The following is a 57273-nucleotide window of genomic DNA, read 5'->3' on the forward strand; positions in this document are numbered from 1 at the left end:
CCGTCCAGGTAGGCTGTGATCGCTGTGAGCTTGAATTGCTCGGTGTACTTACCCATAGATCCCCCAAGGGTTGGATTAGTGTCCAACTTCTTGGGGGCAGTCCACCCTGTGGGAGCGGCCTTGTGTCGCGATAGGGCCGCTCCCACAGGGATCGCGCCAGCTTTTAGAAATTGAGCAAGACAGTTGCTCCCAAAGGTCGCGTCCTGGTCCAGATTGCGCTTGGCGAACGGCAGCGGCGGGCGGTGGTGGCGCAGTTGCTCAACGCTCGGTACTTGCGCGGTCTGTGGGAGCGGGCGAGCCCGCGAAGCAGCCACCGCGTTGCAGGGCACCGGCCTTGCCGGTGTTCGCGGGCATGCCCGCTCCCACAGAGGTCGTCTACTGGCCCAGCTTGTGCTCGCCTACACCATCGCCAACCGCTGCTTGCGCGTCGGTGCAGGGAACGCCCGGTCGATCGCCCGCAGGTCTTCACCGGTCAAGGTCAGCGCTCCCGCCGCCGCATTGAGCCGCACGTGCTCGGGTGTCACCGCCTTGGGGATGGCGATCACGCCGTCATCGCGGGTCACCCAGGCCAGGCACACCTGGGCCGGTGTGGCGCCATGGCGCTCGGCGATTTCCGCCAGCACCGGGTGCTGCAACAAGCGCCCGGCCTGAGCCAGCGGGCAGTAGGCCATGGATGGCAAGCCACGTTTTTCGCACCACGGTAGCAAGTCGAATTCGATGCCGCGCTGGGCCGGGTTATACAACACCTGGTTGGTGGCACAATCAGGGTTGTGCAGTTCGCGCAGGTCGTCGACGTCAAAGTTGGACACGCCCCAACGCTTGATCTTGCCCTGCTCGCGCAAGCGCTCGAAGCCCTCGACGGTTTCCTCCAGCGGGTGCTGACCACGCCAGTGCAGCAGGTACAGGTCGATGCAATCAGTGCCCAGGCGTGTGAGGCTGCGTTCGCAGGCAGCCGCCATGCCGCGCAGGCCGGCATTGTGCGGGTAGACCTTGCTGACCAGAAATACCTGGTCGCGGCGCCCGGCAATGGCTTGGCCAACGACCTCTTCTGCCCCCCCTTCGGCATACATCTCGGCGGTGTCGATCAGGTTCAGGCCCAGCTCGATGCCCTGTTGCAGCGCCGCGACTTCGGCAGCCTTGCGACCTGGGTCTTCGCCCATGTACCAGGTGCCTTGGCCGATGGCTGGAACACTCGTGCCTGCCAGATTTACGTAACGCATGTCACCTCCGGGATCCGGGTATTGGAAAGAAGCACCTCAAGCAGTGCTTGCGCTGCAGTGGAAAGCTTGTGCTCGCTGAGGGCAATCACGCCGATGCGCCGCTCGACAGTGGGCTCGACCAAGGTGACGCAGCGGGCACCCAGCTCCTGCATCTGGTTGATGCACAGCGCCGGCACGGCACTGACCCCCAGGCCGCTGGCCACCATGCGGCCGATGGTCGTCAGCTGGTGGCTTTCGAACGCGACTGCCAGCTTGCCGTGGCGGGCCGCCACATTCTGCTCCATCAGCAGGCGCACCGCCGAAGGTCGTTGCAGGGCCACGAAATCTTCGGCCATCAGCTGTGCCCAGCTGACCTGGGGCAGCAGCGCCAAGGGCGAGTCGGCGGCCACTACGGCAACGAAGCGGTCCATGTACAACGGGTGGAAGTCCAGCCCATCGATGTTATCCGGCTCGAAGCCGATGCCCAGTTCGACGCGACGATGGCGTACCAGTTCCTGTACCTGTTCGTTGATCACGTCGTGCACCGTGACGTTGACCTTGGGGTAGCGCTGGCGAAACACCTTGAGCGAGTGGGGCAACAGGTTGCCGGCAAAAGCCGGCATGGCCGCCACCGAAACACGGCCCAATTGCAGGGTAAAGCGCTGGCGCAGCATCTCTTCGGTGTCGTCCCAGTCGGCCAGCAGGCGGCGTGCCAGTGGCAGCAGCACTTCGCCTTCGGCAGTCAGGCTTACGCTGCGCGTGGTGCGGCTGAGCAGGGCGCCGCCGAGGTTTTCTTCCAGCGCCTTGATGGTCAGGCTCAGTGCCGGTTGCGAAACGTGCAGGTGTTCACCGGCCTGGGCAAAGCTCTGGTACTTGGCCACGGCGACAAAGGCGCGCAGTTGTTTGACGTTCATGTCGGGCCTATCGTTTGTTTTGTAAAAATTATCAATCGATGACGAAAACAAAATTAACAAATCAGTCGCTTGCGGTGAAGATGTCTGCACACGCTCACCGACAGCCTCGTCGGTTAAACAACTACAAAAGGCGGATCAGCATGGCCGGACTGGACAAGCGCGTTGCAACCTATGAGCAGGCCCTCGAAGGCCTGACCGACAACATGACGGTACTGGCCGGTGGTTTCGGCCTGTGCGGCATCCCGGAAAACCTTATCAGCGAAATCAAGCGGCGCGGCGTCAAGGGCCTGACCGTGGTCTCCAACAACTGCGGCGTTGACGGTTTTGGTCTGGGCGTGTTGCTGGAAGACCGGCAAATTCGCAAGATGATCGCCTCCTACGTGGGCGAAAACGCCGAGTTCGAACGCCAGTTGCTCAGTGGCGAGCTGGAAGTGGAACTGACCCCACAGGGCACCCTCGCCGAAAAAATGCGCGCAGGTGGTGCCGGCATTCCGGCGTTCTACACCGCCACCGGCTATGGCACCCCGGTTGCCGACGGTAAGGAAGTCCGCGAGTTCAAGGGCCGCAAGTACATCCTGGAAGAATCCATCACCGGTGACTTCGCCATCGTCAAGGGCTGGAAGGCCGACCACTACGGCAACGTGGTGTACCGCAACACTGCGCAAAACTTCAACCCGCTGGCGGCCACCGCCGGCAAGATCACCGTGGTCGAAGTGGAAGAAATCGTCGAGCCTGGCGTGCTGCTGCCAAGCGAAATCCACACCCCGGGCATCTACGTGGACCGTGTCATCGTCGGCACCTTCGAAAAGCGTATCGAAAAGCGCACCGTCAAGGCCTGAGCGCCATCCACCCGAACAATAAAGAGATCCTGACCATGGCACTGACCCGCGAACAGATGGCGCAACGCGTTGCCCGTGAACTGAAGGACGGTTACTACGTCAATCTGGGCATCGGCATTCCCACCTTGGTGGCCAACTATGTACCCGCCGACATGGATGTGATGCTGCAATCGGAAAACGGCTTGCTCGGCATGGGCGAATTCCCCACTGAAAGTACCCTCGATGCCGACATGATCAACGCCGGCAAGCAAACTGTCACCGCCCGCCGCGGTGCCTCGATTTTCGATTCGGCACAATCGTTCGCCATGATCCGTGGCGGCCACGTCGACCTGACCGTCCTGGGGGCTTTCGAGGTGGACGTGCAGGGCAATATCGCCTCGTGGATGATTCCGGGCAAGCTGGTCAAGGGCATGGGCGGGGCCATGGACCTGGTGGCCGGCGCCGACAACATCATCGTTACCATGACCCACGCCTCCAAGGACGGCGAGTCCAAGTTGCTGCCACAGTGCAGCCTGCCGCTGACCGGTGCGGGCTGCATCCGCAAGGTGCTGACCGACCTGGCCTACCTGGAAATCGAAGACGGCGCCTTCATTCTGCGCGAGACCGCGCCTGGGGTCAGCGTCGAGGAAATCATCGAGAAAACCGCCGGCAAACTGATCGTGCCGGATGATGTGAAGGAAATGACCTTCTAAGGCATGACGTGATCCCACCCTGTTGGAGCGGGTTTACCCGCGAGTGCGTCGGTACATTGACCGCCGCATTCGCGGGTAAACCCGTTCCAACAGGTTTTTTGCGTTGCCTGGCAATACCGCTTCATCCCATAAAACCAATAAAAGGAATTCAACCGTGGCCGCTGAAATTCAAGACAGCCGCTCCGCGCGCTTTGCCTTGCGCTGCTCCAACTGGGCTGAACGCTGGTTCCCCGACTCCTGGGTGTTTGCCGCGCTGGCGGTGCTGTTGGTGTGTATCGGCGCACTGGCCATGGGCGCCAAACCGACCGACACCGCCAAGGCGTTTGGCGACGGTTTCTGGAGCCTGATACCGTTCACCATGCAGATGGCCTTCGTGGTCATCGGCGGTTATGTGGTGGCCAGCTCGCCACCCGCCGCAAGGCTGATCGATCGCCTGGCGCGCATCCCCGGCAATGGGCGCTCGGCAGTGTGCTGGGTAGCACTGATCTCGATGCTGGCCTCTTTGCTCAACTGGGGGCTGTCGCTGGTGTTTGGAGGTTTGTTGGTGCGCGCCCTGGCAAGGCGCACCGACCTGAAGATGGACTACCGCGCTGCGGGTGCGGCCGCTTACCTGGGGCTGGGTGCGGTGTGGGCGTTGGGCCTGTCATCCTCGGCGGCGCAGCTGCAGGCAAACCCGGCCAGCCTGCCACCTTCAATCCTGTCGATAACCGGGGTGATCCCCTTTACCGAAACCATCTTTCTCTGGCAGTCCGGCGTGATGTTGGCGGCGCTGGTGGTGGTCTCGCTGGTGATCGCCTACGCCACCGCTCCGGGCCCGAACAGCGCACGTAGCGCAGAAGACTGCGGTGTCGACCCCAGCTTCACAGCGCCACCCGCGCCGCAACGCACGCGCCCGGGGGAGTGGCTGGAACACAGCCCGATCCTGATCCTGCTGTTGGTGGCCTTGGCTGCTGGCTGGCTGTATCAGGAGTTTGCGACAAAACCTGCGATTACCGCCATCTCGGGGCTCAACACCTACAACCTGTTGTTCATCATGCTCGGTGCTTTGCTGCACTGGCGCCCACGCAGCTTCCTTGACGCGGTGGCGCGTGCGGTACCGACCACCACCGGTGTGCTGATCCAGTTCCCGCTGTATGGTTCGATCGCTGCCATCCTCACCCAGGTGAAGGGCGTCGATGAACAGACGCTGGCCCACCATATTTCACTGTTCTTCACCCAGATTGCCACCCATGACACGTATGCCGTGCTGATGGGCGTGTATTCGGCGGTGCTGGGCTTCTTCATCCCTTCAGGCGGCGGCAAGTGGATCATCGAGGCCCCTTACGTGATGCTGGTGGCCAACGACCTGCAGTACCACCTGGGGTGGGCGGTGCAGATCTACAACGCGGCCGAAGCCTTGCCGAACCTGATCAACCCGTTCTACATGCTGCCGCTGCTGGGCGTGCTGGGGCTCAAGGCGCGCGACCTGATCGGTTTCTCGTTCGTGCAATTGCTGGTGCATGTGCCGTTGGTGCTGGTGTTGCTGTGGGCGCTGGGTACAACGCTGCAGTACGTGCCGCCGGTGATGCCTTGATTCAAAGTCCCTGGAGGCTTGGCGTCAGCTTTCAGACGCGTATCATGGCTGCCTCAGCCTGGGAAACCCGCGTCACATGTCTATCCGATTGAAACTGCTGCGTAAGAAACTGGGGATGACCCTGGAAATGCTGGCCGAAAAGACTGGCATGACCAAAAGCTACCTGTCCAAGGTCGAGCGCGGCCTCAACACGCCCTCGATCGCTGCGGCGCTGAAACTGGCGAGGGCACTGAACGTCAATGTCGAAGAGCTGTTCGCCGAAGAACAGGCCGGGCAGAGCCGCTACAGCCTGGTGCGCCGTACCGAGCGCCAGGCCCTGGTTGGCGATGGGCAAGGGCCGGGGTACGCGGCCCTCACCAGTCAGGTTGGCCAGCGCAGCCTGCTGCCGTTTCTGATTCAGCCGCCGTCCGAGTTCAGCGACCCTACGTTCAAGGAACACCAGGGCGAAGAGTTCCTGTTTGTTCACGCAGGCCAGGTGGAAGTGGATTTCATGAGTGAGCGGGTGTTGCTGGAGCAGGGCGACGCCCTGCATTTCAACGCCCAGACGCCGCACCGGCTGCGCTCGGTAGGTGTGACACCGGCGCAGTTACTGGTTGTGGTTCACCACGCAGACGAATGAAAGCGCAGGGGGCAATCATGCCCCCACGTGTTATCAGCTGTGAAACGACATGTTCATCGCATCATCCCTCCCTTGCATATTCTGCATGCCGTTTTTTTGACGAATGCGCCCATCGCCCATTGAATTTTATTATGGTGTCGAATCATTGACGTAGTGTCATTGTGCCCATAAGCTCAAATCAAACATGTAACAACACCCGCAGCACCGCTCTAATAACTCATTGATTTTCCTGTTTTTAGGAGGGGAGTATGCGCACGACTCTGATAATCAAATCGATGTTCTTGCTGGTGATGCTAAGTGGTGCTGCCGGCGCGGCAGATTCGTATATAAATCAGAACAGTATCATTCCTGTTTCAACTGCTGGCTGGTTCTTTGCCTTTGCTGTGGTCGGTTTTGTTGCCGTTGCCAACCGCAGAAAGATCTGAACCGGCTGCCTTGTACCTGAAGTGACTGCTCCTTGCCGCGAAGCCACAGGCATGGCTTGTGAATTCTCCAACCGTTGCTATATTCCCAGTAGCCCGTAGGACCAACATTTACAAGGCGTTGCAGCCACGTCTGCAGCGTCAAGGCAAGGGCCTCCAGGAAGGTCGAGGCCATCGCGGCAGCAGTGCGCCGTGAAGCGGAGCGAGAGTTGGTGTGTTGTTCTCATTCAGTGCTCTTTGTCGGGCCATTTGGCCGGAGGGACCCTCATGGTGCGTTCAATGTTTGCCGCTTTCTGCATGCTGACGGTGTGGTCTGGCGCCGGTAACGCCGACCAGAGCAGTGCTGCCTACCTGCTCAGCCCCGGCGATGTGGTGATGGTATCGGTGTGGCAGGAAGACAGCCTGCGTCAAGAAGCCACCGTACTTCCCGATGGCAGTATCACCTTCCCCCTGGCCGGGCGCATCGATGTCGCCGGGCTGGACGTGACGGCAGTCGAAAAGCAGGTCGCTGCCAAACTCGAAAAATACCTCCCCGACCCTAACGTCAGCGTTGTCGTCAAAAGCATTGCCGGCAACATGGTCTATGTACAGGGTAAAGTGATCAAACCCGGGCCCGTGCAAATGGCAGGCCCTACGGCGGTATTGCAGGCGCTGAGCATGTCGGGTGGCCTGGACAAGTTTGCAGATGAAAGCGAAATCAAGGTGGTCCGCGGCACCGGTGCTTCCCAAAAGATCCTGCCCGTGCGATATAAGGACCTGGTGTCTGGCCGGGACATGTCCACCAACATCCAACTTCAGGCTGGCGATACGCTGGTCGTTCCTTGATCTTGCCTTTAATAAGAACATTTAATGCCTCTTCTTAGAACAACTCGCATTGCAACGGCAATCTTGGTCTTGCCGTTCACGGACGCGGTACTGGCGGCAAATTGGCAGTCTACGGTGGTGGTACCGACATCCGTCGAATACGACAGCAACCCATTGCTGTTGACCTCGGGGGAAAAGGGCATAACGCGCACGATCATCGCGCCGGATTACACCCTGATTGGTACTTTCGACCGTGACGAATTGAGGTTGGGGCTTGGCATGCATGTGCTGCGCTCGTCCGATACGGATATCGTCGATGACCGTGAAGACCCTGATATCAGCCTAGGTTGGCAGCGCACCACCGAGCGGGGGCGGTTCGGCCTGGTGGGGCGCTACAACGAAAGCTCGACGTTGTCGGGGACAGTACTGGATACCGGGGTGATTACCACCGACGGTACGCAGAAGCTTTACACCTTGACTGGCAACTGGAGCCAGGCGGTGACCGAGCGCAGTACCTTGAGCAACGAAACCACCTACAGCCGTGCCCGTTACGACATCAGCACGCTGACGGGCTACGACGAACTGGCGAACGTCTTTACCTGGACTTACGCCTGGAGTGAGCGGGCTGACCTGTATACCCGTTTCGGTGCCCGGCGCTATGAGCCCGAAGAGGACCTTACCGCGACCGCTTCCAACAGCTACAGCCCGGCAGTCGGCATTAAATACCAGCTTGCCGAAGGCTTGAGCGCCGATGCCCATGTTGGCGTCAACCAAGTGTCAGGTGACGACGGCGGCCGGCGCGGGGAGGGTGGGGTTGCGTTGCTGTATACCGGCCCGCGTGCCGACGCCAGCCTCACCGCCGAGCGCAGCACGGTGGCAAGTGCCGAAGGCGGCTTCGCCGAACTGGACCAGGTGCGTGGTGTGTGGAGCTATGCGCTGACCGAGTTGTCCCGGGTCGGCGCCGACGCCGCGTGGCAAGACAGCAAAGGGCAGTCGCCCAACACGCTGCAGACTTACAGCGTATGGGCCAGCCGCCAGTTTTCGCCTTACTGGGACCTGCGCCTGTCGCTGATGTACAAGGAACGGCAGCAGGACCATGTACCGGATGCGACCGCTACGATCGTTGGTTTGACGTTGACGTACAGGTACCCCGACATCTGAACTGCAGGCAGGTGGCCCTATGAAGTCTGACTACGAGCTCTCCCTCAGAGATTACATCGCCATTATCAAGGACAGGGCCCTGGTGTTAGGGGTGAGTGCCGCAGTCATTCTAGCCGCGACCGTGGCCGTCGCGTTGATGGTGCCGCCGATCTACCAGTCGACCGGCACCATTCTGGTGGAGTCGCAGCAGATTTCGCCTGAGCTGGTGTCGACCAACAACACCAGCTTTGCCGATGAGCGCATCGAGGTGATTCGCCAACGGGTGATGACCCGCGACAACCTGCTGCGCATCATCGGCAAGTACGACCTCTTCGCTGACAAGCGCTTCAGCGAAAGCGACAGGATCGACCAGATGCGCAACGCGATCGTGGTCGAAACCCTTACCACCTTCGTGCGCGGTCGTGGTGAAGCGACCGTGGCGTTCAATGTGTCGTTCGAGCACAAACAGCCACAAGTAGCCAAGGAAGTCGCCGATGAACTGGTGACGCTGTTCCTCAACGAAAACCTCAAGCAGCGCACCGAGCGGGCCAACGAAACCACCGAATTCCTCACGCAGGAAGCCAATAAGCTGGGTGCCGAGCTGGCCAGCCTGGAAAACCAGCTGGCCGATTTCAAGCAGGCCCATGCCAATGCCTTGCCCGAGCACCAGACCCTGCGCATGAACATGCTGTCGCGGGCGGAGCTGGAATTCCGTGAGGTCGACCGTGATTACAAGGCTGCCCAGGAAGAGCTGCGCTACCTGGAACTGGAGCTGTCTGCGGCCAATGCCGGCCTTGCCACCAAGGTTGCCGAAGGCACCCGGCCAACGCGTGCCGACCTGCCCGAAGACCTGCCAAGCCTGAAAGCCGAATACGCGCAGCTGCTGACCCGCTACAAGGACGCCCACCCGGATGTCGTGGCGGTCAAGCGCAAGATCCAGGCGCTCGAAGCCAGTGGTGGTCGCGCTGCGGCAGCGTCCACGGTCAGCCTCGACGCGGCCCGTGTCCGCGCCAAGATGAGTGCCGCGCAGGTGCGTATTGCTTCGCTGGCAGAGCAAAAGCGTGAGCTGACCCGGAAAATGGAAGGCTATGAAGCCGAGATCCTAGAGGCGCCGCAAGTCGAGCGTGGCCTGGTGACCTTGATGCGTGACCACGACAACGCGCGCAAGAAATACGAAGAGATTCGTGCCAAGGAAATGGGCGCAAAGATTACCGAAAGCCTCGAGCAGGAAAACAAGGCTGAACGCTTTGTGCTGCTGGAGCCTCCTCTGTTGCCTGAGAAGCCGATCAAGCCTAACCGCAAGAAAATCGCTGCGCTGGGCCTGGTGCTTGCGCCGGCCGGTGGCGGTGCGCTGGTGATGCTGCTGGAAATGCTCAATCAGCGCGTGCGCGGCGTTGGCGCCCTGGAAAACCTGCTGGGCAAACGGGTGCTGGTGGCACTGCCCTATATCGATACCCGGGCCGACGTAGCCCGACGCAAACGCTGGCGCAATCACCTGATCCTGGCGGCACTGGCGCTGGCAGCTATCATGATAGGGCTGGTGCACGTGTTCTACATGCCACTGGATGTGCTGTTGTACAAAGTCATGTCTCGGTTTGTATAGGGAAAGCAGTGATGGACAGGATCAAGCCGGCTGTTGGCAACAATATTCATCAGGTAACCCCGGGTACTCCCCAGGCACTGTCTCCCGCCCCCGGTACGGCGCTGGCCGAAGTGCCGGGTCAGTTCGATTACGTGAACACCAAGGTGGTGCCGCTGCGTGCAGACCACCTGGAGCGTAACCGCATCGTGGCGTACAACAAGAACTCCAACATGAACGGGCCGATCGACCTGTTGCGTACGCAGGTGCTCAGGGCCATGGACGAGAACGGCTGGCGTACCTTGGCCATCACCTCGCCAACGCCAGAAGCGGGCAAGACCATGCTGGCGATCAACCTGGCCATGAGTATTGCCCACCACACCACCAAGACTGCGTTACTGGTGGACTTCGACCTGCGCCGGCCCAAGGTCGGCAGTTACCTGGGCCTGCCCATGGAGCAGGCACTGAACGAGTTTCTGTCGGACAAGGCCGAGTTGCAGGACTGCCTGGTCAACCCCACCTTGCCGCGCTTCGTGGTGCTGCCAACGCGGGTACCCGTGCCCCTGTCGACCGAGATGCTGTCCTCGCCCAAGGTGAACAACCTGATTGGCGATTTGCGCAACCGCTACGAATCGCGCATCTGCATTTTCGATTTGCCACCGCTGCTCAGCTCGGACGATGCGATCACCGTGATGCCCAAGTTCGACTGCGTGTTGCTGGTGGTGGCCAACGGAATGAACAACAAGAAGGAAATCGAGGATTGCCTGCATCACCTGGGCACGGTGAACCTGATCGGGACAGTGTTGAACAAGGCTGACGAACAGCCGCGCACCTATTACTGATCTTTCTGGCAATACGCTTTTAGGCGCAGCCTTGTGCTGCGCCTGAAGGCTATGAGGCCAACTCAGCGCCTCCAGGGATACTGCAACTCCCACTGCCACGCATGCCGAACAATCTGCTCCAGCGAGGCGAATGCCGGGCGCCAGCCCAGCACCTGCATGGCTTTGCTCGCATCCGCCACCAGCCGTGGCGGGTCGCCGGCGCGACGCGGTGCGTCAAGGGCATTGATCTGTCGCCCGGTCACTGCCCGGGCCGTATCGATCACCTGTTGCACCGAAAAGCCCAGGCCATTGCCCAGGTTGAACGCGGCACGCTCGCCACCGTCCAGTAAATAATCCACTGCCAGTGCATGGGCCGCCGCCAGGTCTGCCACATGCACGTAGTCGCGTATGCAGGTGCCATCCGGTGTGTCGTAGTCGCGACCAAACACTGTCACCGCCTCACGCCGGCCAGATGCAGCCTGCAGGATCAACGGGATCAGATGGGTTTCCGGTTCATGACGCTCGCCTAGCTGGCCTTCCGGGTCAGCGCCCGCTGCATTGAAGTAGCGCAGGCATACCGACTTCAAACCATAGGCCCGGTCGAAGTCCTCAAGAATCTGCTCGACCATCCATTTGCTCAACCCATACGGGTTGATCGGCCCCTTGGTGTGTGCTTCATCTATCGGCACGTACTGCGGGTTGCCGTATACGGCGGCACTCGAAGAAAACACCAGGTGCCTGATGCCGGCATTGACCATGGCCTGCAGCAGGGAAAGGGTGGCTGCGACATTGTTCTGGTAGTACTTGCCGGGGGCACTGACCGACTCGCCCACTTGAATGAACGAGGCGAAGTGGAACACCGCATCGAAGCGGCAAACGCCAAACAGCACGTCCAGTGCGGCTTCGTCGGCGATGTCGAGCTTGGCCCACTGGATACCGGGCCCAGGTGAGACCAGGTCCGCCACCAGCACTTCATGGCCGGCGGCGAGCAGGTGCTTGACCATGTGCGAGCCAATGTAGCCCGCACCACCCACAACCAGATATTTCATCCCCACCTCCTGGAATCTGCTGTTTACAGACGCAGTGAACACTCCCTGACACGTGCAGGTGGGATGATCAGCTACAGGTGACCTGAGCGTAGATGGCCATATGCTCTATTTCAAGAATAGCCAGTTGGACATGTAGGTACCGTCGAAGGTAATGGTGTATTGCCCATCCTTGTAGGCCACCGGCAGCGGCTTCGGCTGTTCCCGTGCATCGCGGGCGAACAGTTTCAGGCCGGCGGGCGCCTTGATGTCCAGGCGGCCTTCAAGGGGCTCGACATTGAACGGCGTCTTGTCATCGGCCTTGGGCATGGCACGGGTGCCCAGTGACAGCAGAAGCTCGCGCGACTGGCCCAGTGGCTTGCCGTCCAGGCTCTGGACCACGACGCTGGCGTAAGGCGTTTTCGTTTGTATCTGAATGGCACCCAGGTTGATCGGGCGGCCGCCCAGCCAGCCGCTGGCGGCTTGGGTCAGTGGCGTGTCGATGGTGTAGATGCCTTGTTGCCAGTTGCGCCTGAGCTCGCCTGTATCGGTCACCGACTCGGTGGCATCGGCGGCCAGCAGCGCTTGCCCCGGGTCGTGCAGCACCTGCGCGTCTGCCGGGATAGGCGCGGGTTTCAGCCAGGGCAATTGCGGCGTGTGTGGCAGGGCGATCTGCAACTGGCCCTTTTCCATGGCCGTGCGCAGCAGCGGTGAGTTACGCGGGGTGATTTCCTGGTTGTAAAGGGTGGCAGGTGTCGGTGCGAACACGTAGCGAGTGGTGGCTGGTCTTACGTCCGCACGGCGATAGAGCAGGGCAGCGGCGGGCAGGGTGGCGATCATCGCTGGGTCGTTGTACGCGTGCCAGTTGTCCGCCGTGCGCCAACCTGGGTTGAATGCTTGTTGGCTGTAGGCGTATTGCAGCATGGCGTCCCAGCCTTGGTGGCTGGCAGTGCCGGCGATGTAAATGGGTAGCGAGTGACGGTCCGGCAGCGGGAAGGGCTCGGCGTTCCACTCGGTAACGGTCAGCGGTTTGCCGACGACCTGGGCGGCAGCAATCCAGTCGATCATGCCGTCGCTGGTCAGCGGGTTCTTCTCCAGTTGGCCTGCGTCGCCGTAGCTGTGGGCGTCGATGACATCACCAACGCTCAGTGCCGGCAGTGCGCTAAGCCCATTGCCGCCCCAGGTGCTGGTGGTAGCAATGGGGACTTTCACGCCCACGCTGCGCAAGTGGGCGATCATGTCGGCATTGAAGCGTTGTTCCAGCTCGTTGAGCAACAGCTTCGACGGCCCATGCTCCCAGGCACGCCAGGTCAGGTCGGCGGGTAGGTCAAACTGTTTGGCAAAGGCCTTGGCCGCCGTCATGTAGCGCGCGCTGTGGCGTGGTACATCCTTGTTCGGCATCAGGGCGTTGCCGTAATGCTGGGTCAGGTCATTCTCGTTGGTGATCAGCACGGCGGCGATGGCGGGGTCGTCCTTGTAGGCCAGGCCCGTGTATTCGTTCACATGGGTCAGGTACTGCTCGGCGAAGCGTTTCATCGCTTGCTGGATACTGTCGTTCACGTAGGCGTAACCCTTCAGGTCGACGCGACCATCCTGCTCGGGCAGCTCCTTGAAGTCTTCGATGTGGTCGTTGGCGGTAAACGCACGCTGCACATGCATGTCCAGCCAGATGTAGATGCCTTCGTCCTTGAGTGACTTGATCCACAGGTCGAGCTTGCGCAGCGATTGGGCGCTGAGCTGCTGGGTATCGCGCACCAAGGTGCCGTCGCCAAAGACGTTGGGGCTGACCCAGGGCGAGTCGTGGTGATGCAGGCGCACCAGGTTGAAACCCAGTGCCGAGAGGCGTTTGGCCTGTTGGCGTATTTCGTCGTCGGGGCTTTTGAACAGCGAGTAGGCCGACAGGTTGGTGCCCCAGAAGCGTATTGGGGTGTTGTCGGCGAACATCAACTGGTCGCCCACCGCCTTGACGAAGCCACGCTTGCCGGCGGGTCTTTCCCCTGCGTTGAGGAACGACAGGTCCACCGGCGAGGTGCGCCAGTCCAGTTGGTCATCAGGCCACTTGGCGGGGTCTGCCAGGCCGAAGCGCTCGGTGGGCGTCGGGCCGAGTTCGATGTCGCCGGTCACGTTGAGCACGGCCTTGAGCTGCTGGCGGCCGGCGCTGATCGGGTCCTTGTAGAGGAATGCGCGCAGCTCGGACGGGTTGCCGCGCTCGAAATAGACCTTGGCCAGTGGCGGGTCGAAGCGCATTTCGATGCGTCGCCCCTGGTCAGCCTTGCCCCACGTCCAGCCGCGATTGTCGGGCAGCAACTGCGGGGCCCCCATGTCGCCGGCGATTTGTGCCGGGTCGAACTGGAACACCATGCCGCCACCCATGACACCGCTCTGGCGGCTGTGGGCGTCGAGGTCGAAGGCCCAGCTCAGGGTTTGCGCCTGTTCCTTGCGGATGTCAGCCTGCAGGTCGAAGTCCAGCTCCTTGTTCTTGCCCCGCAGCGTGTAGTGGTAAGGGCCATTGACCTTGAAGTCGGTATAGAAACCGGTCCAGCTCCAGTTGGCAGCCCAGAAATCGAATTTGGCCTTCATGACCGGGCCACCGCCGTGTGTCACGCTAGGCAAGCCATTTTGCTCATCGACACTGACCTGCCAGTCGGAAGCCCAGCTGGCCAGCGGCAGCAGGGCCAGGCCGGCAATGGCCGAAAGGCGCACGTAATGACGCAGGGACAGCCTATTCATGAACATTACCTGGGTTGTAGGTCGGGTTCTGCCAGTTCCATGACCTGGCTGTTGTGCAGCCGGCGAACCATCTGGATGTAGGCCACGCCCAGGCCTGCGATAGACCAGTACACCACCGGGATGAAGGTGATGCTGCTGACCGTGAAGATGATGACCAGAATGCCGATCAGCGTTGCCAGCAACACCCGGCCGAGCTGCCTTCGCTCGTCGTCCTTGTCGGCAAAGCTGAGCATGGCCCTGCGGATACCCCGCAGCACGACGGCAAAGAACGCCACGAACAGCCCTAGCCCGACCAGGCCGACCCGCAACGCCAGGTTGATGTAGGTGTTGACGATGTCGATGATGCCGTCGCCCTGGATCATCGCCTGCATTTCGGGTGTGTTGCGGAAGTCGAAGGAGCCGAACAACGGGTTGCGCTGGATGACGATCCACGAGTTGTCCATCAGCCGCTCGCGGTAGGTGATGTTCTCTTTCTCGAGGTTACCGATGAACGGCAGCAGGTCCAGCACCTTGTCGCCCCCAGGCACGACGGTCAGCAAGGGCAACGCCAGCATGCCTGCCGCACCTAGCAGCGCCAGGCGCTTGACGGCGCCTTTGCCCAGGGCGATGAACACCACCACGATGACCACCGCGCCGATCCACGGGCCACGCGACAATGGCGCGAACAGCCCGGCGGCCAGCAGCAGGGCGCCCATGGCCCTGTGCAGCGGGCGTTGCACATAGCCCTGCACGAACAGGAACAGGCCGATGGCCACGCTCATCACGTAACCCAGTGCAATCGCCTGGCCGGTGGTGACGCTTGCCCGCAGTGCACCGCCCCGGCTCAGGTAGCCGGACATGCTCCATGGCACGCCCATGGCCTCGACCAGGGCGCTGTATAACAGCCAGTGGCGCACATACTCGGCCACAGCGATCAGCGCCATGACGAAAGAGGCGAGCACGAAGGCCAGCAGGGTGTCCTTGAAGTCGCTGATCTGGCGCAGGCCACGGCTGGCCACGTAATACGGCAGGAGAACGTCGACATACAGGTACAGCGCCTGGCGCAGCGTGTCGGTAAGGGTGGTTTCGCGCAAATAGAGCACGCTCATCAGCAGCAGGCCGGCCGCCAGCAGTTTATCGGCCCAGGTGCGGCCAAAGCGCAAAGTGTCACCTTGGCGGCGCAGGTACAGCGCGGCCGGCAGCAACACGCACAGGGTCAGCAGGCGAATATGGTTAAGGTCGACCAGGTAATTGACCACGCCAAACCCGGGCACCTGCACCGACGCTGGCGGGATCAGGAACAGCAGCATGTAGAACAGCGCCATGGGGTTGTGCTCGCGGCGCCCGGCCAGCAACAGGACGACCGCGCCCACCCCCAGGTACAGCCAGAAGCTGTGGGAGAAAAAAGCCAGCAGGGTCAGCAGGAACCACAGATTGCGCCGGCGCTTGTAGTCGCTGAGCGGAATCAGGTCGGTGGCAGGCCGCCGGGCCATCAGGAAGACCACGCTCGCCAGAAACAGGATGACGATCAACGCACGAAAATGTTCAGGCATCGGCTATGTACACCTTTCCCTCGGTGGGCAACGGCTAGCATCATGGCTAATTGAAACTATAGTGACTTTTAGCCAATCAGTCAGAGATTGAAGTCATGCCGTCGATTGATGTGTCAGCCGCCGCGAGCCTGCGCAAGCGGGCCCTGAGGGCCGGGTCTTGGAACCTGGTCTCGCAGGTGGCTTCACAGGTGATGCGCCTGGGCGGCAATCTGATCATGGCCCGCTTGCTGCTGCCGGAAATGTTCGGGGTGATGGTCATCGCCACCACTGTTTCGATACTGCTGCATTTGCTTTCCGATGTCGGCCTGCGCCAGAACATCATCCAGAGCCACCGCGGAGACGACCCGGACTTTCTCAACACCGCCTGGACCGTGCAGATCATCCGCGGTTTCCTGCTGTTTGCCCTTACCCTGCTGCTGGCCCTGGGAGCTTGGTTGGCCCAACTGGCTGAGCTGTGGCCGGCCGACTCGACCTATGCCGCGCCCGTCCTGCCGATGGTGCTGGCGGTCACCGGCCTGTCGGCGGCCATCTGGGGTTTCCAGTCCACCAAGATAGATGTGGCGGTACGAACTTTCCAACAAAAGCGCGTGGTGCTGGTCGACCTTGCCTCGCAGGTGGCCGGCCTGGTGGTGATGCTGGTGCTGGGCTTGCTGACCCATTCGATCTGGGCGCTGGTGTTATCAGGACTGGTTTCGGCGGTCGTCTGGACCGTGCTGGGGCATACCGCCCTGGAGGGGCCCAACAACCACCTGCGCTGGGACCGTTCCGCGCTGACCGAGCTGATCGTGTTTGGCCGCTGGATTCTGTTGTCGTCGATGGTCGGCGTGCTGGCGATGTACGGCGACCGCATATGGTTTGGCGCCAGCATGTCGGCGGCGCAACTGGGTGTGTATTCGATCGCCGTGCTGATCCTGGGTGCGGTGCAGACCGCGCTCATGAAAATTGTCGGCGCGGTGGCGCTGCCTGCTTTCAGCGAAGCGGCCCGGGCCGACGACAAGCCGCGCCTCAAAGCGCTGTATTTCCGCTTTCGGCTGCTGGTCGACCTGCTGGTGCTGTTCATTTGTGGCGGTTTCCTGACCGCCAGCCCGCTGCTGATTGGCTGGATGTATGACGATCGCTACCGCGAAGCAGGGCCGATGCTGGCGATTCTCTCGCTATCGTTCATCGTATTGCGCTATACCTTGGCTCATCAGGTGTGGATTGCCTTGGGCCTGACCAAGTACCAGGCCATGGACAACATCATCCGCCTGGTCTCGTTATGGGCGCTATTGCCGCTGTTACTGGCGATTGGTGGGGTGGAGTGGGCTATCTGGGGTGTTGCCCTGCATGCTGTGCCAACGCTGGTGCTGGTTGTGTATGTGAACTGCAAACTGGGTATCTTCAGCCTCAAACGTGAGCTGGTGGTACTGCCGATGTTACTGGTCGGGGCGCTGTGCGGGGCACTGCTGACAGCCTTTTTCAACTGGCTGTAGCGCAGTTTGCCGGGTGTAACTTTCATGGCTACAGGTCACGGGATCATGGGGAAGCTCACTTTTTGTACTGCGCAGTCGGGTCGTAGAGGCTTTCTCCAGAGCTGTGTCTTGCTCGGCGTGGGGGGCGCGGTGTTCGGCACCTCGGCGGCGGTTGCCGGCAAGACGGTCGAAAAGCCCAGGTTCGTGGTGATCAACGGTTGGGTCTTGCCGTCCCGTTACTTCCGGAACGCGTCAGCATGATCAAGGACTATCAGCAGCAGAAGGCGCTGCGCGACAACTACGATTTCTGCATCATCGGGGCCGGCCCGGCGGGTATTACCCTGGGCTTGCGCCTGGCCTCCGCTGGCTGGAACGTAATGATCGCCGAAGGCGGGGGGCGCGAATATGCGCCGCACTCGCAAGACTTGTACGCTTGCTCATCCACGGGCCTGGAGTTGTATGCCGAGGAAAGCCGCCTGCGTTACCTGGGGGGCACCTCCAATCACTGGGCTGGCCGTTGCCGGCCATTCACCCCATCGGACTTTGCCATCGCCCCGCCAGGCGAGTTGCCGGGCTGGCCTATTCCCTATTCGGAGATCGAAGGCTTTCTGCCGGCAGCGATGGAAATTGTCGATCTGCCTCCTGGCTCGGATTTTCGCGCGATGAACAACGGCCTCAATGGCAGTGAATTCGAGGCAGACCGCTTTCTGCTCAGCACGCCGACACGCTTTGCGCAAAAGTACGCTACAGCACTGGAGCAGACCAACGGCCTTGACGTGTTCATCAACTGTAATTGCGTTGATCTGAAGTTCGACAAGGCTTCCGGCCACCTGGAGGCGGTGGTTCTGTCCGACTATGAACGCAATCGTCAGCGTCTGGTGGCAAGAAACTTCATTCTGGCCACAGGTGGCATCGAGAATGCCCGGCAGTTGCTGAACAGCGAGACCCTGGTGGCGGCAGGCGTGGTGAGCAAGGACGGGCTGGTCGGCGGGTGTTTCATGGAACACCTGAACATCGACATGGGCACTTTCATCCTCAAGTCAGGACAGGGCCCGGAGCCGCGTCAGTACTACACCACCGATGCCTTTGTCGACGATTACAAGGCCGGTAAAGGCAATGTCACCGCCGTTTTGCTGGACGATGTAAAGACCTATGGCCGCACTGCCGAGGTCAAGTACTTTCTGGAGACCCTGGCCTGCGACATGGGTGTTGCCAGCAAGGTCGCTTTCATCGCCAAGTTCAGCTGCCCCGGCGACGGCGTGATCAGCACCATGATCGAGCAGTTTCCCAACCTGCACAGCCGCATTTCGCTACTGGACGAGAAGGATGCGCTGGGCGTGGCCAAGGTCAATGTCAACTGGGCGCTCAGCGCCGCTGACCGGCACACCATCAAGTGCATTGGCAGCGAACTGGCCAAGCAGTTCGCCGACATGGACCTGGGTTTCGTCAAGCTCAACGATTTTGTTTATGACACCTCGATTCCGCTGAAAATGTCACCCCATGCCCACCACATGGGCACCACGCGTATGGCCGCCTCGCCGCAGTACGGCGTGGTCGATGCCAATTGCAAGGTGTTCGGCACCGAAAACCTGTATGTCGCCGGTAGCAGCATTTTTGCCAAGGGCGGCGCCTCCAACCCGACCATGCCGCTGTTGCAATTTGCCGTGCGGCTGGCCGACCACCTCGATAAAAAGATGAAAGCGGCCAGCGGCGCCGCTGCGTGATACGGGTTGTACACGGGTGAGTGCGCTGCGGTCAGCACCTGGAAGAACGAGACCGGAACGCCTCAGGACACTCAAGATTGTTCAGATCGCGAGGCCAGGCAGTATGAAGGGATGGATACGCAAGGCAGTGGCGCACTACGCCCATGCAACCGGGCGAGGTGGCAAATTCTACAGGAGGTTCTGCAACCCATCTGGTCTTGAATGGGGGGCCTATCTGGCCCGATGGGGCAACTTTCATTCGGTCGGCAGCAATTTCTACGTCAATACAGGCTGCAAGTTTCTCGACCCGTCGCTGGTACGTATCGGTAACAGCGTGGGCTTGTCCGACTGCACGTTGATCGGTCATGACGGGGTGGTATTGCTGATCGAGCATCGCTTTGGCAAGCACCTGGATTCGATCGGTTTCATCGACATCAAGGACAACTGCTTCATCGGCCATGGTGCGATCGTGATGCCTCGCGTGACCATCGGGCCCGAATCCATCGTGGCGGCAGGGGCGGTGGTGACCAAGGACGTGCCGCCAGGCACCGTCTATGGTGGCAACCCTGCCGAGTTCATTTGTACCACCGAACAGTTGATCAAGCGGGTCGAGGCACGTTGCGAAGCCTACCCATGGATCGATCTGGTGAAGCAGCGCAACGGTGCCTACGACCCGGAAGTGGAACCGTTACTGATGGCGCAAAGACGTCAGTATTTCTTCGGGGACAGCTGAAATGGCTAGCAAACCTGTGGATGTCATGGTGGTCAACTTCAATACCGCTGGACTGTTGCAGCCGATGTTCGATGCGCTGCGCCGGGCCGACAGCGAGCGCCTGGCCAGTTACCTGGTGGTCGACAATGCCTCGCGCGATGACTCGGTGCAGCGCATGGCCCAGGTGTGCCCCGAGGCACTGCTGCTGAGCAACAAGCAGAACGTGGGTTTCGGCCGGGCCAACAACCAGTTGTTGGCGCACCTCAAGGGCAAGTACGCCTTGCTGCTCAATACCGATGCCTTCGTTGCCGCCGACTCGCTGCAAAAAACGCTCGACTACATGGACGCCCACCCGGAGTGCGGCGTACTGGGGGTGCGCCTGGAGGGTCGCGATGGCGACCTGCAGCCCAGTTGTCGCTACTTCCCCACGCCGCTCAATGTGTTCGTCGGGCGTACCGGGTTGGGGCGGTTCTTCCCAGGGGTGAAGATGGTCGACGACATGAACTGGGATCACGCCTCGGTGCGCGAGTGTGACTGGTTGCCCGGCTGCTTCTACCTGGTGCGCCGCGAAGTACTCGACAAGGTGGGTTTGTTCGACCCGCGCTACTTCCTTTATTACGAAGAGGTGGACCACTGCAAGCGGGTGAAGGAAGCGGGCTGGAAAGTGGTGTTCTACCCGCATACCACGGTGGTGCATATCGGTGGCGAAAGCTCCAAGTCGGTGGCGGAACTGGAGGCCGCCAGCCGGCAGATCTCGTCCTATCAGATCGAAAGCGAGTTGCTGTACTTCCGCAAGCATCATGGGGTGGCGGGGCTTGCCCTGCACATGCTGCTGGTCACGCTGGGCGACCTGGTGCTGGCACTCAAGGCGCTGTTGAAACGACGCGGCTGGGGCGCCATTCAGGCCTGCTGGCGTCATTGCCGGGCAACCTGGTCTTTGCTGTTCAAGACCCGGTACGCCAGCCAACCGACAAGGTAGGTGGAGCCATGTTCGATAATATTCGCGCCGACCTGCGTGCCCATGGCGGGGACTGGGGCGCCCAGGGCTTCTGGGTATTGTTGGTGTACCGCTTTGGCCGCTGGCGTTATACGCTGCGCCCGGCACTGCTGCGCAAACTGTGCTCGCTCATCTACAGGGTGCTGTTCAAATTCGTCCAGATCATCACCGGTATCGAACTGCCTTGCGAGGTGGTGATCGGGCGCAACTTCGTCATCGATCATTTTGGCGGCATCGTTGTCAGCGGCTATGCCCGCTTCGGCGATGACTGCCGTATCCGCAACGGCGTGGTGGTGGGCCTGAAGAATGTCGACGAGCCGATTGCCCCGGTGTTCGGCAATAACGTCGACATCGGCACCGGGGCCAAGGTGCTGGGCAGTATTCGCATCGGCAACAACGTGATCATCGGCGCCAATGCCGTCGTGCTGGTAGATGTGCCGGACAATTCACTGGCAGTGGGGGTGCCGGCCATCATCAAGGCCCGGCAACCGGCCGCCACGGCATCGGTCGAGTGAGGCCTATGGCAACGGTGATCGGCGTGGTGGTGATCGGCCGCAATGAAGGCCAGCGTCTCGAGCGCTGCCTTGTTTCGCTGGCGCAGGGGCCGGACAAGGTCATGTACGTCGACTCGGGTTCCACCGATGGTTCGCTGCAGCTGGCCGCCAACCTTGGCGTGGCAGTGCTGGCGCTGGACATGAGTATCCCGTTCACCGCCGCACGCGCCCGCAATGAAGGCTTTGCCGCCTTGCAGCGCCTGTTGCCATCGATGCAACTGGTACAGTTCGTCGATGGCGACTGCGAGGTCAATACCACCTGGCTGGCCACGGCGCAGGCTTTTCTTGAGCAGCACCCCGCCGTGGCAGTGGTGTGTGGTCGCCGGCGTGAGCGCTTCCCGCAGCGTTCGGTGTACAACTTGCTGTGCGACCTGGAGTGGGATACCCCGGTCGGTGAGGCCAAGGCCTGTGGCGGCGATGCGCTGATGCGGGCAGACGCCTTTGCTGGCGTGGGTGGCTTCCGTCCTGACCTGATCGCCGGCGAAGAGCCAGAACTGTGCGTACGGTTGCGGGCCAACGGCTGGAAAGTCTGGCGACTGGCTGCCGAGATGACCCTGCACGATGCCGGCATGACCCGTTTCAGCCAGTGGTGGCGGCGTAGCCTGCGTGCTGGGCACGCCTATGCCGAGGGCGCCTACCTGCATGGCCAGCCACCCGAGCGGCACTGGCTGCGTGAGTCACGTCGGGCCTGGTTGTGGGGGCTGGGCATACCCTTGGTGATCGTGCTGGCCTGCCTGCTGCTGGGCGGCTGGGGCCTGCTCCTGCTGTCGATCTACCCACTGCAGACCGTGCGCCTGGCCCGCCGCGGTGGCAAGTCGACGCGCGAGAACTGGCTGCAGGCCGTGTTCCTGGTGTTGGGCAAGTTCCCGGAAATGCTCGGCCAGCTGAAGTTCCTGCGCCACCGTCTTGCGGCTGGCAAATCGGCTTTGATCGAGTACAAGTGAGAGAAACCCATGATGCTCGGCACCCTCGTGAAAAGCGTGTTTACCTTGCAACCGGGTTACTCGTTGCGGGCGATGCACAACAAGTACAAGTTGACGCGGCAGATTGCCAGGCAGTGGCCTGAGCTGAACGGGTTCATGCAACGCATGATGGCGGCGCTGGGCCCGCATGGTTTGCAGCGGCTGGGTGTGGATTGTATCGGTGTCGTGCAATGGCCTTACATCAGCCAATGCTGGGAGGCCCCGCAGCGTCTGGAGGTGGTGGCTTCGCACTTTGAGCTGGTGGCTGGGCAGTTCCCGGCGTTGCTGCTGCTGGGGCGCGACGAAAACCTGAGGCTGTGTGACCTGTCCAGCCATTCGCCGGGCTGCTGCCTGGTACTGGACCGGCCAATCTGGTTCAAGCGCGAAGGCGAGTTGGTGCTGAACCTGTTCCAGGCCGACCTGCGCGTGGCATCCCTGGCGTTCACCCTGGGCCGTAGCCAGGGTGAGACGAGCCTGTTCATCGGTGCGGTGCAGGGCATCCACAAAGGTATCGACAGCGAAACCTCGCTGGCCATCTACCGTGACCTGACCAAGGACTTCGAAGGGCTGCGGCCACGCAGCCTGCTGCTCGAAGCGTTGAAATGCCTGGCCAGGACCCTGGGGGTGACGCGGCTGTATGCCGTCAGCGATGCCAGCCGGCACCATCGTCACCCCTATTTTGGCAGTGACAAGGGCCAGGACCTGGCGGCCAACTACGACGTGATCTGGCAAGAACACGGTGCCACAGCGTCCGACCGTGAGGATTTTTTTACCCTGCCGCTGGCGCCGGCGCAACGAGCGGAAGCCGACATCCCGGCGAAGAAACGAGCGATGTACCGCCGCCGACAAGCATTGCTAAACGATGTTTTCACCCGCTTGCAGGCAGCATTGCCAAGCAGCAATCACAACCTTGGACTACAAGGAAAACAGGGGGATGCATTTGCTGTGAGTGCATCGGCAGTAGACAGACCGCCCGTAGTCGACAGCCTGAAGTGAAGGTTGCCAGGGAAGGTTGGTCATCAAGCGGGTTTGGATCTGGATTCGTATGCGCATTGCTTACTTCATCAATCAGTACCCGAAAGTCAGCCACAGTTTCATCCGTCGCGAAATTCTGGCGCTGGAACGCCAGGGGGTTGAGGTGCAACGTATAGCCCTGCGTGGGTGGGACGCCGAAGTGCAGGATGCCGAGGACGCAACCGAGCGGGGCAAGACCCGCTACGTATTGCAAGGTGGGCTCAAGGGGTTACTGGCACCGACCTGGCAGGTGCTGCGTACGCAGCCGCGGCGTTTTTTCCAGGCGCTGTGGCTGGCCATGCGCCTTGGCCTGCGGGCCGACCGTGCCTGGCCCTACCACCTGGTCTACCTGGCCGAGGCCTGCCAGGTACTGCAGTGGTTGCAGGCAGGGGAGGCGACACATGTGCACGCGCATTTCGGCACCAACTCTACGGAAGTGGTCATGCTGGCCAACGTCCTGGGCGGGCCGGCATACAGCTTTACCGTGCACGGGCCGGAAGAATTCGACAAACCACAGTTCTTGCACATGGGGGAGAAGGTGCGCCGCGCCGCCTTTGTCGCGGCGGTGAGCTCGTACGGGCGCAGCCAGCTGTACCGTTGGGTGGCGCACGAGCACTGGGGTAAGGTGAAGGTGGTGCATTGCGGTCTGGAGCGTGGTTTTCATGAGGTGGCGCCGGTCGATGTGCCGTCGGCGCCACGGCTGGTGTGTGTCGGGCGCCTGTGCGAACAGAAGGGCCAGCTGCTGTTGCTGGACGCGGCGCGCTGTCTCGCTGCCCGGTCGATCACCTTCGAGCTGGTGCTGGCGGGTGACGGTGAAATGCGCGAGCAGATCGAGGCCTTGATTGCCCGGCACGGCTTGCAGCAGCAAGTGCGTATCACTGGCTGGATCAGCAGTGCGCAGGTACGTGAGGAAATCCTGGGCGCCCGTGCGCTGGTGCTGCCCAGTTTCGCCGAGGGTTTGCCCGTGGTCATCATGGAGGCCATGGCCTTGCGCCGGCCCGTGCTCACCACCTATGTAGCGGGTATCCCCGAGCTGGTGCGGCCTGGCGAGAACGGCTGGCTGTTCCCTGCCGGCGCCGTGGACGAGCTGGCAACAGCCATGGCCGACTGCCTGGCGCAACCGGCCGAGGCACTGCAGCGCATGGGCGAGATGGCCTACCAGCGTGTCGTGCAACGGCATGACATCGATACCGAGGCGGCCAGGCTGGCCGACTATTTCAAGGCATACGCATGATAAGTGTATTGGGTTGGTTACTGGGCCTGTTGGCGATCATCGTCCTGGTACCGGTGTCGGTGCTGGTGCTGCAAGTGTTGCTGGCTTGTCTGCCGGCGCGGTCGAGGCCCAAGGGCATTGGCGAGCGCCCGCGAGTGGCGGTGTTGGTGCCCGCCCACGATGAGGCGTTGGTCATTCGTGCGATGCTGGCCAGCGTTACGCCGCAACTGTTGGACGGCGACCGCCTGCTGGTCGTGGCAGACAACTGTTCCGATGACACGGCCCGGTTGGCACGTGAGGCTGGCGCCGAAGTGGTCGAGCGCCACGATACGCGCTTGCGCGGCAAAGGTTACGCACTGGATTTCGGCGTGCGCCACCTGGCTCAGCGGCCGCCCGAGGTGGTCATTGTGGTGGATGCCGACTGCCAGGTGGGCGAGGGGGCGATCGACTGCCTGGCGCGCCGCTGCCACGAACTTGCCCGCCCGGTACAGTCGCTGTACCTGATGCGTGCACCGGCAGGTGCCGGGTTGCGGGTGCAAGTTGCCGAGTTTGCCTGGCGGGTCAAGAACCTGGTGCGGCCACGCGGCTGGGCGCGCCTGGGCCTGCCATGCCAGCTGATGGGCGCGGGCATGGCGTTCGGCTGGCACGATCTGAGCCTGATCAACCTGGCCAATGGTCATCTGGTCGAGGATGTGAAGCTGGGCCTGGACCTTTGCCAGCAGGGTAAACCGCCTGCTTTCTGCCCCGAGGCACTGGTCACTAGCCAGTTCCCGCTCAGCCAGCAAGGCCTCAACAGCCAACGCACCCGCTGGGAGCATGGCCATCTGGGCTTGATGCTTGCCGACGCACCCAAACGGGCGATGGCTGCAATCACCCAGCGCAACGCTAGCCTGGCGGCCTTGACCCTGGACCTGCTGGTACCGCCCCTGGCGTTGCTGGTACTGACCTTGCTCGGGCTTAACCTGGTGACCTGGCTGGCGTACCTGCTGTTCGGCCTGGCGGCGCCTGCGTGGCTCGCCTTTGCCGGTTTGGCCTTGCTGGCCTTCGCTGTGACGTTGGCCTGGGCGCGCTTCTGCCGTGAAGTGATACCGTTCTCGGTGTTGTTGTACGCGCCGTATTACGCGGCCAGGAAAATTCCCTTGTACCTGAGTTTCCTGATCAAGCGCCAGGTTGAATGGGTGCGTTCAAAACGGGATGACGACTGATGGATCAGTGGCAGAATCGCTGGAAGCGTGTGATCGACCAGCTGGAAGTGATCGCTGATGACGCCGCTGTGCAGCGCCTTCTCGACCGCCTGGCTACGCCGGATACGGGCACCGTGCTGGGCTTCGTCAACGCCCATGCGATGAACCTGGTTGTGCGCGATGGTGGCTACAGCCAGGCGCTGTCGGCCGCAGATGTACTGCTGCGCGATGGCGCCGGCATGGCGATCCTGTATCGCCGCCTGGGCCTGGAACCCGGACTGAACATGAACGGCACTGACTTCATTCCCAGGCTCATGGCTGCTTACCGAGGGCGCAAGGTCGCCTTCTGGGGCACCCGGCAACCCTACCTGGACCAGGCCGTGCGGCGCTGTAAAGCCGAGTTTGGCATCGTGCCGGTGTCGGTTCACGATGGCTTCGCCAGCCTTGAAACCTATTTGCAATTGGCCCGCGAGCAGCAACCCGAGCTGATCGTGCTGGGCATGGGCATGCCCAAGCAAGAAGCGGTCGCAGCGGAGTTGGCAGTCACTGGCGGGCCATGCCTGATCGTGTGCGGTGGGGCGATCCTGGACTTTCTCGGCGGCAAGGTCAGCCGTGCCCCCGAATGGCTGCGGCGTTTGGGTGGCGAGTGGCTGTACCGCCTGCTGCGCGAGCCCAAGCGCCTGTTCATGCGTTATGTGGTGGGCAATCCGCTATTCCTGTTGCGCACCCTGTTGTACCGGCGGGCGGCGGTTTCGGCCAGGCGGGCCCTATGAATCGGCCAAAATTCGCACAAGCGGTGATTCCGGGCACGCCAGCGGCAGGTGGCTGCTACAGTGATATCAATGGCTTGAGAACTCCACGATCCTGCTTCACGGGCTTTGCATAAGCTGTTTTCAAGACTTGCTGTTTGATGGAAGGCACTTGCTACGCTCATTTTGATGAGGTCTGAAATGGTTTTCGAACCCAGAAGCAGTCGTTCCTTACTTCAGAGAAGAAGCAGTGTCAGTAACGCCATCCAGGCAGGCCTCGATGGTATTGCCGTCACCGGTATTGCCTGGTACCTGATCTACGACCAGTTCGGCTACATCACATCCGATTACGTGATCATGCTGCTGTTGCTGATTGGCGCACTGGCAGTCATTTATGATCATTACGCGATCTACCGCACCAACGTCGGGCTTTCGATCAAGGCGTTCCGCCTGTTCAAGGCCTGGTCGGCAACGTTTTGCTTCCTGGTGGTCATGGCCTTCCTGACCAAACAGAGCGAAACCTATTCCCGGTTGCTGATGGGGCAGTTGTTCGTCATTGGTTATTTCGCGCAGTTGTTCTTGCACTTTGCCGTGCGTGAACTGCAAAAACGCTTTACCGCCCACGCGCGCCTGGACAATGCCCTCATCATCGGCAACGGTGACCTGGCCAACTTCCTGTACCAGAAAATTAGCAACAACCCGTGGTTTGGCGAGCGGGTGCTGGGGTGCGTGCTACTCGACAAGGGCGATGGGCAGGGGCTGGAGAGTGCCGAGGGCAAGCAGCGCCTGCCGGTGTTGGGGCATATTGGTGACCTCGACGAGCTGGTGGCCCGGCACGGCATACGTACGGTGTACCTGGTGACGCCACTGGGTGGCTCCGAGGTCATCAACGACGTGTATTTCAAGTTGCTCGACAAGTGCATTGCAGTGAACTGGGTGCCGGATATCTTCTCGTTGCGCCTGATCAACCACAGCGTGCGGGAAATTGCCGGCATTCCGGTGCTGACCTTGTCGGAGACACCCTTGACGGGCATGAGCCTGTTCTTGAAAAACCTTGAAGACCGGGTGCTGGCCGCGTTGATTTTGCTGTTTGCATCACCCGTATTGCTGGCTGTTGCGCTGGCCATCAAGATCGATAGCCGCGGCCCGGTGTTCTTCCGCCAGGAACGTACCGGCTGGACAGGAGAATCGTTCCGCATCTGGAAGTTTCGCAGCATGCATGTTCACCAACCGGAAGCAGGTGTGGTCAAGCAGGCGCAGAAGAACGACCCTCGGTTGACCCGGGTTGGCGCCTTTATCCGGCGGACAAGCCTTGACGAACTGCCACAATTGTTCAATGTGCTGACCGGGGAAATGTCCCTGGTAGGGCCCCGGCCGCATGCCTTGCAACATGACACCTTGTATTCGCAGGATATCGTTGACTACTTTGCCCGCCACAATATCAAGCCAGGCATGACAGGTTTGGCGCAGGTGCGCGGCTTCAGGGGGGAGACCAAGGATATCGAGCAAATGATCCAGCGGGTCGACTCGGACATCGAGTACATCAACAACTGGTCGTTGTGGCTGGACTTCGTGATTCTGGTGCGCACGCTTAATGCCTTCACGGGTAAGCAGGCTTATTAAGCGAAGCGCTCCTGCTCAAGCGCGCCCAGGTGGCTATTCCTTGTTCAACGGATGCAAAGCCCTGAACCCCCTCGCTTCTTCCACCAGCCAGTCATGCACCGCCCGCGCACCTGGCTGGTTCAGGCCGCCTGGCGGGTAATGCACCACATAACGCTTGTGGTTGGCAATCGGTACACCAAACGGCACGATCAGTGCCCCGCGTTCCAGTTCATCATTGAGCAGCGTGCGGCGGGCAATCGCCACGCCGATACCGGCAATCGCCGCCTCGATGGTCAGGTGGTTGCGGTTGAAGGTGTGCCCGCGCCGCACATCCAGGCCGGCGGCGCCGATGCCTTCCAGGTAGAACTCCCACTCGGCATATTCCGAACTGCCACGCCAGGCGGTGATGTCATGCAGCAGCGGGTAGTGCGCCAGGTCAGCGGGGCCGTGCAGCGGTGGGCGCCCGCGTAGCAGTGCAGGTGAGCACACCGGGAAGATCTGCTCGTCCAGCAGCGGCGTCGAGAGCATGCCTGGGTAGCTACCATCGTTCAGGTCAATGGCCAAATCGAAATCACCCGGGGTCAGCGCCTGGGCACTGTCTTCGGCGACCAGGCGCAGTTCGATATCCGGGTAGCGTTGTTGAAAACGCGGCAATCGCGGCGTGAGCCATTTGGCCAGGAACGAGGGGATAGAACGCACACGCAATGTGCCGCGGATTTCCCCCGCGTCCAGCCGCAGCAGCTCGGCTTCGATACTGCCGTAGGCCTCCGCCACCGTCTGGGCCAGGCGTTGCCCCTCGGCGCTCAGCTCCACGCCGCGCGCCCGGCGCAGGAACAGCCGGTAGCCCAGGCGCTCTTCCAGCTGGCGCATCTGCTGGCTGACCGCGCCCGGGGTGATGTGCAGCTCTTCGGCACAACGGGTGAAGGACAAGTGCCGGGCTGCGCAGGCAAATACATGCAGCCAGACGAACATCTGACCATTGAGTTGTCGTCGCATCGTTTAGTACCGCTAAAGGCTTGCTTAGGAAGTTTCGTTGGTCATCCGTGAGCCAGCGCGGCAGTATCGCGCAAATTCGCAATAACGCTCAATTTCTTCAGACAACCCTACCCTGGATGCATGTCAGGGTAGGGGCAGGCATTAGCATGGCTATCAGTGTTTTCGACCTTTTCAAAATTGGCATCGGGCCGTCCAGTTCCCATACCGTCGGCCCGATGCGCGCGGCGGCCACCTTTGCCCAGGCCTTGCGTGAGCAGGGGCTGCTGGCCCAGGTAACGCGCGTGGAGGTGCGGCTGTATGGCTCGCTGTCGGCTACCGGGGTTGGCCATGCCACCGACCGCGCGTGCCTGCTAGGCTTGATGGGCCAGTGGCCGGACCGTATCGACCCGTCCACGATCGAGTCGCGCATCGGCCAGGTCCTGCAAGAGCACTGCCTGATGCTCGACGGTAGCCATCCGCTGGCCTTCGACTACGGCCGTGACATGCTGCTGCTCGACGAGAGCCTGCCTTATCACCCCAATGCCATGAGCCTGGAAGCCATGGACGGGCAGCACAGCCTGTTGAGCCAGACCTATTTTTCGGTGGGCGGCGGCTTCATCGTCGAGCAAGCCGAAATCGATGCGCCGGCAAGCGAAACGAATGCCGTGAGGCTGCCTTATGAATTCGACAGTGGTACCCAACTGCTGGCTTTGTGCAAAGCCCACAACCTGAGCGTGGCGCAACTGATGATGGCCAACGAATGCGCCTGGCGCCCGGAGGCCGAGGTGCGCGAAGGCTTGCTGCGCATCTGGGCGGCCATGCGTGAGTGCGTGGCGAACGGCCTGCGTAACGAGGGCGTCCTGCCGGGCGGCTTGCACGTCAAGCGCCGCGCCGCGCGGTTGCATCGCAGCCTGCAGGAACTGGGCAAGCCCAACGTGATCGGCTCGACCCTTGGCGCCATGGAGTGGGTCAACCTGTTCGCCTTGGCGGTCAATGAAGAAAATGCCGCCGGAGGGCGTATGGTTACCGCGCCCACCAACGGTGCAGCCGGCATTATCCCGGCGGTGTTGCACTACTACATGAAGTTCAACCCCGGTGCCTGCGATGCTGATGTGGTGGACTTCCTGCTTGGCGCAGCGGCGGTTGGCATCCTGTGCAAAAAGAACGCCTCGATTTCCGGTGCCGAGGTGGGTTGTCAGGGGGAGGTGGGCTCAGCCTGTTCGATGGCTGCTGCCGGCTTGGCGCAGGTACTGGGTGCTACGCCGCCCCAGCTTGAAAACGCCGCCGAAATTGCCCTGGAGCACAATCTTGGGCTGACCTGCGACCCGGTGGGTGGCCTGGTGCAGGTTCCGTGCATCGAGCGCAATGCGATTGCTGCGGTCAAAGCGATCAATGCTGTGCAGATGGCGCTGCGGGGGGATGGCGAGCACTTCATCTCGCTCGACCGGGTGATCCGCACCATGCGAGATACGGGTGCAGACATGCATGCCAATTACAAGGAGACCTCGCGCGGCGGTTTGGCGGTCGCTTTTGTCGAGTGCTGATGTTTAACGCGGTCAACTGGAGCGGCCTTGTGTCTCGATGGGCCGCTCCTTCACCAGGTCGCGTTGACCTGTTGGGTCAGCGCTGACTCAGCGGCCTTTCTGCTTCGCTGCCAGGAAGCTCGCACGCATGTCCTTGGCCCAGCCATCGAGCACCGGCTTGACGTCATTCAAAGTCAGCTTCTGGGTATCGTTCTCCAGTTCCTGGCCCGCGCCCTTGCGGACCACCTGGGCCAGTACCTTCTGGCTGGCGCCGTCCAGGAACGCTGCCTCCACACCGACATCCACATCCTGGTCACGGCCACCCATGGCGGTATTCACTCCCGCCGCGATAAGCGCGATAGGGATCACCTCGTAAGGCCTGAGGCCCTCGTTACTGGTGGACACTGCCGTGATCGCCGGGCGTACGACGATCACGCCGGGGCCAGGCCCCTTGGCCAACGGCATCACGCTGCCCATTTCGCGGCGCAGGGCGTCGTTGAAGTAGCGGGTGATTTCCTGAAGCGTCTGCTGCGAGATAACGGCGGTGGGCTGCGGCTTGGGGTAGAACTGGCTTGGCTCGACGAACACCTGGCTGTACTGGTTGATATTGACCTTGGGGTCGATCCAGCGCATCACCGGGTCACCCGACGGGCTCTTGGCCTCTTGCAGCCGGCTGTAGTCTTTGAGGAAGCCGGAGTAATCCTTGGGGTCCACGCGGTTGCTGGAGCAGGCGGCCACGGCAAGCAGCGCGGCGCACAACAGGGTAATGCGAGGCAATGATTTCATGATGAAAAGGCATCCATGAGAGGTCGGCCACAACAACGCTAGCAGGTGCGAGGCAGTTGGCCAGTGGACGGGGCAATCCTCTTTGAAAAGAACACACAGTGCCTGGCCGGGACGTGCTCGCCCTGAGTGGCGCTGCAAACGTTGCGGCCCACTCAACCCAGGGCCTCACGCAAGCGGTACCACAACATGCCCAGTGCCAGCAGGGGGGAGCGCAGCGCCTTGCCGCCGGGGAAGGTCAGGTGCGGCACGGCGCTGAACACATCCAGGCCGTGGCTATGGCCGAGGGCGATGCTTTCGGCCAGCAGTTTCGCCGTCCAGTGCGTCACGTTCAGCCCGTGCCCGGAATAGCCCTGGGCGTAATACACGTTAGGATGCTGGTTCAGGCGCCCGACCTGGGGGAAACGGTTGGCGGTAATGCCGATCATGCCACCCCACTGGTAGTCGATGCGCACGTTGGCCAGTTGCGGGAATACTTTCAGCACCTTGGGCCGCATATAGGCAGCGATGTCCTTGGGGTCTCGACCAGAATAGTGGCAGGCGCCGCCGAACAGCAGGCGGCGGTCTGCGGTAAGGCGGTAGTAGTCCAGGCCGACCTTCTGGTCGCACAGCGCCATGTTCTGCGGGATCAGGCTGCTTGCCAGTGCTTCGGGCAAGGGTTCGGTGGCCACCACATAGCTGCCGGCCGGGAGTACCTTGCCGCTCAGGCGCGGTTCCAGTTCATCGAGGTGAGCATTGCAGCCCAGCACCAGGTTGCTTGCGCGCACCTTGCCGCGCGCCGTGTGCAGCGTCAACCTGGGCCCGTACTCAATGCGCAGCACCGGGCTTTGCTCGAAAATGAGCACGCCCAGGCTGTGGGCCGCGCGGGCTTCGCCCTGGACCAGATCAAGTGGGTGCAGGTGGCCCGAGCCCATGTCGACCAGGCCGCCAGCGTACTGGTCGCTGGCGACGATCTCGTTCAACTGCCCGGCGCCGACCAGGCGTGTTTCATGGCGATAGCCCAGGGCGGCCAGGTCGTCCTGTTCCTCCTTGAAGGCGGCGAACTGCGCTGCGGTGTTGGCCGTTTCGCAGAAGCCCCAGCGCAGGTCGCAGGCAATGCCGTAGCGGGCGATGCGCTCGGCCACCAGTTCCACTGAGTCGATACCGGCCTGCTTCAGGTAGCGCACACCGTCCTGGCCGACATGCCGGGCAAAGCCGCTGACATCATGGCCGATACCGCGAATCAGCTGGCCGCCATTGCGCCCACTGGCGCCCCAGCCGATGCGTCGGGCTTCCAGCAGCACCACCGAGAGGCCGCGCTCGGCCAGCTCCAGGGCGGTATTGACCCCAGTCAAGCCGCCGCCGATCACGCATACGTCGGCCGAAAGTTCGCTGTCCAGGCTGGGGTAGGGTGCCGCGTCGCGCGCTGTGGCGGCGTAGTACGAGGCGGTGTGTTGGGTATTGAAAGACATGAGCGTTCTCGACTCAGCGGTTGGACTTGATCTTGCTCCAGGAGCGGGTCATGACGCGCATGATTTTCGGGCTCGGGGTGCTGGAGATGTACAGCTTGTCCAGCACCTCCTGGGGTGGGTAGATCTCGGGGTTGTTCACCAGCGATGCATCCATGTAGGCCTTGGCGTCCGGGTTGGCGTTGGCATAGCCGACCGTGGCGCTGACCTTGGCAATCACTTTCGGGTCGAGCAGGTAGTTGATGAACGCCAGGGCCTGCTCGGGGTTGTTGGCATCCTTGGGGATGGCTAGCAGGTCGAACCACAGGTTGCTGCCTTCCTTGGGAATGCTGTAGGCGACCTTCACGCCGTTTTTCGCCTCTACGGCGCGGTTGGCGGCCTGGAACACGTCGCCGGAGTAGCCGAAGGCGATGCAGACATCACCGTTCGCCAGGTCAGAGACGTACTTGGAGGAGTGGAAGTAGGTGATGTAGGGGCGCAGTTCAAGGAGCCGGGCCTCGGCCTTGGCGTAATCGCCCGGTTTTTCGCTGCGCGGGTCCATGCCCAGGTAGTTGAGCACGGCCGGGAACAGCTCGTCGGGCGAGTCCATGAATGCCACACCGCACTGCTTGAGCTTTTTCAGGTTCTCGGGCTCGAACAGCACTGCCCACGAGTCGATACGGTCCACACCCAGTGCCGCCTTGACCTTGTCGACGTTGTAGCCGATGCCATTGGTGCCCCACAGGTAAGGCACGGCGTACTGGTTGCCGGGGTCGTTCTGTTCAAGTTGCTTGAGCAGTTTGGGGTCCAGGTGCTGCCAGTTCGGCAGCTTGCTGCGGTCCAGCGGCAGGAAGGCGCCGGCCTGGGCCTGGCGGGCGAGGAAGTGGTTGGACGGTACCACCACGTCATAACCCGTACGCCCGGCCAACAGCTTGCCTTCGAGGGTTTCGTTGGAGTCGAACACGTCATAGACCACCTTGATTCCGCTGCTGGCCTGGAAGTCGGCCAGGGTGGTGTCACCGATGTAGTCGGTCCAGTTGTACACACTGACCGTGGGCGCGGCCTGGGTGGTGGTGGCGAACAGCAGGGTGAATGCAGCGGGGATCAGGGCTTGCAGATGACGCATGGGAACACCTCGTTGGTCTTGTTCTTCGAGTTCGGAGCAGGCTTGCCTGTGCATGGGGTGCAAAGCACCCCGCGGTGGATCAGACACTCAGCATCAGGAATTCACGCTCCCACGAGCTGATGACGCGCTTGTAGTTCTCGTGCTCGGCGCGCTTGACCGCCACGTAGCCCTGGACGAATTGCTTGCCCAGGTACTGCTGCACGGTTTCGCAGTCTTCCATGTGCTGCAGCGCATCTTCGATGGTGATCGGCAGGCGCAGGTTGCGTCGTTCATAGGCGCGGCCCTGCACCGGTGCGCTAGGGTCGATCTGCTCGACCATACCCAGGTAGCCGCACAGCAGGCTGGCCGCGATGGCCAGGTACGGGTTGGCATCGGCGCCCGGCAGGCGGTTTTCTACCCGCATCGCCTCAGGGCTGGAGGTGGGCACGCGCAGGCCGGCAGTGCGGTTTTCTTCGCCCCACTCGACGTTGACCGGCGCCGAGGTATCCGGCAGGAAGCGGCGGAACGAGTTGACGTTGGGCGCGAACATCGGCAGCAGCTTGGGGATGTACTTCTGCAAGCCGCCGATGTGATGCAGGAACAGTGGGCTCATGCTGCCGTCTTCGTTGGCGAAGATCGGTTTGCCAGTGGCGATGTCGACCACACTCTGGTGCAGGTGCATGGCACTGCCTGGTTCATCGGTGATCGGCTTGGCCATGAACGTGGCGGCCACGTTGTGCTTGAGCGCTGCCTCGCGCATGGTGCGCTTGAACACGGTGATCTGGTCGGCCAGGTCCAGCGCGTCGCCGTGGCGGAAATTGATCTCCATCTGCGCCGGGCCGTCTTCGTGGATCAGCGTATCCAGGTCCAGGCCCTGGATCTCGCACCAGTCGTAGACGTCTTCGAACAGGGGGTCGAATTCGTTGGCGGCGTCGATCGAGAACGACTGACGGCCACTTTCAGCACGGCCGGAACGCCCCAGTGGTACCTGCAGTGGCAAATCCGGGTCTTCGCAGCGCTTGGTCAGGTAGAACTCCATCTCGGGCGCGACGATCGGCTGCCAGCCCTTGTCGGCGTACAGCTTGAGTACCTTCTTCAGGACGTTGCGTGGCGAAAGCTCGATGGGGTTGCCTTGCTTGTCGAAGGTGTCGTGGATCACGATCGCGGTTGGCTCGATCGCCCACGGGATCTGGTAAACGGCGGTGGGATCGGGGCGGCAGACCATGTCGATGTCGGCGGCGTCGAGCAGGTTGTAATAGATGTCATCGTCGACGTAGTCGCCGGTGACCGTCTGCAGCAGCACGCTTTCTGGCAGGCGCATGCCTCGCTCATGGAGGAACTTGGCGGTAGGCGCAATCTTGCCGCGGGCGATGCCGGTCAAGTCGCTGATCACGCATTCGACTTCGGTGATCCGATGTTCTTTCAGCCAGGTGGACAGCTGATCGAAGGGGGCGTTCATACAGACCTCTTGGTTGGGTTTTAGTGGGGGAGCGTGGGCGCTTGCGAGAACCGTTGAACAGTTGCGAAGGCGTTACGCTTCCCAGGTGACGCGCTGGAGACTATCTTGGGCGCAGCCCCCCGGGGCGATCTATCCACTTTCTTCAGTATCGAATGCACCAAAAGAGTGCATACAGGACGATGTGTGACAACCGCCAATGCGTTGAAGGTCCAGGCTTTCCACACCACTGATGTCACCGAGCAAGTGCGCGCCACCCCAGGCTGGCAGCAGCAGTACCGGCAGATGTCGCCCGGGTACTTCAGCGGTGAGCTGCGGTGTCTGGGGCTGGATGGTGTGGAGGTGTACGAAGAGCGCCTGAACACCCGGGTGGAGCAGTTCTTTCGCGCGCCAAGCGGCTCGCTGGCGTTTTGCTTCGACCGCAGCGAGAACAGCCTGTACCTGCTGAACGAACAAAGCCGCAATATCTGGATCACGCCGGAGAACTACCAGGAGGTGGCGGTCGTGTTCGACCAGGCCTTCCTGGCCCGCCATGGGCTGGACCCGCAGCGCCTGGAAGGGTTGTTCATGGTGCCATTGGGCAGCGGCCAGAATGCGTTGTTCGGCAGCTGGCTCAGCGCCACCTTGACCCGGTTGGGCGAGGAGGGTTGCCCGTTGCAAGGGCAGGCCTTGGCTGAGCAGTTGCTGGAGGACTGCCTGTTCATTCTCGACAACGCCAGCCAGCGTTTGCAGGGCGTGGCCCTGGGGCGGCGGGACGAGGAACGGGCGATCATGCACCGAGTGAGCGAATGGTCGGCCGACTGCCCGGAAGAAACGCTGAACCTGCTTGAGCTGGCAGATGTGGCTGGGGTTTCCCTGCGCCAGTTGCAGCAGGCGTTCAAGGCCTTTACCGGCATGCCGCCGGCGCACTGGCTGCGCCTGCGCCGGCTCAACGGTGCGCGGCGTGATCTGTTGCGCGGTGGCGGCGTGACCGTGGCCGAGGTGGCGATGCGTTGGTCGTTCTGGCATTTAGGAAGGTTTTCAGAGAGTTACCGGCAGTTGTTCAAGGAGTTTCCCAGTGAAACATTGAAGCGCTGCAGGGTTTGAGGTGGAGGCGGGGCTGCCGGCCTCTTCGCGGGCTCGCCCGCTCCCACAGCGCCAGCATGGTTTCGTGAATCGCACGTTGCCTGGGGCGCGGGCAAGTCCGCGAAGCGGCCAGCCCAGGCAACACTGAACCCAGCATTCCACGCCAAAAGTTGCTATCGTGCCGCCCTGATTTCACCCGAGGTGCCGATGTTCTACCTGCCTTTGTCCAGCGACCAGGCCGACCGCCTCGCCAGCGCGGCCGTTACTGAGTTCTTCACCACCGCCAGTGTTGTCGATGCCGCTACCGTGCTGTTCGTGCAAAACCTGCCACGCCAGCCTGCCACCGCCTCGGCCGACGCGCAGGAGCGTCGTTTCGCCGAAATCGTGCGCATCGCCAACGAAGTCGAAGGTGTCGCCCCCGGGGGCTTCCAGGCCCAGGTAGCGCAGCAATTCGATCGCGAAGCGTTCGCCATGGGCCTGGGCATGCTGGGTGAAAATGGCATAGCACTGCTGTCGGCCGAAGTGCAGTACCAGGTGGACGAATGGCTGGATGACGAAGGCCAGTGGAACTTCCAGTTCGCCGACCGCTACCGCCAACGGGCTACACCGCTGCATCCGGTGTACCTGCCGTCGCTGGCCAGTGACTTGATGCTCAGCGACCAGCAGAACCGCCTGCTGCGTGAATTCCTCAGTGGCATCGACGAGTCTGTGGCTGTGCAAGGTTTCGCCGGCACGGGCAAAACCTTCCTGATTCACCAGTTCGCCCGGCTGCTGGAGCCACAGCGCACCTTGCTGCTGGCCTTGACTGAAGGGCAGTTGCGCGCGCTGCAGGCGCGGGTCAAGGACGCTGCTGCCTATACCGCGCTGACCTTCGGCCAACTGGCTGACGAGCTGCTCAACCGCGACCTCACCAGCAACGGCTGGCGATTGCGCGATCCATACCGCACCAGGCTGTCCTGGCGCCCCCAGGAAGCGCAAGTGGTGCGCTGGCTGGCCATCCCAGATATCGGCCCGCTCGCAGCGCGCGACGTGGTTGCCTTGTGCATCCGCGCCGTGCGCACGTTCTGCCACAGTGCCGATACCCAGCTTCAGCTGCACCACTTGCCCTGGGCCGGGCCTGGCACCTCGCCGCTGGATCAGGAGGTGCTGCTGGAAAAGGCACGCCTGTACTGGCAAGAGCTGATTCGCCCGTCGGCGCGGGACATTCAGCTGCCGGTACGTGACTACCACCGGGTCAAGCTGCTGTCGCTGACCGAGCATGTGATCGACAGCCGTTACACCCATGTCATCGTCGACGAGGCCCACGAGCTGTCGGCACCGATGCTGGCGGTACTCGATCGCAGTCCGCAGTCGATCATTACCCTGGGTGACGAACTGCAAAACCTCAATGGCCTCAGCCCGCACCATGGCAGCTTCATCCGGCGACGCTGCATCGACCATTCACTGCGCGCCGGGCCGGCAATGGACAATGTGCTCAACCCACTGATCCAGGCGCACCCGGCCACGATCCAGGCGGCCTTCAGTGGCAACGCCGAACACTACACCCGGGTCAGTTTCTTCGATACGGTGATGGTGCCGGAACAGCCCACGGCGCTTATCGTCGATGATGAATGGGGCCTGTTTGGCTGGTTCCAGCGCCTGACGCATCAGGGGGTGCCGTTCTTGTTGCTGAAAAGCGCTCGCAAGGACTTTGAGCTGTTCGTCGAGGACTGCATCGAGCTGTACCGCTACGGCACCCGGCCGCGCCACCCGATGCTGTTCCGCTATGCCAGCTGGCAGGCGCTGGAACAGGACAAGGGCGATGACAAAGCGTTCGTCGCCGTGGCCAATATGCTGCGCAAGGGCTACACGCCGGAGCATTTTGCCAAGGCCAAGAGCCGTTACCGCTGGGACAAGGCGCCGAAGCTGTTCCTGGGGCGAGTACGGGATGTGAAGAACATGGAGTTTGCCCGGGTGATGGTGTCGCCGGAGCTGATGGTGGCGCCACAGGTGGCGGGTAACCGCAATGAACGGGCGCGTATGCTGGCGGGGTTGTATACCGCCTGTTCGCGGGCGCGGCATGAACTGATCGTGCCGGGGGGGATGCTGGACTGGGTCAAGGACCAGGTTCGGGATTGAAGCATCTGGGGCTGCAAAGCAGCCCCAGGGTCATGAATCAGTTACGGTCCAGCCACACGGTCTGGGCATTGGTGAACTCGCGCACACCAAAGTGCGACAGCTCACGGCCGAAACCGCTCTTCTTCACGCCACCAAACGCCACGCGGGGGTCCGAAGCGCAGTAGCCGTTGATGAACACGCCACCGGTATCCAGTGCGGCGGTCATGCGTTCGGCCAGCGCATAGTCGGCTGTGTAGATGGTCGAGGCCAGGCCAAACTCGCTGTCGTTGGCCAGTTCCACGGCATGGTCGGCATCGCGTGCAGTGATGATCGCCGCTACCGGGCCGAACAGCTCCTGCTTGAACGCGGTCATGTCCGGGGTGACATTGGCGAACACGGTCGGCGCGTAGAAGTTGGCCACGCCTTCGACCTTGTTGCCGCCCAGCAGCAACGTGGCGCCTTCGGCCAACGTCGCCTGAACCTGGCCGTCCAACTCGTCGCGCAGGTCATAGCGGGCCATCGGGCCGATATAGGTGTCGTCCTCCAGCGGGTTGCCGACTTTCAACTGGCGAGTGGCTTCAACGAACTTGTGGGTGAACGCTTCGACGATGCTTGCTTCCACGATCAGGCGCTTGGCGGCGGCGCACACCTGGCCGGTGTTCTGGTAGCGGCCTATCACCGCGGCCTGGACGGCGGCATCCAGGTCAGCATCGGCCAGTACGATGAAGGGATCGGAGCCACCCAGCTCCAACACGCACTTCTTCAGCGCGGCACCGGCCTGTGCACCAATCGCCATGCCGGCCCGCACGCTGCCGGTCAGGGTCACGGCGGCGATGCGCGGATCGTTGATGGCGCGGGTGACGCCATCCGGTGTCACGTTCAGCACTTCGAATACGCCTTCCGGCAGGCCGGCATCCTTGAATAGCTCAGCCATCAGGTAGGCGCTGCCCATCACGTTCGGTGCGTGCTTGAGCACGTAGGTGTTACCCGCCAGAATCGCCGGCACGGCGCCGCGCAGCACCTGCCAGACCGGGAAGTTCCACGGCATCACGGCCAGGATCGGGCCTAGCGGGCGGTATTCGATACGGGCTTTTTCGACCTGGGTCGGCTCGGCGGCGAGCATGGCCGGGCCGTGCTCGGCGTACCAGCGGCACAGGCCCACACACTTGCTGACTTCACCGCGAGCCTGGGCGATCGGCTTGCCAATTTCGCGGCTGATCATGTGCGCGAAGGCTTCAGCCTTGGCTTCGAGGGTGCCGGCCAGGGCCAGCAGGTACTCGCTGCGCTGACCCAGCGACACCTGGCGCCACTGGCGGTAGCCAACCTTGGCACGTTGCAGCGCCGCTTCCAGTGCGGCGTCGGTGTCGAACGGGTAGGCGCCGATCTGCTCGCCGCTGTACGGGTCGAGGGAGATGGCGTGGGTCAGGCTGCTGATCGCGCTCATGGCGGGACACTCTCGTTGTTGTTAATCAGTGAGGCCAGACTAGTGGGCTATGGCTTTAATGAAAACTGAATAATAATGAGCGAAACATTCACGTTTGGAGAATGGCTGTGGACCTGGTGCAACTGGAGATCTTCAAGGCTGTGGCAGAGCAGGGCAGCATCAGCGCCGCCGCGCAGCACATCCATCGGGTGCCGTCGAACCTGACCACGCGCATCAAGCAACTGGAGGAGGACCTGGGTGTAGAGCTGTTCATTCGCGAGAAGAGCCGCCTGCGCCTGTCGCCTGCGGGTTGGAACTTCCTCGAATACACCCGGCGCATCCTCGACCTGGTCCATGAGGCGCGGCTGACCGTGGCGGGTGAAGACCCGCAGGGCACCTTTGCCCTGGGATCGCTGGAAAGCACGGCGGCGGTGCGCATCCCGGCGTTGCTGGCCGCCTACAACCAACGCTACCCCAAGGTTGACCTTGACCTGTCCACCGGGCCCTCCGGGACCATGCTCGAAGGCGTGCTGTCTGGCCGCCTGGTGGCGGCGTTCGTCGACGGCCCGGTGCTACACCCGACGCTGGAGGGCATACCGGTGTTCGAGGAAGAGATGATGGTCATTGCGCCGCTCAACCATACACCGGTGACCCGCGCCCAGGACGTGAACGGTGAAAGCATCTACGCCTTCCGCGCCAACTGTTCCTACCGCCATCACTTCGAAAACTGGTTCGTGCAGGACCAGGCGGTACCCGGCAAGATCCACGAAATGGAGTCGTACCACGGCATGTTGGCCTGCGTCAGTGCGGGTGCCGGCCTGGCCATGCTGCCGCGCAGCATGCTCGACAATATGCCCGGGTGCAGCACCGTCAGCGCCTGGCCAATGTCGGAGGACTTTCGCTACCTGAAAACCTGGCTGGTATGGCGGCGGGGCACGGTATCGCGCAGTTTGAGCATGTTCGTGAAGTTGCTTGAAGAAGGCCGTGCAAGCTGATGTTTTTGCTCGATAACCTGATTATCTGAATTGAATTTCATCTGCATGACCAGGCATCAGCACGAACACCCCTTCGCTGGGAGGATCAGATAATAGGTAAGCCATCCTCTAAAGGAGGGTCGTACCATGCGAAACCATCACTATGCGCTCGGCGCTGCCTTGCTGATCACTCTGGCCCTGCCATGGACCCTGACCGCCGCCGCCGACCTCAATGCCCCCATCGACATGCAAGCCGTGCAGTTGCAACCGCAGGAGCAGAATGGCGTGCGCTACCTGCAGGGCGGTATCGGCCAGGACGAAGCCAATGCCCTGCGCAAGACCACGGGTTATGACCTGCACGTAGAGCTTTCGACCGGCCCGGAAGGCAAGTTCCAGAGCGGGGCCACCGTCGATATCCAGAATGCCCAGGGCCAGCCCGTGCTCAGCGTCAGCGATGCCGGGCCACTGCTGTATGTGCAGCTGCCTCCCGGCAAATACAAGGTCATTGGCAATGCCCAAGGTCAGGCGGTGCAGCAGTGGGTGGCCGTGACGGGCAAGGCCCCCACGACCGTTAACCTTAATTGGCGTTGATGAAGAGACGGGCAGGAGTACGGATGTACTCCTGCCTGGGGTCAGGTCACGCCTCGCGAATTCCTGTACCCGGCAGGCACATCTTTACCAAGTGATTTAGCCAATAGTGGCAATACACTTCCAACTTTCTGATTATCTGGACAATAATCAGAAAAGTATTACTTCGTATGACCGGTCTGGATGCACCGGTCAGCGCAAAACATCGAGGGGCCCAAGCCCCCGCTTGCCGTGTAGACCATCAGGAGAGTTGTTGATGAAAACCCGTCTAGCCGCTTCGCTGGCCGTTGCAGTGCTGGCCGTTGCCGGGGCCGATCTGGTCCAGGCTGCGCAGATATCAGGCGCCGTGGGCGCCACTGGCCAAGGTGACATGACGTACCGTATCGGCATGTCGTTCGACTGGGACAAGAAATGGCTGGAAAGCAGCACTGGCCATGTGAGCGGTTACTGGGATGCGGCCTACACCTATTGGGAAGGTGGCGATGCCAGCGGCGCGCATTCGCTGTCGTTCAGCCCGGTGTTCACGTATGAGTTCAGCGGCTTTACCTACACGCCTTACATCGAGGCAGGTATTGGCCTGGCAGCCTTTTCAAAGACCGACGTGGGCGACCAGCGTCTGGGGTCGGCGGTCAACTTTGAAGACCGTATCGGCTTTGGCCTGAAGTTGCCGGGAGAACAGAAGGTAGGCATCCGTGCCATGCACTACTCCAACGCCGGGATAAAGCAGCCAAACGACGGCATAGAGTCGTACTCGCTGTTCTACAGCACAGCGTTCTGACATTACGGGGCCGCGGCGCGGCCCCGGCAATTCAGAAGGTATAGGAAACGCCGGCCTGCACCGTGCGCGGTGCGCCGGGGTATACGTAGCTGTTGAACGCGCCCTCGTCATACCCCTTGTTGAACACGTTTTTCACGTCCAGATTCAATCGCACGTGTTCGTTGACCTTGTAGAAGCTCAACAGGTCGACCACGCTGTAGCGTTCCATCGTGTAGGTGGCTGCCGATGTCTGCCCGGCACGGTCGTCTACATACTTCACGCCTACGCCCAGGCCAAGGCCTTTGACCAGGCCATCCTGGAACTCGTAAGTGTTCAGCAGGCTGAAGGTGTTGCGCGGGATATTGGCCAGGTGCGTTCCCTTGGGCAGGGTGGTGTCCTTGGTGACTTCGGCGTCCACGTAGGCATAGCCACCGATCATGCGCCATTCGGGGGTGAGGTTGCCGGCGACGTTGATGTCCAGGCCACGGCTGCGCACCTCGCCGGCGGCAATGCTGTAGGTATTGGTCGAGTCGTTCGGGTCGCGAGTCAGGACGTTTTCCTTGGTGATCTGATAAATCGCCGCGTCGAGGCTCAACTGCCGGTCCAGCGCTTCCCATTTCACACCCAGCTCGTACGACTTGCCCTTTTCCGGGTCGAAGCCACCGCCGCTGGCAGGCGTGCCTGTGTTGGGCTTGAACGAGCGCGCAGTATTGGCATAGACCGCCACGGTGTCAGTCAGGTCGTAGATCAGGCCAAAGCGTGGCGTGACTCCGTTTTCGCCCTTGCTGAAGTCCCGATTGGCAGGTCGCTTATCGTCGTAATCGTGCTCGAAGCGCTCGAAGCGTACACCCGCCAACGCCTTCAGACGCTCGGTCAGCGCCACCTGATCCTGGATGAAGAAGGCCCAGGTCTGCAGGTTCTCGCTGTCCCAGGTCGTTGGGATCGCAGCCAGCGCCGGTCTCGGTTGGCCGAGTACCGGGTCGTAGATGTCGATCGGGTAGGACGCGCTGGAACGTCGGATGATGGAGCTGTAGTGATAGTTCTCGTACTCGATGCCTGTCAGCAGGGTGTGGCTGAGCGTACCGGTATCGAAATGCCCGGTCAGGTTCAATTGCCAGTCACGGTCGGTCCATTCCAGCTTGCGGTAGTTGAAGTTCCGCTGCAGGGTGCGGCCGTCTGCCAGTAAATTGCTCCCCTCGACCGCATTACCCTTGAGCGAGCCATCGAGATACTGGAATCCACCGCCCAGCGTCCAGTTGTCGTTGAGCAGGTGCTCGAAACGCAGCTGCGCCATGTTGTTGTCATTGTGCAGCAGGTTGTCGCTGCCTTTTTCCCAGATATAGGTATCGCGCGAGGCGCTGCCGGTCTGGGTGGGGTAGCGGGTCAGGCCGCGATCGAGGGGGTGGTTGTTGCGCATGAAATCGCCTTCGAAGGTGATCTTCGTGGCGTCATTCACCTGCCAACTGATGACAGGGGCGACATCGTAGCGTTCGCTTTCGACATCGTCGCGGAAGCTGTCGCCGCCTTCACCCAGTACGTTCAGGCGGTAGGCCAGCGAGCCGTCCTGGCTCAGCGGCCCGGTGGCATCAAGGGTGGCACGGTGCATGCCCTGGTCGTCGAACTGGCTGCCAAGGGTGACCTTGGACTCGGGCAATGGCTGCTTGCTGACCACGTTGAACGTACCGCCGGGGTCGCCACGGCCGTACAGGCTGCTGGCCGGGCCACGGATGACCTCCAGGCGCTCGACGGTGTTGGCATCCGGAGCATTGGGGTAACCGCGGTTGATCGGAAAGCCGTTGCGATAGAACTCCCCGGTCGTGAAGCCACGCACGGTGAACGTTGTCAGGCCCTGGCCGCCGAAGTTGTTGGCGCGGCCGACACCCCCGGCGTAGTCCAGGCCATCCTGCAGGCGTGTGGCGCCCGTGTCTACCAGCACATCCTTGGGCACCACGCTGACCGATTGCGGGGTTTCGTGCAGCGCCGTGTCGGTGCGGGTGGCACTCGCCGAGCGGGTGGCCTTGTAGCCTTCGACCGGGCCGTCGGCGCGTTCGCTGTCGGCAGTACTGGTGATGCTCAGGGCTTGGAGTTCTATCTGGTTAGGGTCGCTGAGCGGTTCAGGCTCGGCAAAGGCCAGCGGGGAGACAGCATGAAGCACACAAAGCGAAACGAACGTGCGGCGCATCGACGGTACGGTCCTTGAATAGGGCGCTAAGGGCTGGGTCGGGAAATGCCGCGAACATACTACGAATCATTATCAAATGCATTAATTTTGAGTGGCACTGGTGTACCAGAAACCAAGGAAGATGAAGCGTCAGTGACAACAGTGCCGGCAGGCACTGCGAAGGGGCCGACAGGGAAGAGGCTGCTCCGTGGTTGGAAGTGCCTCTTTGCAGTAGAAGGTTATTCCTGCCTGGCCCCTGGGCAGGCTGCTGAAGGTCAGCGAACAGCCTTGATCGCCAACACATTGCACAGCGGGTGTTCCAGCACATGCGCCGTTGTCCCGCCCAGGAATGTCTGCATGGCGTCATGCCGGTGGCTGCCCATGACTATCACGTCCACCCGGTTGTGGCCGACGAACTGGGCAATGGCCCTGGTCGCGGTCCCTTCGAGGAAGTGCCGGCGCTCCAGCGGGATCTGGTGATGGTCGCCCAGGCGGTTGAACGCCGCCCGCTGCGCGGTTCGCACACTGCTGTCGAAGCCGGGCATGGTGACCGTACCGGCGCCGAAGTCGGCGATGTGGGTCTTGGCCGCGTCGCACACATGCAGCAGGTGCAGTTCGGCGTTGCACTGCAGGGCCAGGTCATGGGCGCAGTGGATGACCTGCTCGTCCAGGTGTTCGCCAGTGCCGTGGCTGTTCAGGTCCACCGCGGCAGCGATCTGCCGGGGCAGGGGCAGGCGAATGTCGCTGACCAGATGCACGGCGACCGGGCTGTCCTTGAGCAACTGCCAGTCCAGCGGCGTGACCAGCAGGCGTTTGAGTACGGGCTCGTGCTGTACGTCCTTGACCAGCAGATCGCAGCCCAGCCGTTCGACCCGTTCCAGTACGCTGCCCAGCGGGTCGCGGGTCAACAACAGCTCGGTGGACACGTCCACACCGGCATCGCTCAGCTGTTCGGCCTCATCCGCCAGCCATTGGCGGTTGTCGCTGAGCAGCCGCTCACGCTCACGACCATCGCTCATCAAGCCAAAGGTGTCGACGTCGTCGACGAACACATTTATATCCAGCAGGGCACCGCTGGACTCTGCCAACGCCGCCGCGCGTTGCAGCGCAGGCGTATGACGCATTTGCGGGCCGAGCATGACGAACAGACGTTTGAACTGGCTCATCGCACACCTCCACGTGTGGCAGCCCCCCGGTACCCTGATGATGTTCAGTCTAGACTGCCGCAGCGTACACCGGGGCGATGTGTCGGGTATGATGCGTTCCCCATCATTGTCACGAGGCCTGTCCCATGTCCCTGAGTGCTGAACAGATCGTTGAGTATCGCGCCTTTGCCGAGCAATTGGCCGATGCTGCCGCTGCAGCGATCGCGCCGTACTTCCGCGCCAGCCTGGATGTCGAGGACAAGGGCGGGCGTCTGTACGACCCAGTGACCGTGGCCGACAAGGCCGCTGAAGACGCCATGCGTGAGTTGATCCAGGCTCGTTATCCCGAACACGGCATTCTTGGCGAAGAGGCCGGTGTTGCAGTGGGCAGCAGCCCGCTGACTTGGGTGCTCGATCCGATCGACGGCACCCGGGCGTTCATTACCGGCTTGCCATTGTGGGGCACCTTGATTGCCCTGAATGACGGTACCCGCCCGGTGCTGGGGGTGATGAACCAGCCGTTCACCGGCGAACGTTTCGTGGGAACCCCGGCAGGCGCCTGGCGCAGTGGCACGCCCCTGAAGACGCGTGCCTGCGCCGACCTGTCTGCCGCCACGCTGATGTGCACCACGCCGGACATGTTCGACACCGCCGAGCGCAAGGCGGCATTCGAAGCGGTCGCCAGCAAGGCGCGGTTGATGCGTTATGGCGGTGATTGCTATGCCTACTGCATGCTGGCCTCGGGCTTTGTCGACGTGATTGTCGAAGCGAGCCTTCAGCCGTATGACGTACAAGCGCTGATGCCGATCATCGAGGGGGCGGGTGGCGTGATCACGGCGTGGGATGGCAGTTCGGCGCAGGATGGCGGGTGCGTGGTGGCCTGTGGCGACCCTGCGCTGCATGCGCAGGTGGTGGAGATGTTGCGCCACGCCATGTGATCCGGGTTCGTCGCTCCTAGCCTCTTCGCGGGCGAGTCCCTTATTGTGGGAGCGGGTTCACCCGCGAAGTGGCCGCCACAGGTTTGCATTCTTTCCAGCCACCGCACTTTTTCCCATTTTCGGGCTCTATGCTTGGCCAGGCCGCGCTGACTCCCAGCGTAGCCGCCGAATATCGACCCGGTGCCGATGGTTGCAAGCTACCCGAATTTCCTCCCCCGCCTGCTACTGACAGGTGCCCTGGCATGCCTGTGCGCCTGTACGCAGCAGCAGGGCCGTGACATGGTCAACCAGCTCGGCAACGGCAAACCCAGCGAGCTGTTCCAGACCAGCGTCGACCGCCTGGCCACGCTGTCGATGCGCGACAACTTGCAAAGCCTGTACCTGCTGATGAACAAGCTGTACCTGCGCAACCCCAGCCAGTGGAAGATGTCTGGTTACCTGGACGCCGCCACCGCCGAGCGACAGATCCGCATCGCCATCGAACAGCGCCGGCCGCTGCCGCAACTGGGTAACCGCCGTGACCTGGCGGCATTGAGCTACGCCCTGAGCCCGGAGTTTCGTGGGGACCGGGTCGGCGCCTTCATCTACGCCATTGGCAGCATGCTGATCACCGCACATGGCGGGCGTACCGAGTTCTACATGACCGATACCATCGATCCACTGTTCGTCAACAACGCCGCGCGCAATATCGAGAAGGCAACATGGATGCTCAGCCAACGGCAGGATGCCAATGGGGTGTTGTTGCTGTTCTCGAACGAAATCTCGGAGGAGGGCAGCAACCTGAGTTTTGCTGTTGAATTCGGCAAGATCGTCGCGCGGCTGGACTTGCTGGCCGAGTTGCTGGATGAGCGTTATCGGCGCATTGGCTTGAATTACGCGCAGAGCCTGTTGCTGATGAACTTCCTGCCGGTGCAGTAAGAGGCCCTGCCGCAGGGCCTTTGCGAAATGCCCATACATGAATGAGGATTGAGGTGAGGAGTGTTCATTGGCGAATCAACGTTTCGTCGGGCCGCAACTGGCATTTTTGCCAGTTGCAGTGAGTGTATGGCAGCCTAGAATTCAAGGGAAATGGTGTTCTCTAAGGTCATTGATCGTGAAACGTTCGCAATCGTACACGCCCTACGGGGCTATTGGGGGTGATGGCTATTGCTCCGTGTTGAAGTACAATGGTGATCATTTAGACGATCTCGTTAGCGGGTATCATCTAGGGGTAGGTAAACGATTGTATCTACCAGCTTTGATGCGCTTCGCATCGCCCGATGCCTTGAGCCCGTTTCTGAAAGGTGGTATCAACAGCTATTCTTACTGCGCCGGAGATCCTGTAAATTACTCGGACCCTACAGGGCAGTCCCCAGGGTCGCCGAAGCTAGTAAGAAAATTATCACAGACAGCCCCATCGAAGCCCTCATCGAGCTCATCCAGTAATGTTCCCGTTAAGAACCCCAAGCAGCAAAATATCACCTTCAAACTGGAGGGTCCCGAATTAAGAGATAAATATTTAATAATGAGAAATAAAAAGATACCGCCGCAAGATATAATTCAGTCCAACCCTGACTTAAGGCCTTTTGTAGAGCGTAATTCGAAGTTGGCTGTGCTTGCTCGCTTGAGGGGGTCGCCTTCATCTGACAGAAATATATTGCCGGAAGATCTGGATGTTCTTAATTATATCAAGCGTGTTGTCGCCCCTCCTGTCGGGGGGAGTGATGTAGATGATTATTTGTTTGATGCTTATGCTAGTAATATTGCCTCTGGCGGCGATAGGATTCCTGAGTTGATGAAAGTTACTGCTTGGATTAGGGCTGAGCGTGAAATGTTTGGTTGATAGTAATTCTCGGAAATTTGCGGCGCCAGGTTGAGTATCAATCTCGAGTAACCTTATTTCCGCCGCTTGGTAGCTAAGCATTTGAAGTGTCCAGCTTTCTACATAAAGGGGCTTATTAACCGTCAGGCCATAATTAGTGGACCGCCTCCTATATACTGCACTCGACCGAGACAAGAGCATCACTGTCAATGAGGGGTGTATGTTGCGCGGATGGTCGGCACTATCACCCGCCATGAGGAGTGCAAGCAAGTTTGTCCAATGGCCTGCACATGGCGTTAGAGCTGATATGCGCCAACATTTACCCGATCGGCATCGACGGGATTACTGAACACGCCAGCCCGTACCGCCGGCACCTGGAGCGCTTGGTCCGCCCCTATGTGCAGGCCACGCGAGTACCGGAAGATACTGTTCGATAAACGAACACGCATGACGCCGGACCTGTCCGCTATCCGCCCGGCCAATCCCATCGTTGCATTGCCCAACCCCCGCCTTTTTGCTGTAGTGTCCCTGTCCGCCGGCTGTCGCCTGCCCCTGCGACGCGCTGCCAGCCCGATAGAATGACCGTGATGACCGCAACCACAGCCCACAAGGCGGTAGGGCGCGGCGACCAGAACAATAACGATACCGAGTGCCTTGCCTATGGAAAGCCGCCTGCTGAGCGAGCGCAGTAGCGTGTTTCACCACGCCGATCCTTACGCTGTGTCCGATTATGTGAACCAGCATGTAGGCCAGCATTGCATCGGTCTGTCCCGTACCACCCACCCCCAGGCCAGCCTCAGCCATCGCAAGTTCGCCGAGCTCGACCTGTGCCGTATCAGCTATGGCGGCAGTGTTCGCGTGACGTCGCCTGCGCTGGAAACCATCTACCACCTGCAAGTCTTGCTCAATGGCAACTGCCTGTGGCGCGGGCAAAAGCGCGAGCAGCACCTGGTGCCGGGCGAGCTGCTGCTGATCAACCCGGACGATCCGGTTGACCTGACTTACTCGGAAGACTGCGAGAAGTTCATCCTCAAGGTGCCGACCCGGCTGCTGGACTCGATCTGCGATGAACAGCGCTGGCAGCGGCCTGAAGGGGGCGTGCGGTTCTTGCGCAATCATTACCGGCTGGAGGAGCTGGATGGTTTCGTGAACCTGCTGGCCATGGTTTGTCATGAGGCGGAAGTGAGCGATTCGCTGCCCAGGGTGCAGGGCCATTACAGCCAGATTGTCGCCAGCAAGCTGCTGACTCTGATGAGCACCAATATCCGCCGCGAGAGCCTCAGCTCACCGGGTGCAAGCCTGGAGCGGATCATCGACTACATCGATCGCAACCTTAAGTTCGAGCTGACAGCGGAGGCGTTGGCGGAGCAGGCGTGCATGAGCCTGCGCTCGTTGTATGCGCTGTTCGACCGGCACCTGCAGACCACACCCAAGCAGTACGTACGACAACGCAAGCTGGAACAGGTGCGTGCCTGCCTGGGTGATGCCAGTTGCTCGGTACGTAGCGTGACCGAACTGGCCATGGATTATGGTTTTCTGCACCTCGGGCGTTTCTCCGAGGTGTATCGACAGCAGTTTGGCGAATTGCCGTCCGAAACCTTGCGCAACCGGCGTTGAACCCTACCGGTCTCTCGCGGGTACGCCCGCGAAGAGACGGTTGAACCTGTCACCTCAACCTGCACAAAACGGATAGCACCCCGCACAAACCGGATATTGCGACCCAATCCCAGCCTCTAACCTGACCAGGTCTAAACAATAACAAGGGAGACCCTGGCCATGTCCCTGGGATTCGACTACCTCAATGCCATGCTCGAGGACGACCGTGAAAAGGGCATCTACCGCTGCAAGCGGGAGATGTTCACCGACCCACGGCTGTTCGACCTGGAAATGAAACACATCTTCGAGGGCAATTGGATCTACCTGGCCCACGAAAGCCAGATCCCCGAGAAGAATGACTTCCTCACCCTGACCATGGGGCGCCAGCCGATTTTCATCGCGCGCAACAAGGACGGTGAGCTCAATGCCTTCCTCAACGCCTGCAGCCACCGCGGTGCCATGCTGTGCCGGCACAAGCGCGGCAACCGTTCCAGCTATACCTGCCCGTTCCACGGCTGGACGTTCAACAACAGCGGCAAACTGCTGAAGGTGAAAGACCCCAGCAACGCCGGCTACCCCGACAGCTTCAACTGCGACGGCTCCCACGACCTGACCAAGGTGGCACGTTTTGAGTCGTACCGGGGCTTTTTGTTCGGCAGCCTGAACGCCGATGTGAAGCCGCTGGTCGAGCACCTGGGCGAGTCGGCGAAGATCATCGACATGATCGTCGATCAGTCGCCTGAAGGCCTGGAAGTGCTGCGCGGTGCCAGCTCGTACATCTACGAAGGCAACTGGAAGCTCACCGCCGAAAACGGCGCCGACGGCTACCACGTAAGCTCCGTGCACTGGAACTACGCTGCCACCCAGAACCAGCGCAAGCAGCGCGAGGCGGGTGACGAGATCAAGACCATGAGTGCTGGCGCCTGGGCCAAGCAGGGCGGCGGTTTCTATTCCTTCGACCACGGCCACCTGCTGCTGTGGACCCGCTGGGCCAACCCGGAAGACCGCCCGGCCTATGAGCGCCGCGACCAACTGGCCGCCGATTTCGGCCAGGCACGTGCCGACTGGATGATCGAAAACTCGCGCAACCTGTGCCTGTACCCCAACGTGTACCTGATGGACCAGTTCAGTTCGCAGATCCGCGTTGCCCGGCCGATTTCGGTGAACAAGACTGAAATCACCATCTACTGCATCGCGCCGAAAGGCGAGAGCGCCGATGCCCGCGCCAAGCGTATTCGCCAGTACGAAGACTTCTTCAACGTCAGCGGCATGGCCACCCCGGACGACCTGGAAGAATTCCGCTCGTGCCAGACCGGCTATGGTGGCGGCACCGGCTGGAACGACATGTCTCGCGGCGCCAAACACTGGGTCGAAGGCGCCGATGAGGCGGCCAAGGAGATTGAACTCGAACCCCTGCTGTCGGGCGTGCGCACCGAGGACGAAGGCCTGTTCGTGCTGCAGCACAAGTACTGGCAGGACACCATGATCCAGGCCCTCAAGGACGAACAGCAGCTGATCCCCGTGGAGGCCGTGCAATGAGCCTGTATGAAACCGTGCGCGACTTCCTGTACCGCGAAGCGCGCTACCTGGACGATGCCCAGTGGGACCAGTGGCTGGAACTGTACGCCAGCGATGCCAGCTTCTGGATGCCGAGCTGGGACGATGACGACACCCTCACCGAAGACCCACAAAGCGAAATCTCGCTGATCTGGTACGGCAACCGTGGCGGCCTGGAAGACCGTGTGTTCCGCATCAAGACCGAGCGCTCCAGTGCGACCGTGCCCGACACCCGCACCTCGCACAACATCAGCAACATCGAGATCGTCGAGCAGGGCGAGGGCAGCTGCCAGGTGCGCTTCAACTGGCACACCCTGAGCTTCCGCTACAAGACCACCGACAGTTACTTCGGCACCAGCTTCTACACCCTCGACCTGCGCGGTGAGCAGCCGCAGATCAAGGCCAAGAAGGTGGTGCTGAAGAACGACTACGTTCGCCAGGTCATCGACATCTACCACATCTGATACAGGGTTTTCGAGCATTGCCCGGTGCGTCTTGTGACGCGCCGTGGCCCGGCTCGCCCGCGAGGTGCAACATGAGCTACCAGATCGCACTGAATTTCGAAGACGGGGTTACCCGTTTCATTGAAGCCACCGGTCAAGAAACCGTGGCCGACGCCGCTTACCGCCAAGGCATAAACATTCCGCTGGACTGCCGTGACGGCGCTTGCGGGACCTGCAAGTGCAAGGCTGAGTCCGGTCGTTATGACCTTGGCGACAACTTCATCGAAGACGCCTTGAGCGAAGACGAAATCGCCGAAGGCTACGTGCTGACGTGCCAGATGCGTGCCGAAAGCGACTGCGTCATCCGCATCCCGGCTTCGTCGCAGCTGTGCAAGACCGAGCAGGCCAGTTTCGAGGCCGCCATCAGCGATGTGCGCCAGCTGTCGGTCAGCACCATTGCCCTGTCGATCAAGGGTGAGGCCCTGAGCCGTCTGGCCTTCCTGCCGGGGCAGTATGTCAACCTCAAGGTGCCGGGCAGCGAGCAGAGCCGGGCCTACTCGTTCAGCTCGCTGCAGAAGGACGGCGAAGTCAGCTTCCTGATCCGCAACGTACCAGGTGGGCTGATGAGCAGCTTCCTGACCAACCTTGCCAAAGCCGGCGACAGCCTGAGCCTGGCCGGGCCGTTGGGCAGCTTCTACCTGCGGCCGATCCAGCGCCCGCTGTTGCTGCTGGCGGGTGGTACCGGGCTGGCACCGTTCACCGCGATGCTGGAGAAGATCGCCGAGCAGGGCAGTGAGCACCCGCTGCACCTGATCTACGGCGTGACCAACGACTTTGACCTGGTCGAACTCGACCGCCTGCAAGCGCTGGCGGTACGCATCCCCAACTTCACCTACAGCGCCTGCGTCGCCAACCCGGACAGCCAGTACCCGCAGAAGGGCTATGTCACCCAGCACATCGAGCCACGTCACCTCAATGACGGCGATGTGGACCTGTACCTGTGCGGGCCGCCCCCCATGGTGGAAGCGGTCAGCCAGTACGTGCGCGAGCAGGGCATTACCCCAGCCAACTTCTACTACGAGAAGTTTGCGGCTGCGGCCTGACAGCCCCTCTGATTCAAAGCAATACGCCGACCCTGTGGGAGCGGGCGAGCCCGCGAAGCAGGCTGCGCGGTGGATGGCACGGGCTTCGCCGGTGTTCGCGGGCAAGCCCGCTCCCACAGTGATCGCGCAGCCTTTCCGGCTTTGAGCAAGACAATTGCTGCCACAGGGTCTCTCGCGAACTGGAGATTTGCATATGAACAACAGATTCCAAGGCAAGGTCGCCCTGGTCACCGGTGCCGCTCAAGGCATCGGCCGGGGCGTGTGCTGGCGGCTGAAGGCTGAAGGCGCGCAAGTGGTGGCGGTAGACCGTTCCGAGCTGGTCCACGAACTGGCTGGCGAGGGCATGCTCACCCTCACCGCCGACCTGGAACAACACGCCGATTGCGCCCGGGTCATGGCCAGTGCGGTGGAAACCTTCGGCCGCCTCGACATCTTGGTCAACAACGTCGGCGGCACCATCTGGGCCAAGCCTTTCGAGCACTACGAAGTCGAGCAGATCGAGGCCGAAGTGCGCCGTTCGCTATTCCCGACACTGTGGTGCTGCCATGCCGCGCTGCCCTACATGCTTGAACGTGGCAGCGGCGTCATCGTCAACGTTTCTTCCATCGCCACCCGTGGCGTCAACCGTGTGCCCTATGGCGCGGCCAAAGGCGGCGTCAATGCGCTCACCGCCTGCCTGGCCTTCGAAACGGCTGGCCGTGGGATCCGTGTCAACGCCACCGCGCCGGGTGGCACCGAAGCACCGCCCCGGCGGGTACCGCGCAACAGTGCAGAGCAAACCGAGCAGGAAAAGCGCTGGTACCAGCAGATCGTCGACCAGACCCTCGACAGCAGCCTGATGCACCGCTACGGCAGCATCGACGAGCAGGTGGGGGCCATTCTGTTCCTCGCGTCCGACGAAGCCTCGTACATCACCGGCGTGACCCTGCCGGTAGGGGGCGGCGACCTCGGCTGACCCGCAACCTCAAGGCAAAGCTTTCTTCCACAACAAAAACAAGAGCGACAGATGCCATGCGAACCCTTGACGTACACCCGATCATCGACAATGCGCGCTTTACCCCGTTTCACTGGATGGTCATGGCCTGGTGCGGCCTGCTGCTGATTTTCGACGGCTATGACCTGTTCATCTACGGTGTGGTATTGCCGGTCATCATGAAAGAGTGGGGCCTGACCCCATTGCAGGCTGGTGCACTGGGCAGCTATGCGCTGTTCGGCATGATGTTCGGCGCCCTGGCCTTCGGCAGCCTGGCCGACCGCATCGGGCGCAAGAAGGGCATTGCCATCTGTTTCGCCTTGTTCTCGGGGGCGACCATCCTCAATGGCTTTGCCAGCAGCCCGAGCGAGTTTGGCATCTACCGCTTCATCGCCGGCCTGGGCTGTGGCGGCCTGATGCCCAACGCCGTGGCACTGATGAACGAATACGCGCCCAAGCGCCTGCGCAGCACGCTGGTGGCGATCATGTTCAGTGGTTATTCGCTGGGCGGCATGCTGTCGGCAGGTGTCGGCATTTTCATGCTGCCGCGTTTTGGCTGGGAGTCGATGTTCTTCGCCGCTGCGGTGCCACTGCTGCTGTTACCGGTGATTCTTTACTACCTGCCTGAATCCATCGGCTTCCTGGTGCGCCAAGGCCGTATCGAGGCAGCACGCACGCTGCTCAAACGGCTGGACCCGGACTGCGATGTGCAGGCCGATGACATGCTTCAGGCGGCCGACCGCAAAGGCAGCGGCGCTTCGGTGCTGGAACTGTTCCGCAATGGCCTGGCAATTCGCACCCTGGCGCTGTGGGTTGCGTTCTTCTGCTGCCTGCTGATGGTCTACGCCCTGAGCTCCTGGCTGCCAAAGCTGATGGCCAACGCCGGCTACAGCCTGGGCTCAAGCCTGTCATTCCTGCTGGCACTGAACTTTGGCGGCATGGCCGGGGCGATCCTCGGCGGCTGGCTGGGCGACCGCTACAACCTGGTCAAGGTGAAGGTGGCGTTCTTCATTGCAGCCGCACTGTCGATCAGCCTGCTGGGGGTGAACAGCCCGATGCCGGTGCTGTACCTGCTGATCTTCATTGCCGGCGCCACCACCATTGGTACGCAGATTCTGCTGTATGCCGGCGCTGCGCAGATGTACGGCCTGTCGGTGCGCTCTACCGGCCTGGGCTGGGCCTCGGGTATTGGCCGTAACGGCGCCATCGTCGGCCCGCTGCTGGGCGGTGCGCTGATGGGCATCAACCTGCCACTTCAACTCAATTTCATCGCCTTCGCCATTCCTGGCGCCATCGCCGCGCTGGCCATGGCCGTGCACCTGGCCAGTGGTCGGCGCCACGCCCAGGCCCTGGCGGCGCAGGCTTGAACCGAACAGAACAAGACGAGGTAACTCCCATGACCGTGAACATTTCCAATACTGCCGAGGTACAGCAGTTCTTCGAGGAGGCAGCAGGTTTTGGTAATGCGGCCGGCAACCCACGCCTCAAACGCATCGTGCAGCGCCTGCTGCAGGATACCGCGCGGCTGATCGAAGACCTGGACATCAGCGAAGACGAGTTCTGGCACGCCGTCGACTACCTCAACCGCCTGGGCGGTTGCGGCGAAGCCGGGTTGCTGGTGGCGGGGCTGGGCCTCGAACACTTCCTCGACCTGCTGCAGGATGCCAAGGACCAGGAGGCAGGGCGCGTTGGCGGCACCCCGCGCACCATCGAAGGCCCGTTGTACGTGGCTGGCGCACCGATTGCCCAAGGTGAAGTGCGCATGGACGATGGCAGCGAGGAGGGCGTGGCCACGGTGATGTTCCTGGAAGGCCAGGTGCTGGACCCGCACGGACGCCCGCTGCCGGGTGCCACGGTCGACCTGTGGCATGCCAATACCCGTGGTACCTACTCGTTCTTCGACCGAAGCCAGTCGGCGTACAACCTGCGTCGGCGCATCGTTACCGATGCCCAGGGGCGCTACCGTGCGCGCTCCATCGTGCCATCGGGGTATGGCTGCGACCCGCAGGGGCCAACCCAGGAATGCCTGGACCTGCTGGGCCGTCATGGCCAGCGCCCGGCGCATGTGCACTTCTTTATCTCGGCGCCCGGGTACCGGCACCTGACCACGCAGATAAACCTGTCGGGGGACAAGTACCTGTGGGATGACTTTGCCTACGCCACACGTGACGGGCTGGTCGGGGAGGTGGTGTTCGTCGAAGGGCCGGAGGGTCGGCATGCCGAGTTGAAGTTCGACTTCCAGTTGCAGCAGGCCCAGGGCGGTGCCGATGAGCAGCGCAGCGGGCGGCCGCGGGCTTTGCAGGAGGCCTGATCCACCGAGTGGGCTGTTTCGCGGGCATGCCCGCTCCCATAGGTGAAGCCTGTGCAGTCGTTGTGGGAGCGGGCAAGCCCGCGAAGCAGCCAACACCCAAACAAGAGCCCGCCACAACGGGCGGCCGCTGGCTTGCGAGAAACTTCATGAAAACGCTGATCAAGGACTGCTCGGTGTCGGCCATCGTCGCCGGCAGCATTGCCACGACGATCTCCTATGCCGGCCCGTTGGTGATCATTTTCCACGCCGCCGAAGCGGCCGGCCTGTCGCACCAGCAGTTGTCGTCCTGGGTCTGGGCCGTGTCCATGGGCAGTGCGGTGCTCGGTGCGCTGCTCAGCCTGCGCTACCGCGTGCCGGTAGTGATTGCCTGGTCAATCCCGGGGTCGGCCCTGTTGGTCACTGCCTTGCCGCAACTGGGCCTGGAGCAGGCCGTGGGGGCCTACCTGGTGGCCAACCTGGTCCTGCTGCTGATCGGCATCAGCGGGGCCTTCGACCGCATCATCGCGCGCCTGCCGGGTTCTATCGCTGCCGGTATGCAGGCCGGGATCCTGTTCAGTTTTGGCATCGAGGTGTTCCGCGCCTTGCCGGTGCAACCGCTGCTGGTACTGGCGATGTTCGTCACCTACGTGCTGATGCGTCGGGTGCAGCCGCGCTATGCAGTGGCTGCGGTACTGGGCGTGGGCATGCTGGTGACCGTGGCCAGCGGTACGTTGCGCAGCGAGGTACTGGTGCTGGAACTGGCCTCACCCCAGTGGATCACCCCCCAGTTCAGCCTGTCGGCGGTATTCAGCCTGGCGCTGCCGATGGTGCTGGTGGCACTGACCGGGCAATTCATGCCGGGTATGGCGGTACTGCGCAACGCTGGCTACACCACGCCGGCCAGCCCGCTGATCAGCGCCAGTGCCCTGGCTGGGGCGCTACTGGCGCCGTTCGGTTGCCACGGGCTGAACCTGGCGGCGGTTACCGCCAGCCTGTGCACCGGCCATGAAGCCCATGAAAACCCGCAACGGCGCTATGTAGCTGCGGTGGCAGGCAGTGTGTT

Annotated in this window: 50 protein-coding genes (1 of these 50 only partly in view); 37 read left to right on the forward strand and 13 right to left on the reverse strand. The window is 61.7% G+C overall.

All coding sequences use genetic code 11. The annotated features are described in order from the left end of the window. Positions 1–398: 398 nt before the first annotated feature. Together FQ668_RS14765 and FQ668_RS14770 are read right to left on the reverse strand one after the other, a co-directional pair. Positions 399–1220 (reverse strand): aldo/keto reductase, encoded by an 822-nt coding sequence (locus tag FQ668_RS14765; RefSeq protein ID WP_019438669.1) that lies wholly within the window; start codon positions 1218–1220, stop codon positions 399–401. Next, positions 1208–2113 carry a LysR family transcriptional regulator gene (locus FQ668_RS14770; RefSeq protein WP_010954013.1) on the reverse strand — a complete coding sequence of 302 codons (906 nt, stop codon included), beginning with the start codon at positions 2111–2113 and terminating at the stop codon, positions 1208–1210. Before FQ668_RS14770 ends, FQ668_RS14765 begins: the two co-directional genes overlap by 13 nt. Before the next feature lie 140 nt (positions 2114–2253). Here FQ668_RS14770 and FQ668_RS14775 point away from each other — a divergent pair, with 140 nt between their 5' ends. The 9 genes from FQ668_RS14775 (at position 2254) to FQ668_RS14810 (ending at position 10623) form a co-directional block, all read left to right on the forward strand. Further along, entirely contained in the window at positions 2254–2952 is a 699-nt protein-coding gene (locus FQ668_RS14775) for a CoA transferase subunit A (protein WP_004374230.1), read from the forward strand. 35 nt (positions 2953–2987) lie between these two features. Beyond that, a complete protein-coding gene (locus FQ668_RS14780) occupies positions 2988–3644 on the forward strand; it encodes a CoA transferase subunit B (RefSeq protein WP_004576290.1) in 657 nt (218 codons plus the stop codon). A gap of 154 nt (positions 3645–3798) precedes the next feature. Further along, entirely contained in the window at positions 3799–5217 is a 1419-nt protein-coding gene (locus tag FQ668_RS14785; RefSeq protein ID WP_004576289.1) for a short-chain fatty acid transporter, read from the forward strand. A gap of 76 nt (positions 5218–5293) precedes the next feature. After that, positions 5294–5836, forward strand: coding sequence for a helix-turn-helix domain-containing protein (locus tag FQ668_RS14790; RefSeq protein WP_014591046.1), 543 nt, complete (start codon positions 5294–5296; stop codon positions 5834–5836). 248 nt (positions 5837–6084) lie between these two features. After that, positions 6085–6261, forward strand: coding sequence for an EPS-associated small membrane protein EppA (eppA, locus tag FQ668_RS28555; RefSeq protein ID WP_014591045.1), 177 nt, complete (start codon positions 6085–6087; stop codon positions 6259–6261). Positions 6262–6525: 264 nt separating this feature from the next. Then, positions 6526–7083 carry a polysaccharide biosynthesis/export family protein gene (locus FQ668_RS14795; protein ID WP_014591044.1) on the forward strand — a complete coding sequence of 186 codons (558 nt, stop codon included), beginning with the start codon at positions 6526–6528 and terminating at the stop codon, positions 7081–7083. Positions 7084–7107: 24 nt separating this feature from the next. Further along, the gene (locus tag FQ668_RS14800) at positions 7108–8223 is read left to right on the forward strand and encodes a hypothetical protein (protein WP_019438668.1); all 1116 of its coding nucleotides are present in this window, start codon (positions 7108–7110) and stop codon (positions 8221–8223) included. 19 nt (positions 8224–8242) lie between these two features. Next, complete coding sequence (locus FQ668_RS14805) at positions 8243–9805, forward strand: Wzz/FepE/Etk N-terminal domain-containing protein (protein WP_014591042.1); 1563 nt, start codon at positions 8243–8245, stop codon at positions 9803–9805. A gap of 11 nt (positions 9806–9816) precedes the next feature. Further along, positions 9817–10623, forward strand: coding sequence for a CpsD/CapB family tyrosine-protein kinase (locus tag FQ668_RS14810; protein WP_014591041.1), 807 nt, complete (start codon positions 9817–9819; stop codon positions 10621–10623). 62 nt (positions 10624–10685) lie between these two features. Here FQ668_RS14810 and galE read toward each other — a convergent pair whose 3' ends face one another. The 3 genes from galE to FQ668_RS14825 all read right to left on the reverse strand — a co-directional run bounded on the left by galE (position 10686) and on the right by FQ668_RS14825 (position 15889). Further along, positions 10686–11651 carry a UDP-glucose 4-epimerase GalE gene (galE, locus tag FQ668_RS14815; protein WP_014591040.1) on the reverse strand — a complete coding sequence of 322 codons (966 nt, stop codon included), beginning with the start codon at positions 11649–11651 and terminating at the stop codon, positions 10686–10688. A 105-nt stretch (positions 11652–11756) separates the two neighbouring features. Then, complete coding sequence (locus FQ668_RS14820; RefSeq protein WP_026031952.1) at positions 11757–14357, reverse strand: cellulase family glycosylhydrolase; 2601 nt, start codon at positions 14355–14357, stop codon at positions 11757–11759. A 5-nt stretch (positions 14358–14362) separates the two neighbouring features. After that, on the reverse strand, positions 14363–15889 hold the full coding sequence (locus FQ668_RS14825; protein WP_019438666.1) for an O-antigen ligase: 1527 nt from the start codon (positions 15887–15889) through the stop codon (positions 14363–14365). Between the two features lie 95 nt (positions 15890–15984). On the opposite strand from FQ668_RS14825, the gene FQ668_RS14830 reads away from it, so the two are divergent. The 11 genes from FQ668_RS14830 (at position 15985) to FQ668_RS14885 (ending at position 28051) form a co-directional block, all read left to right on the forward strand. Next, complete coding sequence (locus tag FQ668_RS14830; RefSeq protein ID WP_019438665.1) at positions 15985–17361, forward strand: oligosaccharide flippase family protein; 1377 nt, start codon at positions 15985–15987, stop codon at positions 17359–17361. 236 nt (positions 17362–17597) lie between these two features. Continuing rightward, positions 17598–19064, forward strand: a complete 1467-nt coding sequence (locus FQ668_RS14840; RefSeq protein ID WP_019438663.1) for a GMC oxidoreductase — start codon at positions 17598–17600, stop codon at positions 19062–19064. Between the two features lie 103 nt (positions 19065–19167). Then, a complete protein-coding gene (locus FQ668_RS14845; protein WP_014591034.1) occupies positions 19168–19776 on the forward strand; it encodes an acyltransferase in 609 nt (202 codons plus the stop codon). Between the two features lies 1 nt (position 19777). After that, complete coding sequence (locus tag FQ668_RS14850) at positions 19778–20734, forward strand: glycosyltransferase family 2 protein (RefSeq protein ID WP_010954024.1); 957 nt, start codon at positions 19778–19780, stop codon at positions 20732–20734. A gap of 8 nt (positions 20735–20742) precedes the next feature. Beyond that, positions 20743–21267, forward strand: coding sequence for a serine O-acetyltransferase (locus FQ668_RS14855; RefSeq protein ID WP_019438662.1), 525 nt, complete (start codon positions 20743–20745; stop codon positions 21265–21267). Between the two features lie 5 nt (positions 21268–21272). Then, positions 21273–22250 (forward strand): glycosyltransferase family 2 protein, encoded by a 978-nt coding sequence (locus tag FQ668_RS14860; RefSeq protein ID WP_019438661.1) that lies wholly within the window; start codon positions 21273–21275, stop codon positions 22248–22250. 9 nt (positions 22251–22259) lie between these two features. Continuing rightward, complete coding sequence (locus tag FQ668_RS14865; RefSeq protein ID WP_019438660.1) at positions 22260–23264, forward strand: VirK/YbjX family protein; 1005 nt, start codon at positions 22260–22262, stop codon at positions 23262–23264. A gap of 49 nt (positions 23265–23313) precedes the next feature. After that, positions 23314–24516, forward strand: a complete 1203-nt coding sequence (locus tag FQ668_RS14870; protein ID WP_019438659.1) for a glycosyltransferase family 4 protein — start codon at positions 23314–23316, stop codon at positions 24514–24516. Further along, a complete protein-coding gene (locus FQ668_RS14875) occupies positions 24513–25700 on the forward strand; it encodes a glycosyltransferase family 2 protein (RefSeq protein WP_019438658.1) in 1188 nt (395 codons plus the stop codon). The genes FQ668_RS14870 and FQ668_RS14875 overlap by 4 nt, the downstream gene beginning before the upstream one ends. Further along, positions 25700–26452, forward strand: a complete 753-nt coding sequence (locus tag FQ668_RS14880; protein WP_019438657.1) for a WecB/TagA/CpsF family glycosyltransferase — start codon at positions 25700–25702, stop codon at positions 26450–26452. The genes FQ668_RS14875 and FQ668_RS14880 overlap by 1 nt, the downstream gene beginning before the upstream one ends. A 177-nt stretch (positions 26453–26629) precedes the next feature. After that, positions 26630–28051 carry an undecaprenyl-phosphate glucose phosphotransferase gene (locus FQ668_RS14885; protein ID WP_014591027.1) on the forward strand — a complete coding sequence of 474 codons (1422 nt, stop codon included), beginning with the start codon at positions 26630–26632 and terminating at the stop codon, positions 28049–28051. 33 nt (positions 28052–28084) lie between these two features. Here FQ668_RS14885 and FQ668_RS14890 read toward each other — a convergent pair whose 3' ends face one another. Next, complete coding sequence (locus FQ668_RS14890) at positions 28085–29026, reverse strand: LysR substrate-binding domain-containing protein (RefSeq protein ID WP_012052371.1); 942 nt, start codon at positions 29024–29026, stop codon at positions 28085–28087. Between the two features lie 146 nt (positions 29027–29172). On the opposite strand from FQ668_RS14890, the gene FQ668_RS14895 reads away from it, so the two are divergent. Further along, on the forward strand, positions 29173–30549 hold the full coding sequence (locus tag FQ668_RS14895; RefSeq protein ID WP_019438656.1) for an L-serine ammonia-lyase: 1377 nt from the start codon (positions 29173–29175) through the stop codon (positions 30547–30549). Between the two features lie 87 nt (positions 30550–30636). Here FQ668_RS14895 and FQ668_RS14900 read toward each other — a convergent pair whose 3' ends face one another. The 4 genes from FQ668_RS14900 to FQ668_RS14915 form a co-directional block, all read right to left on the reverse strand. Then, a complete protein-coding gene (locus tag FQ668_RS14900) occupies positions 30637–31314 on the reverse strand; it encodes a DUF3313 domain-containing protein (RefSeq protein ID WP_014591024.1) in 678 nt (225 codons plus the stop codon). 152 nt (positions 31315–31466) lie between these two features. Continuing rightward, the gene (locus FQ668_RS14905; RefSeq protein WP_144180394.1) at positions 31467–32762 is read right to left on the reverse strand and encodes an FAD-binding oxidoreductase; all 1296 of its coding nucleotides are present in this window, start codon (positions 32760–32762) and stop codon (positions 31467–31469) included. A 13-nt stretch (positions 32763–32775) separates the two neighbouring features. Further along, positions 32776–33864: a polyamine ABC transporter substrate-binding protein gene (locus tag FQ668_RS14910; protein ID WP_014591022.1), complete on the reverse strand. Its 1089-nt coding sequence runs from the start codon at positions 33862–33864 to the stop codon at positions 32776–32778. Positions 33865–33943: 79 nt separating this feature from the next. Beyond that, positions 33944–35302 carry a glutamine synthetase family protein gene (locus tag FQ668_RS14915; protein WP_004374294.1) on the reverse strand — a complete coding sequence of 453 codons (1359 nt, stop codon included), beginning with the start codon at positions 35300–35302 and terminating at the stop codon, positions 33944–33946. 183 nt (positions 35303–35485) lie between these two features. Between FQ668_RS14915 and FQ668_RS14920 the strand changes: the two genes are divergently transcribed. Both FQ668_RS14920 and FQ668_RS14925 read left to right on the forward strand, forming a co-directional pair. Then, positions 35486–36385, forward strand: a complete 900-nt coding sequence (locus FQ668_RS14920; RefSeq protein WP_014591021.1) for a helix-turn-helix domain-containing protein — start codon at positions 35486–35488, stop codon at positions 36383–36385. 186 nt (positions 36386–36571) lie between these two features. Beyond that, positions 36572–38482 carry an AAA family ATPase gene (locus FQ668_RS14925; protein ID WP_019438654.1) on the forward strand — a complete coding sequence of 637 codons (1911 nt, stop codon included), beginning with the start codon at positions 36572–36574 and terminating at the stop codon, positions 38480–38482. 37 nt (positions 38483–38519) lie between these two features. On the opposite strand, the gene FQ668_RS14930 is transcribed toward FQ668_RS14925, so the two are convergent. After that, positions 38520–39905, reverse strand: coding sequence for an aldehyde dehydrogenase family protein (locus FQ668_RS14930; RefSeq protein WP_019438653.1), 1386 nt, complete (start codon positions 39903–39905; stop codon positions 38520–38522). A gap of 107 nt (positions 39906–40012) precedes the next feature. On the opposite strand from FQ668_RS14930, the gene FQ668_RS14935 reads away from it, so the two are divergent. The 3 genes from FQ668_RS14935 (at position 40013) to FQ668_RS14945 (ending at position 42224) form a co-directional block, all read left to right on the forward strand. After that, positions 40013–40879, forward strand: coding sequence for a LysR family transcriptional regulator (locus tag FQ668_RS14935; protein WP_004374302.1), 867 nt, complete (start codon positions 40013–40015; stop codon positions 40877–40879). A 126-nt stretch (positions 40880–41005) separates the two neighbouring features. Continuing rightward, a complete protein-coding gene (locus tag FQ668_RS14940) occupies positions 41006–41449 on the forward strand; it encodes a hypothetical protein (RefSeq protein WP_014591018.1) in 444 nt (147 codons plus the stop codon). 253 nt (positions 41450–41702) lie between these two features. Next, complete coding sequence (locus tag FQ668_RS14945) at positions 41703–42224, forward strand: acyloxyacyl hydrolase (RefSeq protein WP_019438651.1); 522 nt, start codon at positions 41703–41705, stop codon at positions 42222–42224. 31 nt (positions 42225–42255) lie between these two features. Here the strand turns inward: FQ668_RS14945 and FQ668_RS14950 are convergent, their stop codons facing one another. Together FQ668_RS14950 and FQ668_RS14955 are read right to left on the reverse strand one after the other, a co-directional pair. After that, entirely contained in the window at positions 42256–44385 is a 2130-nt protein-coding gene (locus FQ668_RS14950; protein ID WP_019438650.1) for a TonB-dependent siderophore receptor, read from the reverse strand. A gap of 254 nt (positions 44386–44639) precedes the next feature. Further along, on the reverse strand, positions 44640–45530 hold the full coding sequence (locus FQ668_RS14955; protein ID WP_014591015.1) for a universal stress protein: 891 nt from the start codon (positions 45528–45530) through the stop codon (positions 44640–44642). A gap of 125 nt (positions 45531–45655) precedes the next feature. Between FQ668_RS14955 and hisN the strand changes: the two genes are divergently transcribed. The 11 genes from hisN to FQ668_RS15015 form a co-directional block, all read left to right on the forward strand. After that, on the forward strand, positions 45656–46447 hold the full coding sequence (gene hisN / locus FQ668_RS14960) for a histidinol-phosphatase (protein ID WP_014591014.1): 792 nt from the start codon (positions 45656–45658) through the stop codon (positions 46445–46447). Positions 46448–46633: 186 nt separating this feature from the next. After that, positions 46634–47365 (forward strand): hypothetical protein, encoded by a 732-nt coding sequence (locus FQ668_RS14965; protein ID WP_014591013.1) that lies wholly within the window; start codon positions 46634–46636, stop codon positions 47363–47365. 175 nt (positions 47366–47540) lie between these two features. Beyond that, positions 47541–48269 (forward strand): RHS repeat-associated core domain-containing protein, encoded by a 729-nt coding sequence (locus tag FQ668_RS14970; protein ID WP_080590255.1) that lies wholly within the window; start codon positions 47541–47543, stop codon positions 48267–48269. Between the two features lie 639 nt (positions 48270–48908). Beyond that, positions 48909–49865, forward strand: coding sequence for an AraC family transcriptional regulator (locus FQ668_RS14975; protein ID WP_019438647.1), 957 nt, complete (start codon positions 48909–48911; stop codon positions 49863–49865). Positions 49866–50024: 159 nt separating this feature from the next. Further along, on the forward strand, positions 50025–51383 hold the full coding sequence (benA, locus tag FQ668_RS14980; protein ID WP_004374325.1) for a benzoate 1,2-dioxygenase large subunit: 1359 nt from the start codon (positions 50025–50027) through the stop codon (positions 51381–51383). Next, positions 51380–51865 (forward strand): benzoate 1,2-dioxygenase small subunit, encoded by a 486-nt coding sequence (benB, locus tag FQ668_RS14985; protein ID WP_019438646.1) that lies wholly within the window; start codon positions 51380–51382, stop codon positions 51863–51865. Before benA ends, benB begins: the two co-directional genes overlap by 4 nt. Before the next feature lie 71 nt (positions 51866–51936). Further along, positions 51937–52947: a benzoate 1,2-dioxygenase electron transfer component BenC gene (benC, locus tag FQ668_RS14990; RefSeq protein WP_019438645.1), complete on the forward strand. Its 1011-nt coding sequence runs from the start codon at positions 51937–51939 to the stop codon at positions 52945–52947. Between the two features lie 193 nt (positions 52948–53140). Next, entirely contained in the window at positions 53141–53902 is a 762-nt protein-coding gene (locus FQ668_RS15000; RefSeq protein WP_014591008.1) for a 1,6-dihydroxycyclohexa-2,4-diene-1-carboxylate dehydrogenase, read from the forward strand. A gap of 56 nt (positions 53903–53958) precedes the next feature. Next, positions 53959–55287 (forward strand): aromatic acid/H+ symport family MFS transporter, encoded by a 1329-nt coding sequence (locus tag FQ668_RS15005; RefSeq protein ID WP_014591007.1) that lies wholly within the window; start codon positions 53959–53961, stop codon positions 55285–55287. A 29-nt stretch (positions 55288–55316) separates the two neighbouring features. Then, positions 55317–56231, forward strand: coding sequence for a catechol 1,2-dioxygenase (gene catA, locus FQ668_RS15010; protein WP_019438644.1), 915 nt, complete (start codon positions 55317–55319; stop codon positions 56229–56231). A gap of 146 nt (positions 56232–56377) precedes the next feature. Continuing rightward, positions 56378–57273: the 5' portion of a benzoate/H(+) symporter BenE family transporter gene (locus FQ668_RS15015; protein ID WP_019438643.1), read on the forward strand. 304 nt of this gene lie beyond the right edge of the window; the window shows 896 of its 1200 coding nt (coding positions 1–896); it begins with the start codon at positions 56378–56380; its stop codon lies beyond the right edge, outside the window.

Origin of the sequence: Pseudomonas sp. Kh14, from assembly GCF_900291005.1 — a bacterium.
Taxonomy (GTDB): Bacteria; Pseudomonadota; Gammaproteobacteria; order Pseudomonadales; family Pseudomonadaceae; genus Aquipseudomonas; species Aquipseudomonas alloputida.

What these genes read in the sequence shown, in the direction of transcription:
- FQ668_RS14765 (WP_019438669.1), bottom strand. Translation starts at nt 1,220, where the DNA reads ATGCGTTACGTAAATCTGGCAGGCACGAGTGTTCCAGCCATCGGCCAA.
- FQ668_RS14770 (WP_010954013.1), bottom strand. Translation starts at nt 2,113, where the DNA reads ATGAACGTCAAACAACTGCGCGCCTTTGTCGCCGTGGCCAAGTACCAG.
- FQ668_RS14775 (WP_004374230.1), top strand. Translation starts at nt 2,254, where the DNA reads ATGGCCGGACTGGACAAGCGCGTTGCAACCTATGAGCAGGCCCTCGAA.
- FQ668_RS14780 (WP_004576290.1), top strand. Translation starts at nt 2,988, where the DNA reads ATGGCACTGACCCGCGAACAGATGGCGCAACGCGTTGCCCGTGAACTG.
- FQ668_RS14790 (WP_014591046.1), top strand. Translation starts at nt 5,294, where the DNA reads ATGTCTATCCGATTGAAACTGCTGCGTAAGAAACTGGGGATGACCCTG.
- eppA (WP_014591045.1), top strand. Translation starts at nt 6,085, where the DNA reads ATGCGCACGACTCTGATAATCAAATCGATGTTCTTGCTGGTGATGCTA.
- FQ668_RS14795 (WP_014591044.1), top strand. Translation starts at nt 6,526, where the DNA reads ATGGTGCGTTCAATGTTTGCCGCTTTCTGCATGCTGACGGTGTGGTCT.
- FQ668_RS14800 (WP_019438668.1), top strand. Translation starts at nt 7,108, where the DNA reads ATGCCTCTTCTTAGAACAACTCGCATTGCAACGGCAATCTTGGTCTTG.
- FQ668_RS14805 (WP_014591042.1), top strand. Translation starts at nt 8,243, where the DNA reads ATGAAGTCTGACTACGAGCTCTCCCTCAGAGATTACATCGCCATTATC.
- FQ668_RS14810 (WP_014591041.1), top strand. Translation starts at nt 9,817, where the DNA reads ATGGACAGGATCAAGCCGGCTGTTGGCAACAATATTCATCAGGTAACC.
- galE (WP_014591040.1), bottom strand. Translation starts at nt 11,651, where the DNA reads ATGAAATATCTGGTTGTGGGTGGTGCGGGCTACATTGGCTCGCACATG.
- FQ668_RS14820 (WP_026031952.1), bottom strand. Translation starts at nt 14,357, where the DNA reads ATGAATAGGCTGTCCCTGCGTCATTACGTGCGCCTTTCGGCCATTGCC.
- FQ668_RS14825 (WP_019438666.1), bottom strand. Translation starts at nt 15,889, where the DNA reads ATGCCTGAACATTTTCGTGCGTTGATCGTCATCCTGTTTCTGGCGAGC.
- FQ668_RS14830 (WP_019438665.1), top strand. Translation starts at nt 15,985, where the DNA reads ATGCCGTCGATTGATGTGTCAGCCGCCGCGAGCCTGCGCAAGCGGGCC.
- FQ668_RS14840 (WP_019438663.1), top strand. Translation starts at nt 17,598, where the DNA reads ATGATCAAGGACTATCAGCAGCAGAAGGCGCTGCGCGACAACTACGAT.
- FQ668_RS14845 (WP_014591034.1), top strand. Translation starts at nt 19,168, where the DNA reads ATGAAGGGATGGATACGCAAGGCAGTGGCGCACTACGCCCATGCAACC.
- FQ668_RS14850 (WP_010954024.1), top strand. Translation starts at nt 19,778, where the DNA reads ATGGCTAGCAAACCTGTGGATGTCATGGTGGTCAACTTCAATACCGCT.
- FQ668_RS14855 (WP_019438662.1), top strand. Translation starts at nt 20,743, where the DNA reads ATGTTCGATAATATTCGCGCCGACCTGCGTGCCCATGGCGGGGACTGG.
- FQ668_RS14860 (WP_019438661.1), top strand. Translation starts at nt 21,273, where the DNA reads ATGGCAACGGTGATCGGCGTGGTGGTGATCGGCCGCAATGAAGGCCAG.
- FQ668_RS14865 (WP_019438660.1), top strand. Translation starts at nt 22,260, where the DNA reads ATGATGCTCGGCACCCTCGTGAAAAGCGTGTTTACCTTGCAACCGGGT.
- FQ668_RS14870 (WP_019438659.1), top strand. Translation starts at nt 23,314, where the DNA reads ATGCGCATTGCTTACTTCATCAATCAGTACCCGAAAGTCAGCCACAGT.
- FQ668_RS14875 (WP_019438658.1), top strand. Translation starts at nt 24,513, where the DNA reads ATGATAAGTGTATTGGGTTGGTTACTGGGCCTGTTGGCGATCATCGTC.
- FQ668_RS14880 (WP_019438657.1), top strand. Translation starts at nt 25,700, where the DNA reads ATGGATCAGTGGCAGAATCGCTGGAAGCGTGTGATCGACCAGCTGGAA.
- FQ668_RS14885 (WP_014591027.1), top strand. Translation starts at nt 26,630, where the DNA reads ATGGTTTTCGAACCCAGAAGCAGTCGTTCCTTACTTCAGAGAAGAAGC.
- FQ668_RS14890 (WP_012052371.1), bottom strand. Translation starts at nt 29,026, where the DNA reads ATGCGACGACAACTCAATGGTCAGATGTTCGTCTGGCTGCATGTATTT.
- FQ668_RS14895 (WP_019438656.1), top strand. Translation starts at nt 29,173, where the DNA reads ATGGCTATCAGTGTTTTCGACCTTTTCAAAATTGGCATCGGGCCGTCC.
- FQ668_RS14900 (WP_014591024.1), bottom strand. Translation starts at nt 31,314, where the DNA reads ATGAAATCATTGCCTCGCATTACCCTGTTGTGCGCCGCGCTGCTTGCC.
- FQ668_RS14905 (WP_144180394.1), bottom strand. Translation starts at nt 32,762, where the DNA reads ATGTCTTTCAATACCCAACACACCGCCTCGTACTACGCCGCCACAGCG.
- FQ668_RS14910 (WP_014591022.1), bottom strand. Translation starts at nt 33,864, where the DNA reads ATGCGTCATCTGCAAGCCCTGATCCCCGCTGCATTCACCCTGCTGTTC.
- FQ668_RS14915 (WP_004374294.1), bottom strand. Translation starts at nt 35,302, where the DNA reads ATGAACGCCCCCTTCGATCAGCTGTCCACCTGGCTGAAAGAACATCGG.
- FQ668_RS14925 (WP_019438654.1), top strand. Translation starts at nt 36,572, where the DNA reads ATGTTCTACCTGCCTTTGTCCAGCGACCAGGCCGACCGCCTCGCCAGC.
- FQ668_RS14930 (WP_019438653.1), bottom strand. Translation starts at nt 39,905, where the DNA reads ATGAGCGCGATCAGCAGCCTGACCCACGCCATCTCCCTCGACCCGTAC.
- FQ668_RS14940 (WP_014591018.1), top strand. Translation starts at nt 41,006, where the DNA reads ATGCGAAACCATCACTATGCGCTCGGCGCTGCCTTGCTGATCACTCTG.
- FQ668_RS14945 (WP_019438651.1), top strand. Translation starts at nt 41,703, where the DNA reads ATGAAAACCCGTCTAGCCGCTTCGCTGGCCGTTGCAGTGCTGGCCGTT.
- FQ668_RS14950 (WP_019438650.1), bottom strand. Translation starts at nt 44,385, where the DNA reads ATGCGCCGCACGTTCGTTTCGCTTTGTGTGCTTCATGCTGTCTCCCCG.
- FQ668_RS14955 (WP_014591015.1), bottom strand. Translation starts at nt 45,530, where the DNA reads ATGAGCCAGTTCAAACGTCTGTTCGTCATGCTCGGCCCGCAAATGCGT.
- hisN (WP_014591014.1), top strand. Translation starts at nt 45,656, where the DNA reads ATGTCCCTGAGTGCTGAACAGATCGTTGAGTATCGCGCCTTTGCCGAG.
- FQ668_RS14965 (WP_014591013.1), top strand. Translation starts at nt 46,634, where the DNA reads ATGGTTGCAAGCTACCCGAATTTCCTCCCCCGCCTGCTACTGACAGGT.
- FQ668_RS14975 (WP_019438647.1), top strand. Translation starts at nt 48,909, where the DNA reads ATGGAAAGCCGCCTGCTGAGCGAGCGCAGTAGCGTGTTTCACCACGCC.
- benA (WP_004374325.1), top strand. Translation starts at nt 50,025, where the DNA reads ATGTCCCTGGGATTCGACTACCTCAATGCCATGCTCGAGGACGACCGT.
- benB (WP_019438646.1), top strand. Translation starts at nt 51,380, where the DNA reads ATGAGCCTGTATGAAACCGTGCGCGACTTCCTGTACCGCGAAGCGCGC.
- benC (WP_019438645.1), top strand. Translation starts at nt 51,937, where the DNA reads ATGAGCTACCAGATCGCACTGAATTTCGAAGACGGGGTTACCCGTTTC.
- FQ668_RS15000 (WP_014591008.1), top strand. Translation starts at nt 53,141, where the DNA reads ATGAACAACAGATTCCAAGGCAAGGTCGCCCTGGTCACCGGTGCCGCT.
- FQ668_RS15005 (WP_014591007.1), top strand. Translation starts at nt 53,959, where the DNA reads ATGCGAACCCTTGACGTACACCCGATCATCGACAATGCGCGCTTTACC.
- catA (WP_019438644.1), top strand. Translation starts at nt 55,317, where the DNA reads ATGACCGTGAACATTTCCAATACTGCCGAGGTACAGCAGTTCTTCGAG.